General features: G+C 68.2%; 33 protein-coding genes. 18 read left to right on the forward strand and 15 right to left on the reverse strand.

Features of this window, described 5'->3' with window-relative positions:
• Window positions 1-184: 184 nt before the first annotated feature.
• Both NQ034_RS13280 and NQ034_RS13285 read right to left on the reverse strand, forming a co-directional pair.
• Window positions 185-1603 carry a site-specific DNA-methyltransferase gene (locus NQ034_RS13280; protein WP_257049407.1) on the reverse strand — a complete coding sequence of 473 codons (1419 nt, stop codon included), beginning with the start codon at window positions 1601-1603 and terminating at the stop codon, window positions 185-187.
• A complete protein-coding gene (locus NQ034_RS13285) occupies window positions 1590-3041 on the reverse strand; it encodes a helix-turn-helix transcriptional regulator (protein ID WP_257049408.1) in 1452 nt (483 codons plus the stop codon). Before NQ034_RS13285 ends, NQ034_RS13280 begins: the two co-directional genes overlap by 14 nt.
• A 257-nt stretch (window positions 3042-3298) precedes the next feature.
• Here NQ034_RS13285 and aceA point away from each other — a divergent pair, with 257 nt between their 5' ends.
• From aceA to NQ034_RS13305, 4 genes are all read left to right on the forward strand, one after another.
• Window positions 3299-4576, forward strand: a complete 1278-nt coding sequence (gene aceA, locus NQ034_RS13290; RefSeq protein ID WP_257049410.1) for an isocitrate lyase — start codon at window positions 3299-3301, stop codon at window positions 4574-4576.
• A 272-nt stretch (window positions 4577-4848) separates the two neighbouring features.
• Window positions 4849-6705 (forward strand): malate synthase, encoded by a 1857-nt coding sequence (locus NQ034_RS13295; RefSeq protein WP_257049411.1) that lies wholly within the window; start codon window positions 4849-4851, stop codon window positions 6703-6705.
• A gap of 133 nt (window positions 6706-6838) precedes the next feature.
• Window positions 6839-7189, forward strand: coding sequence for a hypothetical protein (locus NQ034_RS13300; RefSeq protein WP_257049412.1), 351 nt, complete (start codon window positions 6839-6841; stop codon window positions 7187-7189).
• Between the two features lie 29 nt (window positions 7190-7218).
• Entirely contained in the window at window positions 7219-8289 is a 1071-nt protein-coding gene (locus tag NQ034_RS13305) for an inositol monophosphatase family protein (protein WP_257049413.1), read from the forward strand.
• A 187-nt stretch (window positions 8290-8476) separates the two neighbouring features.
• On the opposite strand, the gene NQ034_RS13310 is transcribed toward NQ034_RS13305, so the two are convergent.
• Genes NQ034_RS13310 through NQ034_RS13325 form a run of 4 tightly spaced genes read right to left on the reverse strand, consistent with a single transcriptional unit; the run spans window position 8477 to window position 12280 of the window.
• Window positions 8477-9235 carry an iron ABC transporter ATP-binding protein gene (locus tag NQ034_RS13310; protein ID WP_257049414.1) on the reverse strand — a complete coding sequence of 253 codons (759 nt, stop codon included), beginning with the start codon at window positions 9233-9235 and terminating at the stop codon, window positions 8477-8479.
• Window positions 9232-10251 (reverse strand): iron chelate uptake ABC transporter family permease subunit, encoded by a 1020-nt coding sequence (locus NQ034_RS13315; protein ID WP_257049416.1) that lies wholly within the window; start codon window positions 10249-10251, stop codon window positions 9232-9234. Before NQ034_RS13315 ends, NQ034_RS13310 begins: the two co-directional genes overlap by 4 nt.
• Window positions 10241-11251 (reverse strand): ABC transporter permease, encoded by a 1011-nt coding sequence (locus tag NQ034_RS13320; protein ID WP_373566598.1) that lies wholly within the window; start codon window positions 11249-11251, stop codon window positions 10241-10243. The genes NQ034_RS13315 and NQ034_RS13320 overlap by 11 nt, the downstream gene beginning before the upstream one ends.
• A 42-nt stretch (window positions 11252-11293) precedes the next feature.
• Complete coding sequence (locus tag NQ034_RS13325; protein WP_257049418.1) at window positions 11294-12280, reverse strand: siderophore ABC transporter substrate-binding protein; 987 nt, start codon at window positions 12278-12280, stop codon at window positions 11294-11296.
• Window positions 12281-12616: 336 nt separating this feature from the next.
• Between NQ034_RS13325 and NQ034_RS13330 the strand changes: the two genes are divergently transcribed.
• Both NQ034_RS13330 and NQ034_RS13335 read left to right on the forward strand, forming a co-directional pair.
• Entirely contained in the window at window positions 12617-14365 is a 1749-nt protein-coding gene (locus NQ034_RS13330) for an amidohydrolase (RefSeq protein ID WP_257049419.1), read from the forward strand.
• Window positions 14366-14671: 306 nt separating this feature from the next.
• Entirely contained in the window at window positions 14672-15982 is a 1311-nt protein-coding gene (locus NQ034_RS13335) for an ArsB/NhaD family transporter (protein ID WP_257049420.1), read from the forward strand.
• 115 nt (window positions 15983-16097) lie between these two features.
• On the opposite strand, the gene NQ034_RS13340 is transcribed toward NQ034_RS13335, so the two are convergent.
• Window positions 16098-17312 carry an LCP family protein gene (locus NQ034_RS13340; protein WP_257049422.1) on the reverse strand — a complete coding sequence of 405 codons (1215 nt, stop codon included), beginning with the start codon at window positions 17310-17312 and terminating at the stop codon, window positions 16098-16100.
• Window positions 17313-17444: 132 nt separating this feature from the next.
• On the opposite strand from NQ034_RS13340, the gene NQ034_RS13345 reads away from it, so the two are divergent.
• Entirely contained in the window at window positions 17445-18548 is a 1104-nt protein-coding gene (locus NQ034_RS13345) for a VanZ family protein (protein ID WP_257049423.1), read from the forward strand.
• A gap of 113 nt (window positions 18549-18661) precedes the next feature.
• On the forward strand, window positions 18662-19504 hold the full coding sequence (locus tag NQ034_RS13350) for a MerR family transcriptional regulator (protein WP_257049424.1): 843 nt from the start codon (window positions 18662-18664) through the stop codon (window positions 19502-19504).
• On the opposite strand, the gene NQ034_RS13355 is transcribed toward NQ034_RS13350, so the two are convergent.
• Complete coding sequence (locus NQ034_RS13355; protein WP_257049425.1) at window positions 19446-20429, reverse strand: EamA family transporter; 984 nt, start codon at window positions 20427-20429, stop codon at window positions 19446-19448. The two genes, NQ034_RS13350 and NQ034_RS13355, sit on opposite strands and share 59 nt — an antisense overlap.
• A gap of 90 nt (window positions 20430-20519) precedes the next feature.
• Between NQ034_RS13355 and NQ034_RS13360 the strand changes: the two genes are divergently transcribed.
• A complete protein-coding gene (locus tag NQ034_RS13360; protein ID WP_257049426.1) occupies window positions 20520-21476 on the forward strand; it encodes a LysR family transcriptional regulator in 957 nt (318 codons plus the stop codon).
• Here the strand turns inward: NQ034_RS13360 and NQ034_RS13365 are convergent.
• A complete protein-coding gene (locus NQ034_RS13365; RefSeq protein ID WP_257049427.1) occupies window positions 21466-22686 on the reverse strand; it encodes an aminotransferase-like domain-containing protein in 1221 nt (406 codons plus the stop codon). The genes NQ034_RS13360 and NQ034_RS13365 overlap by 11 nt on opposite strands.
• A 57-nt stretch (window positions 22687-22743) precedes the next feature.
• On the opposite strand from NQ034_RS13365, the gene NQ034_RS13370 reads away from it, so the two are divergent.
• Entirely contained in the window at window positions 22744-24501 is a 1758-nt protein-coding gene (locus NQ034_RS13370; RefSeq protein ID WP_257049428.1) for a serine hydrolase domain-containing protein, read from the forward strand.
• 54 nt (window positions 24502-24555) lie between these two features.
• Here NQ034_RS13370 and NQ034_RS13375 read toward each other — a convergent pair whose 3' ends face one another.
• Window positions 24556-24831 (reverse strand): hypothetical protein, encoded by a 276-nt coding sequence (locus NQ034_RS13375; RefSeq protein WP_257049429.1) that lies wholly within the window; start codon window positions 24829-24831, stop codon window positions 24556-24558.
• Window positions 24832-25026: 195 nt separating this feature from the next.
• Between NQ034_RS13375 and NQ034_RS13380 the strand changes: the two genes are divergently transcribed.
• Complete coding sequence (locus NQ034_RS13380) at window positions 25027-25224, forward strand: hypothetical protein (protein WP_257049430.1); 198 nt, start codon at window positions 25027-25029, stop codon at window positions 25222-25224.
• A gap of 55 nt (window positions 25225-25279) precedes the next feature.
• Here NQ034_RS13380 and NQ034_RS13385 read toward each other — a convergent pair whose 3' ends face one another.
• Entirely contained in the window at window positions 25280-25645 is a 366-nt protein-coding gene (locus NQ034_RS13385; RefSeq protein ID WP_257049431.1) for a hypothetical protein, read from the reverse strand.
• A 101-nt stretch (window positions 25646-25746) separates the two neighbouring features.
• On the opposite strand from NQ034_RS13385, the gene NQ034_RS13390 reads away from it, so the two are divergent.
• From NQ034_RS13390 to NQ034_RS13400, 3 genes are all read left to right on the forward strand, one after another.
• Window positions 25747-28338 (forward strand): thioredoxin domain-containing protein, encoded by a 2592-nt coding sequence (locus NQ034_RS13390; protein WP_257049432.1) that lies wholly within the window; start codon window positions 25747-25749, stop codon window positions 28336-28338.
• 84 nt (window positions 28339-28422) lie between these two features.
• Complete coding sequence (locus tag NQ034_RS13395) at window positions 28423-29751, forward strand: MFS transporter (RefSeq protein ID WP_257049434.1); 1329 nt, start codon at window positions 28423-28425, stop codon at window positions 29749-29751.
• A 24-nt stretch (window positions 29752-29775) separates the two neighbouring features.
• Window positions 29776-30741 carry a DUF1684 domain-containing protein gene (locus tag NQ034_RS13400; protein WP_257049436.1) on the forward strand — a complete coding sequence of 322 codons (966 nt, stop codon included), beginning with the start codon at window positions 29776-29778 and terminating at the stop codon, window positions 30739-30741.
• Window positions 30742-30756: 15 nt separating this feature from the next.
• Here NQ034_RS13400 and NQ034_RS13405 read toward each other — a convergent pair whose 3' ends face one another.
• Window positions 30757-32211, reverse strand: coding sequence for an RNA polymerase sigma factor (locus tag NQ034_RS13405; protein WP_257049438.1), 1455 nt, complete (start codon window positions 32209-32211; stop codon window positions 30757-30759).
• A gap of 324 nt (window positions 32212-32535) precedes the next feature.
• Between NQ034_RS13405 and NQ034_RS13410 the strand changes: the two genes are divergently transcribed.
• The 4 genes from NQ034_RS13410 (at window position 32536) to NQ034_RS13425 (ending at window position 39055) form a co-directional block, all read left to right on the forward strand.
• Window positions 32536-33906 (forward strand): VWA domain-containing protein, encoded by a 1371-nt coding sequence (locus tag NQ034_RS13410; RefSeq protein ID WP_257049439.1) that lies wholly within the window; start codon window positions 32536-32538, stop codon window positions 33904-33906.
• A 211-nt stretch (window positions 33907-34117) separates the two neighbouring features.
• A complete protein-coding gene (locus NQ034_RS16470; RefSeq protein WP_257049440.1) occupies window positions 34118-36664 on the forward strand; it encodes a SpaA isopeptide-forming pilin-related protein in 2547 nt (848 codons plus the stop codon).
• Between the two features lie 71 nt (window positions 36665-36735).
• Window positions 36736-38103, forward strand: a complete 1368-nt coding sequence (locus tag NQ034_RS13420) for a SpaH/EbpB family LPXTG-anchored major pilin (protein ID WP_257049441.1) — start codon at window positions 36736-36738, stop codon at window positions 38101-38103.
• Window positions 38104-38125: 22 nt separating this feature from the next.
• Window positions 38126-39055, forward strand: a complete 930-nt coding sequence (locus tag NQ034_RS13425) for a class C sortase (protein WP_257049443.1) — start codon at window positions 38126-38128, stop codon at window positions 39053-39055.
• 81 nt (window positions 39056-39136) lie between these two features.
• Here NQ034_RS13425 and NQ034_RS13430 read toward each other — a convergent pair whose 3' ends face one another.
• From NQ034_RS13430 to NQ034_RS13440, 3 genes are all read right to left on the reverse strand, one after another.
• Window positions 39137-41872 carry a helix-turn-helix transcriptional regulator gene (locus NQ034_RS13430; RefSeq protein WP_257049445.1) on the reverse strand — a complete coding sequence of 912 codons (2736 nt, stop codon included), beginning with the start codon at window positions 41870-41872 and terminating at the stop codon, window positions 39137-39139.
• Between the two features lie 337 nt (window positions 41873-42209).
• Window positions 42210-44246, reverse strand: a complete 2037-nt coding sequence (locus tag NQ034_RS13435; protein ID WP_257049447.1) for a M13 family metallopeptidase — start codon at window positions 44244-44246, stop codon at window positions 42210-42212.
• 136 nt (window positions 44247-44382) lie between these two features.
• Entirely contained in the window at window positions 44383-45300 is a 918-nt protein-coding gene (locus NQ034_RS13440; RefSeq protein ID WP_257049449.1) for an endonuclease domain-containing protein, read from the reverse strand.
• Between the last annotated feature and the right edge of the window lie 247 nt (window positions 45301-45547).

Genomic DNA, 45547 nt, shown 5'->3' on the forward strand with positions numbered 1-45547 from the left:
CGCCCCAGAGGATTCCTCAACGATCCGAAATACACGCATCGACCCGAGATGGACACGAAGTCATGAGACATCAATGGACACACCTGGTTGAGACATCACGTGGCCCCGATGTCCTGAGACATGACACGCCCCGGAACCTGCATGAACCGGTCACTGGCCGAACCCTGGGGTCATCGAGTGTGCATCACCCCAGGCGGATATCGCGGAAGGTGGGGGAGCGGCTCGAGTCCCCAGGCGATTTCCCATACGTACTCTGCGCAACCCTGCGGATGCGCTCGCGCATGAGCTCGCTGATCGTCGTGATTCCCGCGGCGTCCGCTTCCTCCGAGGCCTCCGCGCCGCGGGGGCTCCGCACTCCTTCGCCACCCACCCGCGCTCCGGCTGCCGGGCGCAGGGGTTCGGGCTGTTGGACGAGCACGAAGCGCCGCTGCCCGCCGTCTGCCGCATTGAGCTCCAGTACCGCCTGGCCAGTGGTCCCCGAGCCTGCGAAGAAGTCCAACACCAGCGCATCGCGGTCGGCGAAGGTCTGTGAGAGCACCAGGTCCTTGATCAGCTCCACCGGCTTCGGATAGGAGAACAGCCCGCCCAGGCCCAGGGTGCTGAGCGCATTGCGCCCCTGTTCCCCCAGGGCCCTGATGATCGAGTACAGCTTCGACGAGGCCTGCTCGGCCGGGGTCAGCTTGACCACGGCGTGCTTGGCCGTGCCGTCGGCGCCTGGCTCGCCCCAGGCACGCAGCACATGGGTGCCGGCGGCCAGCCAGCCATCGACCTGGCGCAGTTTCGCCGCACCGCGCACCGCCAGGATGTCCTCGTACATGAGCCTGCGCTCGGTTCCCCTGGTGTACTTCCCGAAGCTCACCCGCAGCACATCGTCGTCGACCAGATAGCGCCGCCCGTCGATATCCTCGTACTTGGCCGGGGGCTTCTTGGGCCCCAGAAAGGGCCCGGCCTGCGCGATGTCGCGCGCCCAGGCGAGCACATAGTCATGCCCCCGGATGAAGAACCTGGCCTGCCCGCCACCCTTGGCGCGCTGGTGGACGAAGGCGCCCAGGAAGTTCTCCTCGCCGAACACCCGATGGCCCAGCATGGTCAGATAGGCCAGTTCGCCGTCGTCGATCGAGGCGAAGAACACCCCGTCAGCGCGCATCAGCCGGCGGGCCAGCAGCAGCCTGGGCAGCATCATGTTCAGCCAGGCCGCATGGTCCTTGGTGCCTCCGGCCCGTCGGCCCGCGGTCCGCCCCGCCCTGTCGTGGTAGCTCAGGCGCGAGCCCGTGTTGTACGGCGGGTCGATGTAGACGACCTTGAAAGCCGTGGCGTGGGTGTCCTGCAGCAGCTTCAGGGCCTCCAGATTGTCGCCCTCGATGAGCGTGTCCTCGGCTCGCGACAGCGGTCGGACCAGCGGCCGGACCCGCTTCGTTTCACGTGAAACAGTGTCTGCGCCGAGGTCCCCGTCGGCTTCAGCTCCGGCGTGCGGTCCGCGGCGCGGTTCGCTTACCCGCGCGCGGCGCGCAGTCCCGGCCAGGGCCTCGGCCGCGGCGCGTCCGGCCCAGTCGAAGACGACCCCGCCGGTTGCAGTCGGCCCCGCGTCCTCAGTCCTCGGCATGGCGCTCCAGGAACTCGTAGACCTCGGTCGGGTCGACCCCGGGGAAGGCCCCGGGCGGGACGGCGGCCAACAGTGAGGCGTGCATCTTGGCCTGGGGCCAGGACTGGGTCCCCCAGGTCACCTCCAGCTCGGCCGGCGCCGCGCGGCAGCAGGATGGATCGGGGCAGCGCGACTGGGACCGGATAGGGGTCTCCCTGCCCTCGAACCAGCGCACCTCGTTGAACGGCACGCCCACGCTCACCGCGAAGTCGCTGTCCTCTGGCAGTACCCGGGCGGTGCACCAATAGGTGCCGACGGGGGTGTCGGTGTACTGATAGTAGGGGCTGAAGCGGTCGGCGACCTTGAAGACCTGGCGCGAGGTGAAGCGCTTGCAGGCGTACTGGCCCTCCACGGCACCCAGGGGGTCGGTGGGGAAGGGCAGTCCGTCGTTCGAGTACACCTTGTGGATCGCTCCGGATGTCTGGACCTTCATGAAGTGCACGCGTAGGCCCAGGTGTTCGGTTGCCAGATTTGTGAACCGGTGGGCCGCGGTCTCATAGGTCGTGCCGAAATGATCGCGCAGCTCCTCAATGGAAATTCGGCGATTCTTCTTCGCCTCCTTCAGCAGGGACGCCGCGGCGGATTCCGGGAGCCGCAGGGCCGCCGCCAGATAGTTCACCTGCACGCGCTGGCGCAGGAACTCCGCATAGTCCCTGGGCTTCTCCTGGCCCAGGATCATCGGCGCCAGTGCCGCCAGCATGGTGGAGCGCGGATCGTGTCCTCCCATCCCCGAGTTGGGCAGATAGATCCGCTTGCCCCGCAGATCGGTCACCGAGCGCGTCGAGGCCGGCACATCGGCCACGTAGTGCAGATCGAAGCCCAGATGACTGGCGATCCCCGCGGCCTGCCGCTGGCTCAGTGGGCCGTCGCGGTAGTCCACCACGGCCAGCAGCTCGGCGGCCAGGTCCTCCAGATCGCCGAAGTAGTTGTGCGCCCTGCTCATCCGCTCCCGCAGATCGCGGTTGGCCCGCCTGGCCTCCTCCGGGGTGGCCGCGCGGGTCTCCGCCATCGTCTGGAGTTCGCGCTGTAGGCCGACGATGGCCTCCAGCGCGTCCGTCGGCAGGGCCTTGGTGCGGACCCGCGGCAGGCGCAGGGAGGAATAGAGGGCCGAGGCCTGTGCGCGTTCGGCCTGGATCTCCAGGGCCGCCCTGTGGTCCACGGGGGTGGGGTCGAGGAGGTCCTCGGCGCTCACGTCCAGTGCCGTGGCCAGCGCCTGGAGCATGGAGATGGTGGGCTCCCGCCGCCCCGATTCGATCGCCGAGATTTGCGAGGGCGCCCGTGAGACCCGCTGCCCCAGGTCCGTCAGGGTCAGTCCTGCGGCCTTGCGGAAGTGGCGCACGCGCCGTCCGATGGTCAGGGCATCCGGCCCGGCCGTGGACTCCTTGGCTTCGTCGTTCATGCCCCCAATCCTACGAAGAATCTGTGTAGAAGACCACATTTTCTAGTGTGTAGAAAAATAACGAATTTTTCACTCAAATTCAGTCGAAATCGGGGTGGTGCGGCCCACAGACTGGAATCACAAGCGGAACACGATATGCACCTCGGCCCCGGCGACGGGATTACCCACGATCCCGGAGAACAGGGTCGGAAGGCCCGGAGAACGGGCAGGTGCAGGGGCGTGGACCGCAACCCTCACAGCGACAAAGGAGCACCGACATGACCGACAACCTGCACGATGCGAACGCCCTGCGCAGCGACTGGGCCACCAATCCCCGGTGGGCCGGAACCAGCCGCGACTACACGGCGGAAGACGTCGTCAAGCTGCGCGGCTCGCTCATCGAGGAACACACCCTGGCCCGTCACGGCGCCGAGCGCCTGTGGGATCTCATCCACACCGAGGACTTCGTCAACTCGCTGGGCGCCCTGACCGGCAACCAGGCCGTCGAACAGGTCAAGGCCGGCCTCAAGGCCATCTACCTGTCCGGCTGGCAGGTCGCAGCCGATGCCAACAACGCCGGCCAGACCTACCCCGACCAGTCGATCTACCCGGCCAACTCGGTTCCCCAGGTGGTCCGCCGGATCAACAACGCGCTGATGCGCGCCGACCAGATCGAGGTCTCCGAGGGCACCAAGAACGTCGACGACTGGTTCGCCCCGATCGTCGCGGACGCCGAGGCCGGCTTCGGCGGCACCATCAACGTCTACGAACTCATGCGCGGGATGATCTCCGCCGGCGCCGCCGGCGTCCACTTCGAGGACCAGCTGGGCTCGGAGAAGAAGTGCGGGCACCTGGGCGGCAAGGTCCTCGTCCCCACCGCGCAGCACATCCGCACGCTCAACGCCGCCCGCCTGGCCGCCGATGTGGAGAACGTCCCCAGCCTGGTCATCGCCCGCACCGACGCCGAGGCCGCGACGCTCATCACCAGCGACATCGACGAGCGCGACCAGAAGTACCTCACCGGTGAGCGCACCGCGGAGGGCTTCTACAAGGTCACCAACGGCATCGAGCCGTGCATCGACCGCGGCCTGGCCTTCGCCCCGTACGCAGATCTGCTGTGGATGGAGACCTCGACGCCGGACCTGGAGGCCGCGAAGCGCTTCGCCGATGCGATCCACGCGGAGTACCCGGACCAGCTGCTGAGCTACAACTGCTCGCCCTCGTTCAACTGGAGGGCGCACCTGGACGATTCGACGATCGCCAAGTTCCAGCGTGAGCTGGGCGCGATGGGCTACAAGTTCCAGTTCATCACGCTGGCCGGCTTCCACGCTCTGAACTACTCGATGTTCGATCTGGCCCACGGCTATGCCCGCAACCAGATGGCCGCCTACGTCGAACTGCAGGAGCGCGAATTCGCCGCCGAGGCCCGTGGCTACACCGCCACGAAGCACCAGCGCGAGGTCGGCACCGGCTACTTCGACCTGGTCTCGACCGCGATCAACCCACAGTCCTCGACCACCGCGCTCAAGGACTCGACCGAGGCCGCGCAGTTCTGACGCGCATCTGCGAGTTCTGAGTTCTGTGGCTTGAGCGTCGGGCCGTACCGCTCGGCTCTCAAGTCGCACCACCGGCTTGTCCGCGGGAAGGGTTTTTCGAGGGTTTACCCTTCCCGCGGACATTTTCTCTTCCCACCCTCCCCACACCCTCGCGCACTACACCCGGGCGCCGCCCGCGTTCCCGCTGCCCGCACCGGGCGAGAACCCATCGAGCTCCACGCAGCCCGACCTTCACCGACTTCCACTTAGCCCGTCCTTTCCAGGAGCATCCGATGTCCGCCACGATCACGGAACAGACCACCGACCACCAGAGCCCTCGGTCCGCCGCCGCACAGCCCGCCGCCGCGCCGACGGCCGTGCGACCCGTAGCCGAGCAGTCGGCAAGCGAGCAGGCGCGCACCGCGCTGCGCATTCTGGGGCCGATGGAGCCCGGCTACGACTCGATCCTCACACCGGACGCCCTGGACTTCGTGGCCGAACTCCACCGCCTCTTCTACGCCTCCCGGCGCGAAGTCATGGCCCACCGCGAATCCCGCCGCGCCGCGATCGACCGCGGCCGGATGCCCGGCTTCAAGCCGGAGACCGCGGGCATCCGGCACGACCCGGAGTGGACGATCGCGCCCACGGCGCCGGGCCTGGAGGACCGGCGGGTGGAGATCGTGGCGCCCGCCTGCCAGGCCGAGGCGGCCCGCGCCCTGGGCTCGGGCGCCCCCGTGTGGATCGCCGACCTCGAGGACACCATGTCGCCGAGTTGGCACAATGTCGTGACCGCCCAGGTGAATCTGCACCGGGCGGTGCGCGGAGATCTGCAGGCCGGCACCCCCGGCCTGGCCGGCCATCGCGGCACCGAGCGGCGCGCCGGCACCTCGTTCCCGACCTCGGGCCTGGGGCAGGAGACCGCCTATGCCAGGCCGCAGCAGGCGCCCACGATCATGCTGCGCCCGCGCGGGTTGCACCTGCCGGAGCGGCACCTGGAGTGGGTCGACGAGCACGGCACCCGGTTCGCCGCCAGCGCCACCCTGGTGGACCTCGGGCTGTACCTGTTCCACAATGCGCACGAACTCATCGCCGCCGGCCGCGGCCCCTACTTCTGCCTGCCGAAGCTCGAGGCGGCCCGCGAGGCCGCCTGGTTCAACGGCGTTTTCGTCGCCGCCCAGGAGGCCCTGGACATCCCGGTCGGCACGATCCGCGCCGGTGTCATCGTGGAGACGGTCACGGCGGCCTTCCAAGCCGAGGAGATCCTCTACGAACTGCGCGAGCACTCCGCCGGCCTGTCCACCGGCCGCTGGGACTACATCTTCTCGATGATCCGCGAATTCCGGAACTACCGCGAGTTCATCCTGCCCGACCGCGACGCGATCGGCCCCGAGGCCCGCTTCATGCGCGCCTTCCTGCGCCATATCGTCGATGTGTGCCACCGCCGCGGCGCCCCCGTGCTCGGCGGCATGTCGACCTATGTGCCCGGCCACAAGTCCTCCGAGGGCCTGGCCGTGCGCCCCGACAAGGAAGCCGAACGCGCCCTCGGCTTCGACGGCACCTGGGTGTCCCACCCGGCGCTGGTCCCGCTGGCCCGCCACGTTTTCTCTGGCGCGGGAACCGGGGCCGAGGCCGCGGCGGGCGGCGCGGCTGAGGGCACCGGCTCGGGTCCGCATCCCGAGCACCCCCGTCCCACCCCCACCACGCCGGAGGGCCGCGAGACCCAGCTGCGCCGGGCCCTGCTCGACGTGAGTGACATCGCCGCCGTCCACCCGACCGAGGCCGGGCTGCGCGCGGACATCCGCCTGGTCCTGCACTATGTCAACGCCTGGCTGTCGGGACGCGGGATGATCGAATGGGATGGCCAGCACCAGGACGCATCGTGTGCGGAGATCTGCCGGGCGCACATCTGGCAGTGGATCCGCCACTCCGTGACCCTGGCCGACGGCCGCCCCGTGACCCGCGAACTTGTGGCCCGCTGCGCCGCCGAGGAACTGGCCGTGATCGTCCAGCATCCGGCCGACCACTACCCTGACGCGGCCGAGGTCCTGGCCGCCGCGGCGCTGGGCGATACGATGCCCGGATTCCTCACGACCGAGGCCTATGAGGACTTCCTCGTCGACTGGCGCGTCAAGCGCGAACAGGCGGCATGAACGACCCGGAACGCCTCCGTCCCTGACCTTTGTGGGGAGCGCGGAAGAAATCTAATGGAAGGGTGTTCCTCGGGCCGGGTTTCAAGCGGTATGCTGGGTTCGCAAAAGTTGGATTTCATGGTGAAAGTGGAAGATGTCACGACGAGCCAAAGAGCTCTCTGAAGAGCAGAGAGCCGTAGTCCGGACAGTACGCCGGCTAGCGCGACAGCGCGCAGTAGTCAACGAGAACTACATTTCGTCTATTCTGCAGGCACGCGCCGCGGGGATCACCTATGCCGCGATCGCCGAAGCCGTCGGCACCTCGTCGCAGGCGGTGCAGGAGATCGTCCGGCGCCACGCCCGCTCGGAGGGTTTCACCTCCGTGCAGGAGATGGCGGCTGCACCGGTGCCGGTGGCAGCTGCTGTAGCGGCGGAGGCACCGGTCGCGCAGCCTGTGGCAGCGGTGACGGCGAGGATTCCGTTGATCAGCCCGGTGACCATCTGAGCGCGGTCCCGTTTCCCACGATCGACCGCGTGCAGGGCAGTGACCTGCTCGCGGTCGCTTGCGATTTGGCGATCATCGCGGGGACCCGGCAGGCTCACTGGCGCGCGCGGATCGAAGCCCACGGCTGGGACCGTTCACAGGTCACGGCCAAGGACGATCCGAACAACCTGGTGACGGCGGCCGATGAGGAGATCGAGTCCCTGGTGCGCGGCTATCTGGTCCGCGTGCGCCCCAGCGATGTGATGATCGGCGAGGAGGGCGCTGCTGCGCTGGACCTGGAACAGGTGCTCGACGAGTCCCAGCTCGCCGCACTGCTCCCGCGCCTGCGGTGCGCGGTGACGGCCGGCGAGGGAGGCTCGGCGGACGTCGCGGGCGTGGCACAGTCACCCGCCGGAGCGGACCAATGTGCCGGTGCGGACCAATGTGCCGGTGCGGACCGCTACGAATGGCACGTCGATCCGATCGACGGCACCGTGAACTTCGTGCGCGGGATCGAATACCACTGCTTCTCCGTGGGCGTGCGGCGTCTGAACGGCGGCGGTGATGCCGTGGCCGATGGGGCCGGCGGCACTCGCGCCGCGGCGACCACCGGCGGTGCAGTGTCCGGTCCCGTGTGGGAATCGGCCGGCTGGGTCCTGGGCCTGGTCGCCTGTCCCGCACTGGACACCGTATGGTTCGCCGAGGCCCCGGATCCGGCTGGTGCAGGAGTTCCGGCTGGTGCCTGGAAGCTCCCACCCGCCGGCGACCCCGTACGTCTGCACGGCACACCTGTGGGACGGCGCGGGCGACTCGCGGCCACCGGCTTCAATTACTCGCCCGAGCTGCGGACCCGCCAGCTGGCGGAACTGGGTCGCATCATGGCGGACTTCGACGATGTCCGCAGGCTGGGCTCCGCCGCCATGGATCTGTGTCTGGCAGCCGAAGGCCGTGTCAACGCCTACTATGAGCGCGGCCTGGGCGTCTACGACTTCGCCGGAGGTGCGGTGATCGCCGAGCAGGCCGGGCTGCAGGTGCGCCGCCCCCACGCCTACGACGACTACTGCATCGCAGCGGACACCCCGGAGCGCTTCGCCTTCATCGAATCCTGCCTACAGGACTGAGCGGATCGGACACCCTCCCAGCGCGTCAACACCATCCAGACGCATAGACACCAGGTGAGCGCGGGAACTACTTGCTACAACAGGTAGTTCCCGCGCTCACCTGGTGTCTATGCGGGGGAAAGCCGGTCGGCGCGGCCGGCGCGCGGAGCCGGCCCGGCGCACGGAACCGGGACGGGGCCTCGGCGCCTCAGTAATACACCGCGATGCGCCCGTGCTCCGGGGTGTCGATGACGTCGACTTGCGTGTGGAAGACCTCGGTGAGGATATCGGAGCGCATGATGTCCTCGGCCGGTCCGAAGTGCAGCACCTGCCCGTCGCCCATCGCGCAGATCCGCTGGGCGTAGCGCGCGGCGAAGTTGATGTCGTGGAGCACGATGACGATCGTCTTGCCCTGCTCCTTGGCGAAGGAGTCGAGCCTGCGCATCATCGCCGCCGCATGCTCCATATCGAGGTTGTTCAACGGCTCGTCCAACAGGATGTAGTCGGTGTCCTGCGCCAGGACCATCGCGACATAGGCCCGCTGCCGCTGCCCGCCGGAGAGCTGGTCCAGATAACGGGACTCCAGTTCCGCCAACCCCATGAAGTCGATCGCCTGGGACACCTGGTCCTCGTCTTCAGCGGTCAGCCGTCCCCGGCTGTGGGGGAAGCGGCCGAAGCCCACCAGCTGGCGGACCGTCAGCCGGGTCATGAAGTGATTCTCCTGCCGCAGGATCGACACGATCTTCGCCAGGTCCTTCGACGGGGTCGTGGACACGTCGTTCCCGCCCACCGTGATGGTCCCGCCGTCGGTCTCCATGAGCCGGCCGATCATGGTCAGCAGCGTGGACTTGCCCGCGCCGTTGGGCCCGACCAGTGCGGTGATGCCCCCTGCCGGGATCGTCAGGTCCACGGGTCCGATGGTGGTCTCCGCACTGTAGCGGCGCACCACGCCCTTGAGCTCGATCATGCCAAGCGCCCCTTCCGCAGGATGTACAGGAGGAACGCGGCCCCTCCGATCAGTTCGATGATGATGCTCACGGAGCCCTCCGCGTAGAAGATCCGTTTGAGGACGAAGTGTGAACCGGCGAAGACGACGAATCCCACCAGGGTCGCCATCGGGAACAGCAGCCGGTGGTCGAAGGTGTCGGCCAGCTGATAGGTCAGCATCGCCACCAGGAACCCGAAGAAGGTCATGGGCCCGATCAGCGCGGTGGACACGGAGACCAGCACCGCCACCAGGATCAGCACGATGATCATGAAGCGCCGGTGGTCCACTCCCAGGTTCATCGCGGTGTCACGGCCCAGCGCCAGTACGTTGAGCTTGCGGGAGAAGAGGTAGAGCAGGCCCGCGCAGACCAACACGATGGGGATCGCGATGTACAGCTTGGAGCCGTCGGCATTGGCGATCGAGCCGACCTGTCGGGCGGTCAGCACGTCGAACTCCGCTGGATCGAGCAGGGTCTGCATGAACGTGGACAGGGCGTTCAGGCCCCCGCCCAGGACCAGTCCGACCAGCAGGGTGATGTGCAGATTGCCGCGCCGGCCGGTCAGCAGCAGGCCGTAGAGCACGGTGGCGAAGAGCACCATGACGATGATCTGGCCCACGAACTGCAGGGTGCCGCCCACCGCGGTGGCGCCGGCCACGCCCAGGAAGAAGATCGCGGCGGTCTGGATGAGCTGGTAGAGCGACTCGAAGCCGATGATCGAGGGGGTCAGGATCCGGTTGTTCGTCACGGTCTGGAAGGCCACGGTCGCGGTGGCCTGGGCGACTGCGACGACTGCGATGACCACGAGCGCATCGGAGCGGATCTTCGCGATGACCCAGAAGCCCCGGGTGCCCACCGGCAGGGGGTTCTTCCAGCCCATGGTGATGGCGATGATGGCCAGGGCCGCCGCGCCGAGGACCAGCATGGCGATCAGGTACCGGCGCCTGGCGCGGGTCGTGGGCAGGGCGCCGGAGGAGCGCTTGAGTTCAGCTGACAACCTTGCGCCCCCGAATCAACAGCACGATGAACACGGCCGCTCCCACGACGCCCAGGATCAGGGAGACGGGGACCTCGAACGGGGCGATGACGGTGCGCGCCAGCAGGTCGCAGGCGGTCACGATCGCGATCCCGGACAGGGCGACCCAGGGCAGGTTGGAGCGCAGGTCGTCGCCGCGGAACATGGAGACGAGGTTCGGCACGACCAAGCCCAGGAAGGGCAGGTTGCCCACGACCACGGTGATGATGCCAGAGGCCATGGCGATGACGCCGGTGCCGATGAGCACGATGCGGTTGTAGTTCACGCCCACATTGGTCGCCACGTCCTTGCCCAGGCCCGCGACGGTGAAGCGGTCCGCGGCGATGAAGATGATCAGGACGACGGCGATGAGGATCCAGATGGGCTCGTACTGGCCCTTGAAGATCGAGGTGAAGGAACCGGCGAACCAGATGCCCAGGGCCTGGGTCATATCGGTTGCGAAGGCCACGAAATTGGACAGGGAGCCGACGACGGCGCCCAGCATCATGCCGACGATCGGCACGACGATGGACGAGCGCAGGGTGACGCGCTGGATGAAGGCGAAGAACACCATGGTGCCGATGAAGGCGGCGGCGATGGCCGCGACCATCCTGGTCAGGATGTCGGCGTGGGGGAAGACCACCATGCACAGCAGCAGGCCCAGGCCGGCCCATTCGGTGGTGCCGGTGGTGGTGGGTTCGACGAAGCGGTTCTGGGTGATCATCTGCATCACCAGACCGGACATGGCCATCACCGCGCCGGCCAGGATGAGGGCGACCGTGCGCGGCACGCGGGTGATGAAGAACATGTCCCAGCCTTCGGGACCGGACAGGATGCTGTACTGACCCACACATAGGCTCGCGACGACGAGGCCGCAGACGACGAACAGGCCGACCAGCAGGGGCCAGGTGAAAAGACGGTTCCTCCCCGTTTTCTCACCGGGTCCCTGCGGCCCGCCTGTGCGTGCGGATCCGGGTTCCACGGGGGAACCGGATGATCGGATCTTATTCACCGGATGATGCGATTACTTCGCGTCGTCCTGGGCCTTGGCGAAATCATTGAAGACGCCGGTGAAGCACTCAATGCCCTCGTCCTCGTAGAAATCGTCCGGCAGAACCATGATCTGGTTCTTCTTCACCGCGGTGACGTTCTTCAGCGCGGCGTTCTTCTTGAGCAATTCGGTCGAGGGCTTGTAGCCCTTTTCGTCCTTGGCGATGGCGGCGTCGCGATCCATCACGATCAGCCAGTCGGGGTTGGCCTTGGCGATGGTCTCCACGGAGACCTTGTTGCCCTTATCCGTGCCGTCGGCCTTGTCGACGTTCAGGGCGGACTTCAGGCCCAGAGCCTCGAACAGGACCGATGCGCCGCGGCCCTCCTTGGGATCCGAGTAGTTGATCTCACCGCCGGAGGTCGTCAGGCCCATCACGCTGGACTTGCCGTCGTAGGCCTTCTTGGCCTTGGCGATGGAAGCGTCCAGATCGTCGTTCTTCTGCTTGGCGCTGTCCTCCTCCTTGAAGATCTTGCCCAGCTGTTCCGTGTGGCGTTTGAGGTTGTCGATGTGGCCCTCGTCGTCCTTCCGGTCGAAGGTCACGACGGGCACCTTGTCGCCCAGGAGTTCCTTGAGCTTGTCCTGCTGGCTGGAGTAGCGGTAGCCGTTGATGACCATCTGGGGTTCGGCTCCGACGATCTTTTCCAGATCGGGTTCGCGGTGTGAACCGGAGTCGGCGATCGAGTCGTCCTTCTCCCACGGCAGGGTGTCCGGCATCAGGGTGCGGGGCGCTGCGACGGGCTTCTTGCCCCAGTCGGACAGGGTGTGGAAGGAGATGTTGTCCGTCACCGCGTACTTCTCCGGATCGAGCGGCACCTGGACCTCGCCGGAATTATCCGTGATCGTCACGGTTTCGCCCTGGGCGGCGGAATCGGAGTCGGTTCCACCGCAGGCGCTCAGGCCCAGGGCCAGGGCGGCGGATGCCGCGATGGCGAAGACGGAATGGCGGGTCTTGAGGGACATGGATTCTCTCCTTGGTCGGTGCTGATGCTCGGGCGAGTCGGTGGGATAAGCGCACGGATAAGCGATTATGCAAAGGTCTGCTTTCCTAATCAACTCACGGACAGCCTAATAGAGATAAGGGTTGGTTGTACAACTGATGAAAAGACCATGAGAGCAACTGTGGTTGTCGTAATTTACATATATCGAAAGAGCTAACGAAGGGAATATAAATGGATAATAAATAAGGGTTATCAAATGATGAGGTGGATCACTTCTACGCTCCCCGGAAATCCGCACCACAATCCGCGTCATAGGCCAAGCCATAATCCGTGCCATGTGTCCCACTAGACTTGCCGCATGCCCCTTTACCTCAATGCGGACGTCTGGACGTTCGACCCCGAAACACCCCGTGCCACCGCCCTGCTGACCCATGACGAGAAGATCGTGGCCGTCGGCCAGGAGGCGGAACTCACAGCCCATGCGACCGGCCCGGACGCCGCCGAGCGGATCGACCTGGGCGGGCGGACCGTCATCCCCGGATTCGTCGACGCGCATCTGCACGCCCTGTCCTACGCAGAATCCCTGGCCGAGGTCGACCTCGTCGCAACCCGTTCGCTGGCCGAGGCCGTCGAGACCATCGCCGCATTCGCAGCCGAGCTGCCCGCCGGCCGGTGGATCACCGGCGGTCGCTGGGACTTCAACCGCTGGAGCGACACCGCGGACCAGCCCGACCGCACCCTGCTCGACGCCGCGGTGCCGAACCACCCCGTGGCCGTCTGGTCGATCGACATGCACACGCTGTGGTGCAACGGCGCGGCCCTGGCCGCCGCCGGCATCGACGCGCGCACAGCGGATCCCGACGGTGGGCAGATCGTGCGCGGGGCCTCGGGCACGGCGACCGGAATCCTGCGCGAGGACGCGACGGACCTGGTGCTGGCGGCCATCCCCGCCGCCGGGCGGGACCTGAGTGCGGACCGGATGGCCGCCGCGCAGGAGCTGTGGCTGTCCGAGGGCCTGACCGGGCTGCACGACATCGACGGGGCCGCCAGCCGACAGGCCTGGTACGACCTGGCCGAGTCCGGGCGGCAGAAGATGCGCGTGGTGAAGTACCTGCGGCCCGAGGAACTCGACTGGGCCGCCTCCGCCGGGCCGGACGGTTGGAGGACCGGCGACGGTGACTCGTGGTTCCTGCGCGGTGGGCTCAAGCTCTTCTCCGATGGGGCACTGGGATCGCAGTCCTCGTTCATGTCCAGCCCGTTCCCGCACGCCCACGGCGAGGAACCGAACTACGGCATCCAGCTCGCGGCCCTGCCCACCCTGATCGAACAGATCGAGGCCGCCTACGCCCGCGGCATCGCGGTGGCCGTGCACGCGATCGGCGATGCCGCCAACCACGTGGTGCTCGACGCGATCGAGGCGACGAACCCCGCCCGCAGCGCCGCCGAGGCCCGGTTCGGCCGGGTGCTGCAGGCCCGGATCGAGCACGCCCAGTTCCTACAGCCGGCCGATGTCGCCAGGTTCGCGGCGCTGGACGTCGTGGCGTCCATGCAGCCGCGCCACTGCATCTCCGATCTGCACCTGTTGGAGCGCCTGCGCCCGGATGCCGGGTTGGCGGCCTATGCGTGGACTGACCTGGCCTCGGCCGGCGCCCGGCTGGCCTTCGGCTCCGACGGACCGGTCGAACCGGCCAACCCCTTCGCGGCGATCTACGCCGCCATGACGCGCGCGGACATCGGCGGGGACCCGGCCACCGTGTTCCAGCCCGAGCGGCGGATGGATGCGTATCAGGCGATCGCGGCCCACACCTCGGGCCCGGCGCAGGCGGTGGGACGCCAGGACGTGACCGGTGTGCTCAAGGCCGGATACGACGCCGACTTCGTGGCCGTGGAAACCTCGCCCTTCGCCGCCGCTGGGCTGACGACCGAATGGGTTGCCGGTGGTGGTTCCGGTGCCGGGATTGGTGCGGCGGGTGCCGGGGTTGGTGGCGCGGGGACGCTGCGCTACGAGTACGCCTCGGAGTCCGCCCGCATGGCCCACGCCGAGGCCATCCGCGACACCCGCGTCGCGACCACCGTGGTCGGTGGCCGGGTCCGCTATCAGGGCTGAGCCGGGGGCGCGGGACGGTGCGGTGCGGGCCATTCTGCGGAGGCCGGTTTCGCATCGCAAGCGCAGGTTCACATCGTGTGCGGGTATTTCCTCACATGATGTGAATCTGCGCTTGCAATGCTCTCGTCCTGTGCGCGCCTTGCCCTGTGCGCGCTGGCCCGGGCACATCGCATGCGGAAACCTGCAACACATACGCGTATACCCGTATGTGTTGCAGGTTTCCGCATGCGATGCGAGCAGTGGGGCTGGGCGGCCCACTTGCCGGGGCGGCCCACCCGCCGGGGCGAGACCCGCTAGATTTGAGTCGTGAAATACGTCGGCTGTGCGCTTCTGGGCGTGACCGCGGTCCTGGTGGCCTGCGGGCTCGTCGGACCGGAACACCTGGTGGCCCAGGCCGACCGTGTCTGGTCCGTCCTCCTGTTCGCGGTGGCGATCACGATCACCGCGACCCTGGCCGATGCCGCCGGCGTCTTCGATATGGCAGCGGGTCTGGCCGCCCGCGCCGCCCGAGGCCGCACCTGGCTGCTCTGGCTGTTCGTCATCGTGCTGGCCCTGGCCTCGACGGTCTTCCTGTCGTTGGACACCGCGGCCGTGCTGCTGACCCCGATCGTGGTGCTGGTGGCGCGGCGCGCCCGCCTCGACCCACTGCCCTTCGCACTGACGACGGTGTGGTTGGCCAACACCGGATCCCTGCTGTTGCCCGTGTCGAATTTGACCAATCTGCTGGCCCTGCACCGGCTGGGGACCCTGGGGACAGGGGCGGGTGATCTGAGCACCGGGCCCGGCAGTCCGGGCGTCGAGGCCGGGCAGCCAGCGGGCGACCCGTCCGTGCTGGACTTCGCCGGGCTGACCTGGGCTCCCGCGCTGGCATGTGCATTGGTGCCGGTGGTGCTGCTGGCGCTGATCTACCGCGGCAGGCTGTTCGGCCGGTTCCGGGCCTTCGACCTGCCGCCGGCCAGGGAGCACGACCGGCCCCTGCTGGTCGGCGCCGCGGTGGTCGTCGTGGTGCTCCTGCCGGCCCTGGCCTCGGGAATCGACGTGTGGATTCCGGCGTGCGCGGCCGCCGTGGCCCTGCTGGGACTGTTCGCCTGGCGCAGGCCCGCGGTGCTGAGCCCGAGGCTGGTGCCGTGGTCGTTCCTGATCTTCGCCGTGGGGCTGTTCGCGGCCTCGGCCGCAGCGACCGGTCTGGGACTGAGCGACTGGCTGGTGCACAGGGTGGCCGCCTCGGATGCGAGTGGCCCGGCGTTTGGGTCGGCGGTGTCCGGCGGGGCGGACGCTGCCGGCGGGGCGGCGGCCGAGGCCCCCGGTGGGGATGGACTGGGACGGCTGCTGGGACTGGCATTCGGCGGGGCGTTGGCGGCGAATGCGATCGACAACCTGCCGGCCTATCTGGCGCTCGAGGCCGCGGCCGGCACACCCAAACAGCTGGTGGCACTGCTGATCGGTGTTAACGCGGGCCCGCTGATCACCCCGTGGGCGTCCTTGGCCGTGCTGTTGTGGCACCGGCAGCTGACCGGCCTGGGGGTGGAGATCTCCTGGCGCCGCTATCTGACGCTGGGCCTGATGTGTGCGCCGCTGACAGTCCTGGTCGGCACCTGCGCTCTCGCCCTGACCTGAACCACCTTCCCCACGGTGGCTCCACATATGCATGTGTGGCTCGATAACGCACGACTTATCGAGCCACAGTTCCCTTTGTGGAGCCACCGGTGAGGCGCGGGCACCCGCCGGCCGGCTACAGGTGGTCGGTGCGGGCGCGGCTGACATAGAGGTCGAGGGAATCGTGCGCGAAGGAATACCGCAGCGCGTCCATCCTCGCCGCGTCCGGATACAGCACGGCCTGCGCGCCCTCCCTGCCCGCGCCGGAGATGGGCGCCGTCGCGAATCCCACGCGCGGGGTCCCATGCAGCCCCAAGTTCAGGGCCAGCCTGCCGATCGTCCCGGAGTCCAAACCCGAGTCCACGGTGAGGTAGGGCGAGAAGGTGTCGACGACCTCGGCGATCCGGGTGGGAGAGCGCAGGGTCTGCGCGGAGACGACCTGCTGGAAGACAGCCCGCAGATAGGCCTGTTGGTTCCGGCCGCGCTGCAGGTCGCCGTCGGCGAAGCCCTTGCGCTCGCGGACGAACCGGAGCGCACCGGCGCCGTCGAGCCGGTTGGCACCCTTGACGAACTTCTGCCCGCCCGAGGTGAAGGCGACCGAGGAGTTCACCTCGACCCCGCCGAGGGCGTCGGTGAGCCCCTTGAAACCGTCGAAGTCGATGATCGCGACGTGGTGGATGCGCGCCTGGGTGAATTGTTCCACCGTCGCGACGGTCAACGGCAGGCCGCCCCAGGACAGGGCCGCGTTGATCTTCGCCGGGCCGGCCTTCGGGTGCGCGCTCGCCGCCTTCTGCGCGCTATCGCTCTGCGCGCCGTCCTTCTGTGTTCCCTTCGGCTGCGCGCCGGCGGCCGGGACCTGGACCCACAGGTCGCGGGGGATGCCGATGATCTGCACGCCCTTGCCGGTGTCGGACAGGTGCGCGACCATGATCGTGTCCGCGCGCACCCCGGTCTTCGCGCTGTAATCCACGCCCGCGGTCCGCGAATCCGAGCCCAGCAGCAGGATGTTCGTCCCCTTGTCCGCCAGTTTCGCGCGCTCGGCCGCGCCGAGTATGCCGTCGTCGAAAACCTGCTCGTCGGACAGTTTGCGCGCCTGGTCGTCGTAGCTGCCTGCCACCCTGCCGATGTACCACCAGGCCCCGCCGATGGGCACCAGGATGAGGACCGCGACCACGGCCAGGACGATCCAGCCGATCCGCCGCCGCTTGCGGGTGCGGCGGCGGGTTCCCGCGGCCTGCGCGCGGGTTGGCACCGGTTCATCGCCGAACAGATCGGACAGGCTGGTCTCGGAATCGTCGGGGCCGAGGTCCGAGTCGTCCTGGCGCGGATCGTGGGGGTCGGTGCGCGGCACGGGTGCTCCTGATCGGGTAGTGGAACCTCCAGCATAGGCACGCCCGAAGCCGGGTGATCCCGCCCGAGATTGCGATTCGGTTGCGATATCCCGCCCGTGGTCCGCCCGTGGAATGCCCGATATGGTGGGCCGGTGAGTACCCAGCTGTTTGCGGCCGCCGCGGCCTTCCTGATCGGTGGTGCCGTCGCCGTCGTCCTGTTCGTCCCCTTCGTCTTCGTGAACTACCGCCGGGCCGGTCGGCTGACCTGGCGGCGGACCCTGGCATGGGTGGCGTTCCTCGTGTACTTCATGGCCCTGTGGACGTACACACTGTTGCCGCTGCCCGATCCGGACCAGATCCGCTGCGTGGGCGCGCAGACCAACCTGTTGCAGTTCCTCCGCGATATCCGCGGCTATCCCCATTCGAGCCTGCGGCAGTTGGCACACAATCCGGCATTCCTGCAGTTCGGCCTCAACATCGTGTTGTTCACACCGCTGGGCTTCCTGCTGCGCGGCCTGTGGCGCCGTGGCATCGTCTTCACGACCTGCGCGGGGTTCGTCCTGTCGCTGGCGATCGAGTCGACGCAGTACACAGGGGTGTGGGGCGTCTACCCGTGCGCGTATCGCTTCTTCGACGTCGACGACCTGCTGGCGAATACCGGCGGGGCGCTGTTCGGCGCGGTGGCCTCGGCCCTGGTCTTCGCGGTGTTCGCGCCCGGTTGGATGGCCGGGCGCGGGGGCTCGCGCGGGATCGAGAATCCGTACGGTACCCGGGGCCGAGGCGCCGGCCGGCCCGGCACTCCGGTGACCGCCGGTCGGCGCCTGCTGGCCATGCTGTGCGACGGGCTGACGCTGTACTTCTGCAGTTTCTGCACGGCCATCGTGGTGGGGGCCGTGAACCAGTTCGTCTTGGGCCACGAGCCGGGCGGCGACGTGTCCGCGATCCAGGACGTGTCCTTCTGGATTCCCCTGGTGCTCAGTGCTGCGCTGACCCTGCTAACAGGGCGGACGGTGGGGGACCTGGCGGTTCGCGTGCGCTACGATTTCGGATCCGCGCGCGGGTGGCGCCTCTTCGGTCTGCGGCTGCTGCGCTTCCTGGGCGGGGTGGGCGGCTATCAGCTGCTGTATGCGATGAGCGGTTTCGCCGATCTGGCGTTCGTCGTGGTCGCCGTGGTCCTGGCGTTCGCGCTGTCGCGCCAACGCGGTCTACCCGGGGTGCTGACGAACGCGCCGCTGATCGACGACGTGGAGCGGTAGGGGGCGCCGTTCCCTATTCCTGCCAGGGGTCGATGAGGCGCACACCTTGGGGAAGGACCTTCGGCACGACGACACTTGACCCTCACGCGGCGTCAGGACTCAGGATGGTTCACGTGGACGAGACGAAGAACGGATTATCGACCGGCAGCGGTGCAGGACCCTACGCGCCTGGCGCGGGCCTGACCGTGGGTACGACCGCCAAGGCGGTGGGCGTATCGGTGCGGACCCTGCACCACTGGGACGACATCGGCCTGGTGTGCCCCGCTGGGCGCAGCCCGGCCGGGTACCGGCTGTACTCGCGAGCGGACATCGCCCGGCTGCAGCGGGTCCTGCTCTACCGGGAGGTCGGCATGCCCCTGGCGCAGATCGCCGAGGTGGTGGACGCTCCCGGAGTCGACGAAGCAGAGCATCTTGACCGGCAACGGCGGATGCTGACCGATCGGATCGCCCGCCTGCAGGAGATGGTCTCCGCAGTCGATCGCTTATTGGAGGCGGACACGATGGATACGCATATGACCCCGGAACAGCAGGCTGCGGCCTTCGGCACCGGGTGGTCGGACGAATACGCGCAGGAGGCGCAGGAGCGTTGGGGCGGGACCGAGGACTGGAAGGCCTCGGAGAAGATCAAGGCCCGGATGACTCCGGAGGACTGGAAGGAGGCAGCGGCCGGGACCGGGGCCCTGGAACAGGAGATGGCGCAGGCCCTGCGGGCGGGCGTCGAGCCCGGCAGCGCACAGGCGAACGAGCTGGCGGAGAAGCACCGGGCCGACATCGGCCGGTGGTTCCCCGTCAGCCGTTCCAAGCAGGTGCTGATCGCCCGCGGCTACACCGAGGACCCGCGATTCACCAAGCACTACGACGACAGGGAAACCGGGCTGGCCGTCTGGCTGCGCGCCATCATCGACGCGAACGCGCGGTCTCACGGCGTCGATCCCGCGCACGCCGAATGGGAATGACGGTTCGCCTGCCCGGGGTTGCGGCCTCGGCCCCGGTGGCCCGGCGGATCCGCCGCCACAGTGCGGGGCCGACCGAGCCCAGCGCCACGCCGGCGATGATGACGGCCGCGCCCAGCAGCTCGACCGGGCGCGGGCGCTCGCCCAGCACCAGCCAGGCGCTGCTGATGCCCACGACGGGCACCAGCAGGGAGAACGGCGCCACGGCACTGGCCGGGTGACGGGCCATCAGCCAGCTCCACAGGCCCGAGCCGATGATCGTGGCGACCACGGCGGTGAACGCGATCCCGGCGAGCGCCGTGAGTCCCGTGCGCGTGCCCAGGGTGGTCAACGATGCGGCGATGGCGTGGGGTCCGTCGGCGGCCAGGGACACGACGAGCATGGGCACGGGGACGACGGTCGACATCCACAGGGTGAAGCGCATCGGCTCGTGGGTCTGCGCCTGTCGGTTGCAGACATTGCCGATCGCCCAGCCGAAGGCCCCGGCCAGGGTCAGCAGGAACGGCAGCAGCGCGGCATGGGCCCCGCGCGACCAACCGACGAGTGCCAGTCCCGCGACGGCCACCAGGATGCCCGCCACCTGTATGCCGCTCAGGCGCTCGCGCAGGAACACCGCGCTGAGCACCACGGTGAACGGCGCCGAGGCCTGGAGCACCAGGGACGCCAGACCCGTCGGCATGCCCGCGGCCATGCCCCAGTAGAGGAAGAGGAACTGCAGGATTCCGAAGCCCAGTCCGTAGCCCAGCAGCCAGCGCGTTCGCACCCGGGGCCGGCGGACGAACAAGATTGTGGGGAGCGCGATGACGGCGAAGCGCAGGGCCACGGAGAGGAATGGCGGGAACTGTTGCAGGGAGGCGTCGATGGCCAGGAAGTTGATTCCCCAGATCAGGGCGACCGTAACGGCCAGGAGGGTGTGTCTTAAGGGCATGGCTTCATCCTGACCTGCAGCGTAATGAAGCACAATCGCAGATTCCGACATCTATTGTGAAGCCCGGCTTCAAAGAACTAGGCTCGGGCCATGCCGGCTCACGAACCCCCGACTCCCAGCGCGCCCGAACCGGGACGGCCCGAACCCAGCCGCCTCGAACCCGGGCATCTGGAACTCCTCCACGCCTTCGCGCTCTACGGCAGCGTCACCGGGGTTGCCGAGGCGAGCCTGCGCAGTCCCTCGGCGGTCTCCCAGGCGCTCAAGGCCGCCGAACACGCTCTCGGAATGAAGCTCACCCAGCCCGCCGGCCGCGGCCTCGAACTCACCGAGGCCGGGCGGCTGTTGGCCGCTGGGGGAGCTGAACTGGCCCGGACGCTGGCCCACGTCCAGGCGGACTGGGACGACTACCGCGGGCAGCCTCGGGGCCGGGTGCGGCTGGCGGCCTTCCCCTCGGCGGCCGAATACATCCTGCCAGGGGTGCTGCGCGAGCTGGCGGACACGGACATCGAACTGGAGTGCGTGGACGACGACACCGCCGAGGCCGGCTTCGCGCGGCTGACCCGCGACTTCGACCTGGTGCTGGCGCACAGTTACTCCGGCGACCGGCCGGTCGGCAGCGAGGGCCTGGAAGTGGTGCCGATCGTCGACGAGCCCCTGGACGTGGCCCTGCGGACCGGGCACCGGCTGGCCGGCCACGCCCATGTGACACCGGCGCAGGTGGTGCGCGAGGACTGGATCGGCGTGCCGACGGGATACCCCTTCGACCGCCTGCTGCAGGCGATCGCCGAGGTCGCGGGCCGTGCCCCGCGGGTGGTGCAGCGGCTGCGCGACAACCGCCTGGTCGAGGCCGTGGTCCGCTCCGGGGACTGCCTGGCCATCCTGCCCCGCTTCACCACCCGTCCGGGCGACGGCCTGGAACTGCGGCCGCTGCACGGCCTGCGGGCGCGGCGGCGGACCTCGGTGGTGATGCGCCCGGACCGGGCCCAACGACTGGCCGTGCGCCGCGTGGTCGAGGCGATCCGGAACTCGGCGCGCCTTACTTCTTGAACGCCCGGCCCAGCATCTGCACTCCGCGCTCGATCTCCTCGACGGGGTTCGACACCGCGGACACGCGGAAGGTGCGGCGGTCGGGTTCCAGGGCGTAGAAGGCCTCACCGGGCACGAAGATGACGCCCTCCTCGATCGCAGCGGGGATGTGCGCATAGGCGTCGTAGCCCTCCGGCAGGCGCGCCCAGGCGAACATGCCGCCGGCGGGCCGGTTGACCTCGGTCCCGGCGGGCAGCACGGCTGCCAGCCCGTCGACCATCGCATTCATGCGCCGGGAGTACTCGGCGCGCACCGGGGCCAGTTTCTCCTCCAGATCGGTCACCTCCAGATAGCGGGCGGCGGCCAGCTGGTCGATCGTCGACGACTGCATGCACGAGCCCTGCTTGGCCACGACCATCCGCTCGATGACCTCCTCGGGCCCACGGACCCAGCCCACGCGCAGCCCTGGTGAGAGCACCTTCGACAGGGTGTTGACCAGGAATGCGCGGTCGTCGAGCCGGGCGTCGGACACGATCGGGGGCAGCACCTGGTCGGTGTAGCGTAGTTCCGAATACGGATCGTCCTCGATCAGGAACACGTCATTGGCCGCCACCACGTCCGCGATCTCCTTGCGGCGCTCGGCCGGCATCGTGATCCCGGTGGGGTTCTGGAAAGTCGGGATCAGGTAGATCGCCTTGGGTCGGTGATCGGTGATCGCCTGCTGCAGGGCGGCGGGCACCGCACCGTACTCATCGGTGACCACGGGCTGGTAGTTCACGCCCTGCAGCCCGAAGGCCTGGAGCGCTGACATATAGGTGGGGTTCTCCACCAGCACGGTGTCGCCGGGATTGAACAGGGTCTGGCCCAGCAGCCCCAGGCCCTGTTGCGAACCCGAGGTGATGATGAGCTGCTCGCGCCGAGTGGACAGGCCGAAGTCCCGCGTCCGGCCGATCGCGGCCTCGAGCATGGCGGGTTCGCCCTCGCTGGGGCCGTACTGCATCGCATGTTCCCCGTCGGTGGCCATGACATGGGCGAAGGCGGCGGCCATGCCATCGGTATCGAAGAGCTCACCGGCCGGGTGGCCGCCGGCGAAGCTGATGACGGGTCTGCCGCGGGTGGCCTTGAAGATCGCCCTGATCATCGACTCGCTGACGGCTGCGACATTGCGATTGAGGTCGGTGAGCCGGGAGGATGCGGGCTGCTGCTGGGTCTGCGCGGGAGTCGAGTTCATCAGTGTCATGGTAGTCACATTTATCATGTGTGGGCCCCTGGCGGTAGATTTGTCCGCGTGATCGACAACGACTTCAACGGAGACGACGTACGCGGAACCGGCGCCGGCGAGAACACAGCCGGTGGGGCCTCGGCCGGGGGAATCGACCTGGCAGCCGGGCTGACGGCCCTGCGCGCGGGTCTGGAAGAGCGCGCCAAACACTACGAGGATCTGAAGACGGGAATCCCCGACCTGGCCTGGGGCCTGTTCGCGGACGGGAAGCTGGTCGCCGGGGAAAACACCGACGGGATCTACCGCATCGCCTCGATGACCAAATCGTTCACGGCCGCCACCCTGCTGGGCATCAAGTACGGCCGCATCCCCACGGTGCCCGACGCTCCGACCCTGGACCTGGACGCCCCGGCCGCTGACTACATTCCCGCTCTGGCCGCCGATGCCCCCGAGGGGTCCGTTCTCCTCGAGGCCACGGTGCGCGATCTGTTGACCATGTCCGGCGGCATCCCCACCGACGATCCATGGGCCGACCGGCAGGAATCCCTGTCCCGCGGTCACTTCGACGAAGTCATCACCGCCGACACCGCCCGGATCTTCTCCCCGGGGACCGACTACGCGTATTCGAACCTGGGCTACGCCCTGCTGGGCCGGATCGTCGAGGAGCTGACCGGCCGGCCGTTCACCGATGTGGTGATGGCCGAGGTCGCGGGCCCCGCCGGTCTGGAATCCTCCGGGTTCAGCGTCGACGAGTTGGCCGAGCGGGGCCTGCGGGAGAAGCTGGTGCCCGGCTACCGGCGGCGCCGCGACGGAACTTTCGAGGAGTTGTCGACCAGCCGGCCCGGCGCGTTCTCCGCGATTGGCGGGCTGTTCTCCTCGGTCGAGGACCTGGGCCGGTGGATGCAGCTGTTCGTAGCAGCGCAGGGGCCCGCAGGTGAACGCCGAGTGGGCTGCTGGGACCGGATCCGCCGCGATATGCAGCAGCCCCACCGCCTGGCCTATGCGCAGGCCAGCGCCCCGGACAACGGGGTGGACTCCTATGGGTTCGGCCTGCACCACCTGTTCGACACCGAGGTCGGCACGCTGGTCTACCACTCCGGGGGCTATCCGGGCTACGGCTCGCATATGCGCTGGCATCCGGCCACCGGCACCGCCCTGGTGATCCTGGGCAACCGCACCTACGCTCCGGCGACCGCGATCGCCAAGGACGTGTTCAAGAAGTTCCTGCGGGCCGCCGGGGTGAGCGCGCAGCGCCCGGCTGCACGTGCGACCATCACCGGGACCGTCCATCTGCCCGGCGACGCCGCGAGCGTGCCCGAGCGGATCGAGGCCTGGCTGGCGGACTTCGACCCGGCGCTGACCAATGGTCTGTTCGAGAACAATATGGACGTCGACGAGCCCCGGGTGGAACGCAAGAACGCGATCCGCAAGGTGGTCGAGGCGACCGGTGCCGAGGCCTCGGCCCGAGATGCCGGTCAAGGCGCCGCGGATGCCGGTGCAGGGGAGGCCGGGGCCGGTGCGGCGGTGCGGCCCGAGTGGGTCCGCAATACGGTGACCTGGAAGGTCGCTGGTGCGCGCGGCACCCGGGCGATGCGGGCGGAACTGAGCCCGCGTGGCCTGGTCATGACCTTGGAGGTGACGGCCGAGGACGTTGTCGAGGCCGAGGAGGCGCCCAAGTCGGGGCGCCTGCGCACGGGCTCGCTGGATATCCTGCGGCAGGTCGCCCGCGGTGGCCAGGGGTCGCAGGAGGGCACCGGATCCGGTGCGGGACCCGCCACGGGAGAGCAGCCCTCGGCAGACGAGGACGGTGACCACAACTCCTGAGGCCTGCTCGGCCCGGGTGCCCACCGGGGTCAGCGCCGGGAACGCCTCCGGGTGTCACCAGCCGGGTTCCCAACCCGGCAGTCCGTGCCACCAGTCGATGGCCTCGGTCATCGGCCAGCGGACCCGCGATCCGGCGAGGAATTCCTCGCCTGGCCGGCCCTTGGGATCGCCGTTCGCATCGCGTTCACGGAACAGCAGCGGCTCCAGCAGGCGCAGCCCCTGCGCATCGTCGGCGCGGTGCGCGAAGTAGGCGGCGGTGTGGATGAGCCGGCGGATCGGCTCGTACCCGATCCCGCTGCTGCCACCGGTCTCCACCGCTGTTCGACTCATCGCTGCTCCCCACCGTTCAATCGACTATCGCGACACCGGTCCGTGAGATAACGACTTCCTCGCCGGACTCGACGAGGCGGAGGAATTCCGAAAGACGCGTCTTGGCCTCTGCACGACGGCGCCGGCCAGGTATTGTGGGGACCGAGGCGCGGGCGACCCGCCCGTGCCGAATCAGCACGACGGAGGAGGGCCACCATGGGAATTCTCGATGACGCCAAGGGGACCGCGGATGCGGCGGCGAAGAAGGTCGGGCGCGCAGTCGAGGACGGCGTCGACAAGCTGAAGGACAAGGCGGACGAGATCGGCGCCGAGGCGAAGGTCAAGAAGGCCGAGGCCGAACGCGACTCGGTGAAACAGCGCAACGAGGCCAAGGACGAGCTGCGCGAGGACTGACGGACCTCGAAGCGGCGAAGGCATCCGACTCGCAGTACATCGCCGGGTCGTACTCTTACCGGTGCTCGGGTGAACCCGAGGAGGCCGGCGCCCGCACGGCGTCGAACGCGCCATCGGCAAGCACGATGGCGCGTTCGACGCCTTCTCGCACAAGAGCCTCTGCGCACTGGCGGGCGACGTCGAGGCCGTCTTCGTTCAACAGCCCGTCGTGGATCCCGATTACCTGCTGTGGTTTGATCGAGCGCACATAGCGGATCAGGTCGGTCGCGCGCAGCCACGGGGCATCGATTGGCGTCACCAGGGCGGCGATGGGCGCCGTCGGGACCGGATGCTCATCCCCGGTGACGAAGACGGCTCCGCCGATGAAGTAGGCACGATTCGGCGGCCCGCCGATCCTCAGGTCAGCTGTTTCAGATTCCACCGTTCGAACAGTGGAATCTGAAACAAACAGTCCAAGGATTGCGACGGACGCGCTGACTCGGTGGTGGAGTGGCGCTGGAGTGGCGCTAGTACCGTGGAGGTATGACGAATCGGCTTGCGAACGCTACCAGCCCGTACCTGCGCCAGCATGCGGACAATCCCGTGGACTGGTGGCCCTGGGGACCCGAGGCCTTCGCCGAGGCGGCCCGTCGCGATGTGCCCGTTATGGTCTCGATCGGCTACTCCACCTGCCACTGGTGTCACGTCATGGCCCACGAGTCCTTCTCCGATCCGGATATCGCAGCCCGGATCAACGAGGCGGTCGTGCCGATCAAGGTCGACCGTGAGGAACTGCCCGCCGTCGACTCCTATTACATGAACGCCCTGCAGGCCTTTCGCGGCCAGGGCGGCTGGCCGCTGACCGCCTTCACCGACCACGCCGGCACCCCGTTCTTCGCCGGTACCTATTTCCCCGCCGAGGCCCGTCCCGGCCTGCCGGCGCTGCCCGATGTGCTGCGCGCGGTCGGACAGACCTGGCGCGATGAACGTCCGCAGGTCGCGCAGATCACCGAACGACTGCGCCGGACCCTGGCGGGTCTGGCCGATCTGGGCCAGCTCGCCCATGCCTTCCCCGGCGCCGAGGACGCACCCGGCCCCACGGCATCGGAACCTGCTGCCGATGGCCGACCGACCATCGACTTAGACGAGCTGCACGCCTATTTGGAGGCGCTGGAGACCCAGGCGGACTTCAAGCACGGTGGTTTCGGTGGTTCGCCCAAGTTCCCGCCGTTTCCCGCGCTGCGCTTCCTCATCCGCTTCGCCTGGACCGACCGGGCGGACAACACAGACAGCACAGGCGACTCCGCTCCGCAGCCGAACGCCTCGGCACTGACCCTGGCCCGTCGGACCCTGCTGAACCTGGCCACGGGCGGGATCCGCGACCACCTGCGCGGAGGGCTGTTCCGCTATACGGTCGACGCGGCCTGGCGGGTCCCCCATTTCGAGAAGATGCTCGGCGACAACGCCATGTACCTGCAGATCGCATGCGACTGGTACCGCCTGGAGCACCGGCTGGACCCGGGCTCCGTGTGGACCCGCCTGGCCGCGCTCGAGGCCCAGGACACCGCGACCTTCCTGCTGCGCGATATGTACGTCGAGGGCCTGGGGTTTGCGGGCTTCGCGACGGCACTGGATGCGGACTCACTGGAGTTCGACCCGCATTCGGGCCTGGGCGCGGTCAACCGCGAGGGCGCCTACTATACGTTCACCGAGCAGGAACTGTCCCAGGCGCTGCACGTGGCCGGCATAGACGCCGACCCCACCGGTGCCGGCGCTTCAGACGGAAGCGGCTCCGAAGGCGAGCGTGACGCCACCCGGGCGGCCGCGGAATTCGCAACGCCCAGCCTGCGACTGTTCTATGGCGAGCACACCGAGGACCTGCCCGGTGGCGTGCTCTACCGCGACCCGCACCACTACGACCCCGGTCATCCGGGGGAGGAGCGCGGACCTGAAGCCGAGCACTCGCCGGATGCGCGACTGCTGGGCGTGCTGCGCCGTTACCAGGATTCGCGGGTGCCCCCGGAGCGCGACGAGAAGTTCGTCTCCGAACTCGGCGGGCTGACGATCGCGGCACTGTTCGAGGCCTCGGCGCTGTTCGACCGGCCCGAATTCGCCCATGCCGCCGCCGAGGCCCTGCGCACCTTCCGGGCTCAGGAAGCTGCCCGCTCGTACTCCCCGGCCGAGGCCGCGCCAGCCGGGCCGGCGGACCCCACCGCCTCGGCGGACGCGGTCGCGTCCGCTGTGGGCGACTCCGTCTCGGCAAATTCCGCATCGGACGCCGCTGCCCCGAGCGACTCCGCAGTAACCGACTCCGCTGCAGCAGGCTCCGCTGAATCCTGCGCCGCCGCTCTGACCCCCGGACCCGGCGCCCCACTGCTGGCTGATCTGCTCGCGCAGATCCGCGCAGAGCTCGCCGCCGGAACGTGCGCGGGCGCGCCTGCCGCCGGAGCCGGATCCGCTGCGGAAGCCTCGACCCCGGTCACCGACTGGGCGCGGGTGAAGGACCTGTGGGACCGAGTGAAATCCGACTACCTCGTGCTCGACCAGCCGGCCGGGGTGACCGACATCCGCGCGGCGCGGGCCGCCCACGCCGAACATCCCTCGGCGGCCGGGGCGCATCCCGCCCACACCGCACCCGTGAGCGTCTACGACTCCCTACCGGAGCCGATTCTGGGCGTGCGCGGCTCCGATCCGGTGGATCAGGTGACTCCCTCCGGCCGCTCCGCGCTGGCCGAGGCCGCCGTGCTGTTGCGCGAGCTCGCGCCGGTGGATTCCGGGGTTGAGGTTCCGCCCCAGCTGCCCGATGCCGCCCTGGATCCGATCGTGCCGCTGCTGCGCGAAACCCCGACTGGTGTGGGGTATTCGGCCTATGTCGCCGCGCTGGCCCTGGACCCGGTCCGCGTGGAGGCGAACACCCCGGAACTCCTGGCGACGGCCCGGGCTCACCCCGCGCCGGTCGCGGTCGTGGGTTCCGGTGCCGGGGCGAAGGCGGCAGACCTGCCCGACTCCGGACCCGCATCCGCCATGGATTCCGCACCCGGCCCGCAGCCCCGGGCCCAGGTGTGCCGGGGTACGGTATGCGAGCTTCCGGTGGCGACCTCGGTCGCGCTGAACACCGCCCTGGACCGGGGCTGAGCCCGGCCCATCGGTCCTGCACCGGGGCTCGAGGGACGCAGCTGAGTCCGGCGCGCCCCGCGCACCGGATATCCTTGGACCCGTATGTTCAAAACGCTTTCCCACCTGGTCGGGTGGACGTATTTCCCGCTTGCCATCGCAGCCAAGCTCCCGTACGCGATGGTGGTCGTCGCCGTGATGACGAGCGTCTCGGCGACCTCCGGCAGCTACTCCCAAGCCGGCGCCACGGCCGCGCTCGTGGGGCTGGGCACCGCCGTGTCCGGCCCCGCCTTCGGCGCCGTCGCCGACCGCTTCGGCCAACGCACCCTGCTCATCGTCACCGCGATCCTCAACGGCGCCGCGATCTTCGCCCTGGCCTGGGCACTGCGCGCAGGTGCGGCCCCGGCGGTTGTGCTCATCATCGGCCTGCTGATCGGCCTGAGCGCCCCGCAGGCCTCGTCGATGGTGCGCTCGCGCTGGCTGCAGGCAATCGGCCGCGAGATCCCGGAGGCGGACCGGCCCCGCGCCACCAACAAGGTGCTCAGTTATGAGTCGATGACCGATGAGTTCATGTTCGTCATCGGCCCCGTCGTGGTGGGTGTGGTGGCGATGCTCGCCGGCGTCGTGGTGCCCCTGGACTTCGGCGCGGCCCTGACCGTCGTGGGTGTCATCCTGTTCGCGGTCCACCCCTCGGTGCGCTTCACCCGGGTGCTCGATTCGGATTCCCAGGGCCGAGGTTCCGGCTCGGGTTCCGGCCCCGGCTCGGCTGCCGCGGCTCCCGCCGAAGGAGCTGCGCCCACCCCGGCCGGCGCCTCGGCAGCGTCCCCGCCCCTCGCCGCGGAACCGGCCTCCGCGATGTTCCGACTGCGGATCCTGCTGCCGATCGCCGGGATGTTCTCGATCGGCTTCTTCTTCGGCGCCACCCTGCCGACGCTCACCGACTTCCTCGACACGCTGGGCCAGGCGGATCGCGCCGGGGTCTACTACGGCGTGCTGGGGGTGGGCTCGGCGGCTCTGGCACTGGGCTCGCAGGCGCTGCCGGAGTCCTTCAGCCTGCGCAATCGCTGGCTGGCCACCGCCTCGCTGGCACTGCTGGGCACATTCCTGTTCGTCGGCTGGAATACCCTCCCGGGCCTGCTGGCAGCGCTCATTGTGATGGGCTGCGGGATCGGGCCAAGCCTGGTCAACCTCTATTCGATCGCGGCGCTGATGGGTCCGCGTGGGCGCACCACGACGGTGATGGCGACCATGGCGACGATGTTGACGGTGGGCCAGGCGGTGTCCAGTGCACTGGTGGGCAGGGTCATCGACGCTCAGGGGTACCATGCCGGCGGCTGGCTGTGCGTCGGTGCGATGGCGGCGCTGCTGGTCTTCGGGCTGGTCAATCATGGGGAAACGGCCAAGCTGCGCCGACAGCGGACAATCGTGGCCTGAGCCCGGGAGGACTAGTCTGGTGGCATGACTGAGACGCACGCTGAGACGACATCCTTCTCCGCGACCTGGCAGGACTGGCACGCCCAGCGGATGGAGGGCCTGCGCGCCGATCCCTTCGGCTGGCTGAGCATCACCGGCCTGGACTGGCTGACCCCCGGGGCCACCCGCGCCTACGCCGACGGCCGCGTGACCTTCACCCTGGAAGCCGAGGCCCCGGACCAGGGCGGCACCGCCAGCTCGGCTGTCTTTCCCGCAGCCGAGCCCCCCGCCGGCCCGGCGCTTCTGGTGCGCGTCGGCACTCCCACCGGGGAACGCGAACTGGACCTGGCAGCCCAAGCGCCGCAGTTCGTCGAGGTCGAGGGCGTGCGCTACGAGGTTCTGGTGCGCCAGAACGTCCATGCCCTGGCCGGCACACTGCTGGATCCCGCGAAGTCCCCGGCCGCCGCAGCCGCCGGTCCGAGCCCGGCAAAGGAATCCGGTGACCCGGCGGGCGAGCCCTGGGTCGGCATCCGTGTACGCGATTCCCACTCCACCGGCCCCACGAACACCGTCGTCCCGACTTTCCCGGCCGATCCGGACTGGATGGTCTCCGCCGCCTTCGAGCCCTATGCCGGTCCGCGCACCGAGGTCATCGACACGGCCTCCGTCGGCCTGCACGTGGCGGCGGTCTTCGTCGGCCGCGTGACCTTCACCCTGGCCGGAGACGAGTACAGGCTGCAGGTCGGCGGCGACCCGGCCACCGGCCTGGTGCTGAGCTTCCACGACGGGACGAATGGTGCGCCGGGAGACCAGGGCACCGCCGCCTGGCGCTTCGTGTCCACCGGTCCCGTGCGTGCCGAGCCGGGGACAGCCGGGCGGGTCGACATCGACTTCAACCGGGCCCTGAACTATCCGGCCGGATTCTCCCCCTACGCCACCTGCCCCGCGCCCGCGGTCGGGAACACCCTGGCCCTCGAGGTGCGGGCGGGGGAGAAGCGCCCGCACCGGTAGTGCGGGTGGGTCGGGTCAGTTCTCACCCACCTGGCACTGCAATTGCGGGGCCCAGGAACACGGGGTGGTGGTGGGCCGGGGCCCGCCCTCGTCCGAGCCCCCGGGTGACGGCGTGCTCGGCGGGTCCGTCCGGGGGATCCTGCCGGACCCCACATCCCCACCGATCTGGGGTCCGCGCCCCGCGGTGCCCGGGGGCAGTGACGGGTCCGCTGCGCCTCCGGCGCGCGGGGCCTCGGCACCGGGTGCCTGCGCGGAGGCGGCACCTGCGGTACCGGTATCCGGCGCCGAGGTCGGTTGTGGAACGGTGCCCGTGCTCGCCTGACCTGCTGCGCTGTCGGCGCCCGGCCGGCTCGGCGCCGCGGGTGCTGTTGGCGTCGCCGGAGTGGTAGTGGTCGGCAGGGCTTGGGACTTCGCCGGGCCCTCGGCCGCCGGTCGGTGAACCGGCGAGCTGGGCAGTACGATGAGGACGACCGTGACGATCGCGGCGATGAGCAGGAGGGCGCCGGCTCCCAGCGTGACGTTGAGGGCGGTGAAGATGCCGGCCCCGCCGGCCACGGTGCTCGCCCCGGTCGGGGCCCCAACGCCGGCAGTGGCCCCCTGGGCCGCTCCGCCGCCGGTCGTACCGCCTTCCGCACCGCCCCCACCGGTATCCCCGGATGGCGCTGCTCCGGACAGTGCTGCTCCGGACAGCGTGGTGCCCGACAGCCCGGACCCCGCCGCGGGGACGAGTAACAGCGGTAGCAGCACGCCGAGTCTGCGGGAGGAGTGATCGGCCTCGGCGACGCGGGTCCTGCAGAACTCACAGGAGTCGACGTGCGTCCAGAAGCGCAGAGCAGAACCTGCGGTGGACTGTCCGGACAGCACCCTGCCGGCCTGAGCGAGCGTCTTCCGGCATGCCGGGGCGCTGCCGGCATCGTTGATGTGCAGCTGGATCCAGCGTTGCTGAAGCCGGGGCCGCAGCTTGTGGATGCGGCGCGAGACCCACGGGGCGTCACGTCCCAAGTCCTGGGCGATCGCCCCGGCCTTGCGTTTGCCGGCCATGGCATCGAGGATGATGATCCGGTCCTGTTCGGGGAACGATTCGACGACGCTGCGCAGTAAATCGGTGGTCTCCGGTGGGACGGGTTCGTGTGGATCGGGCTCCGAGTCCCAGGCGAAACCCTCGTCCGGATCGATGCGGTGATTCAGCGCAGAGGTGCGACGGGCGATCTCGCCGCGGGCCGCCTGCATGAGATAGGACCAGACGGACCGGGTGGGGCCCAGGCCTCTCAAAGTTGCCGACAGCGTCGCCTCGAGCACATGGGAGGCCACGTCCTCGGCGTCCAGGCGGGGTGCGCGCCGGCGGACGAAGGCGGCGACACGGGGATGATAGGTATCCCACAGAGGGCCGAAGGCGCTCGGATCCCCGGTCCGGACCGCTTCGAGGGCGGAGGACTCGGCGTCAAGGGCCGCATGTGATGTGCCGGACACTTCCCTGCTACCTCGTGTTCTTTTCCCGGGTCTCCCCGGCTTCCGGTATCCATTCCGATTCTATCGGAGCACCGGTGGAAGTCCGACGGACGGACATCGGAAAAAAGATATGGATAGGGGGGAGATTTCGACGATTTCCTACTCTTGGTTTTTGATTTCCCATTCTTTCGGTTTGGAAATCCAGTGGTTTTCAAGACCGAAATGACTGCTATCCGAGAGGATATGCACTGGCCGGCCCGCATGTTATATTCATGGGTTGAGATACCGCATGAGTGGACATACCGGTCCACAGTTCGAAGTGTGCGGTTCCAATCCGGAGGAATCATGTCTGGTGGGGGAACGCGGCGTCGATGGGGCGCCGGCCTGTGCGTATTGGGCCTGCTGCTGGGCACCCTGGCGCTGTTCGCGCGCCCCGCGTTCGCCCAGACGAATCCGCCGCTGCCCGCGCGCTGCGGATTGCGGGTCGCCGTGGTCCTCGACATGTCGTCCTCGCTGAGTGCCGCGGACGTGGCCCAGGCGAAGCGGGCCGCCCATAGGATGGTCTCCGGCCTGGCCGGGACGCCCAGCAGCGTGGGCCTGTACACCTTCGCCAGCTATGCCCCGGACCGGACGAACCAGCCCCTGGCCGCAACCCCGGTCGCCGAGGAATCCGGGGCCGGGACCGTGCATGCGGCCATCGACGACCTCCAGCGGGTGCCCGCGTCCGTGGGCGGCACGAACTGGGACCGGGGCCTGGCCCAGGTGGGGACGGGCTACGATCTTGTCCTGTTCGTCACCGACGGCAGGCCCACCGCATATGGCGTGCCGGGACAGCAGGGCAATCGTGACCTGGGGACCCGCACCGATGCGATCGACCTGGAGCGGGCCAAGGCCTCGGCCACAGCGCTGCAGGCCGCCGGAACGCGGATCGTCGCGCTGGGAGTGGGCGAGAGCGTCGATGCCTCGAACCTGCGGGTGATCTCCGGACCGGATGCCGGCTCCGACTACCACCTGGTGGGTGACTACGAGGACCTGCCCGCGATCCTGCAGGAGGCCGCTCTGGGCAACTGCGCGCAACCGGAACCGAGCACCTCGGCCGTACCCACTGCCCTCGCACCCGAGGCCACGGCGCCGACCGCACCCGTGCCGTCGGTGCCGAGCCCGGAGCCGTCTATTACCACGTCCAGCCCGACTGCGAGCCCCGTGCCCGGCACCTCGCCGACGGCTACTGTGACATCCTCGGTCCCCAGCGGCACGCCGGTCCCGAACACGCCCCGGCCGCCGGCCGCCACGACGGTGCCGGGGGAGGCCCCGACTGCGGGTGGCCCGTGCCCCGACGCACCGGATACGGGTACGGGGATGGGCCCGACCGGCGATCCCGAGGTGATGGGCACGGGCAGCGTGTCCTGGTGCCTGTTGGACATGGGGGCGACCGACACCACCGACCCCGGTTGGTTGCTGGGCGGTTCGACTTGGCGCCTGACCGGGCCCGATGGCACCTTTGCGATCGTGGAGGACAACGGCGCCAATGACTACGATCCGGCGCCGGGCCGGATCCGGGTGGGTGTGCTGGCCGACGGCGAATACACGGTCATGCAGACGCGGGCTCCTGCCGGCTACCTGATCCATGAGAATCCCGGAGTTCTGCGCGTGCAGGGGAACAAAGCAGTGGAGGGTTTCACCTTCGCGCCGCTGTTCAATATCCCCTTGGGGTAATCGGGTGGGGTAGGGAGTCACGCTAGGGCGGAATCTCCCCCTTGGGTGATGCGAATTACTACGCACACTTTACGGATTTACGAGCGGCTGTTTGGCGCGACTACCTATCTTCCGCAGGATACCTATGGGTTCTTCTCGATTCCCTCGTAGGTTTGGGCGCGTATCGAGCTCGAACCTGCTCCCCAGCAGGTCCATCTGAGGAGCAGTAGTAGTGAAGAAACCTGAACACGCCACCGGGCGCGCTCGTCCCGGTAGCCTGAAACGACTGAGCGCGGTTGTCGCCACCGTGGCGCTGACGGCCACCGGCGTGGGATTCGGCGCCGGGACCTCTTGGGCCGCACCGAGCACCTCCGCCGAGGTCACCGCCGATCCGACGGCGACGTCCACCGCGACGAGCAGGTCGACCGCGGACTCCACTTCCAGCGCAACGGCATCGGCTGCGAATTCCAAAGACGCGGTGAAGTCCGTCGACATCGGCCCGCAGGCCGCGGCACGCACCATTCGCTGCGATGCGGGGGTTGTCTACGGGGTGTCTGCGAACGGGCAGCTCCAAGAGGTCACCAACGGTAATGTGCAGGAAGTTGGAAACAAGGCAACGTCCACCACCTACGATTGGTGGGGAAATCCCAGGGAGAATCCGGTCTCTTCCTTCAACGGACTGGGCATCGGTACCGACGGCCAGCCGATCTACGCCTATGAGCGCGGTGATCGATCGAATATGACGATCTACCAGTACAACCCGACCGTCGGCACATGGAGCAAGAAGACCGACTATTCGCTGTCCGATAATTACCGGGCCAGTAGTCTCGTCGCCGGTGCCGTGAACCTGGCCACGGGGGACTACTACTTCGGTGGATATTCTGGGTCGAGTAATAACCAGACTTTCAAAATCTGGAAGTACACGGGGTCCGGCTCGCCCACCTACGTGGGCGACATCAGCGCACCTGGGATTCCCCGTGAGTCAGGTGCGAACGGCGACATCGCCTTCGATGCCAATGGGAATCTCTTCGTGGTCCTTGGCAGTGGCAGTTATACCAAGGTCTTCTCGGTGACTGCGGCGAACCTGGCGCGGGGCAATGGCGGCCGCATCACCTCGTCTGTATCCGGTACCTATGACACAACCTCCAATGTCAACGGCGTCGCCTTCGACTCCGATGGCAAGGCCTATCTGGGCTCGGGCAGTACCGTGCAGTCCTATGACATGCCGAACTGGTCGAACCAGGCCACTTTCGTTAACCGTGGCCTGTCCAGCACCGACCTGGCCTCGTGCTCCTCACCTGCCACGATCACCGTCCGCAAGGACGTGGTGGGCCGGGCGCAGGCAGCCGATCAGTTCCACCTGACCGCAAAGCAAGGCGATACGGTGCTGGGTGAGGCCACCACGGAGGGCAGCGACACCGGCGTCCAGGATCAGATCGTCGGCCCACAGCCGGCCAAGCGGGCAACCGAACTGACCTTCTCGGAAGCCGGCGCGGGCAATACCGACTTGGGCGACTACGCCTCGGCCTATGAGTGCGAAGCCGACGGCCGGCATATGACCAATGCCAGCGGCACCGGGACCTCGGGCAAGGTGTCGATTCCGTCCGGTGTCAAGGCGGTCGTCTGCACGATCAGGAACGCCCCGCTGACCGCCGATGTGACGATCCACAAGGACGTCGCGGATGCCAACGGCGAGAACGCCGCCCCTGCCCAGGACTGGACGGTGGGCGCCAAGACCAGCACCACCGCGGGCACGGTCAACTCGGTTCCCACGGCCGCAACCCAGAAGACCAACGCCTCCGGCGATGCGAAGTGGGCGCTGAAGTTCGGCACCAGCTCGTCACAGGCCACTGTGGACGTCTCCGAGGTCCAGCAGTCCGGTTATGCCTTCCACGAGGGCTCGTGCACCGTGACCCACCTGGACGGATCCACGACCAAGACCACGCTCGACGACGAGAAGGCGAAGTCGCTGAAGGGCATTGTGCCCGGCGACTCCGTGAAGTGCTCGTACACGAACAAGGTCGCGGGCTCCCACCTGAGCCTGGTCAAGCAGGTTGACAACAGGTACTCCGGCGATGGCAGGGCCTCCGATTGGACGCTCAAGGCGGTAGGCGCGGACAAGACAATCGAGGGCAAAACCGGCACCGCCGATGTCACGACGGTCAGCGTTCCGGCCGGCGGCTACACTCTGTCCGAATCCGGGGCCAAGGCCGGTTACCGGGCAAGCGCCTGGAGCTGTGTGGACGCGGATAAGAACACCGTGGACGTTTCCGATGCGAAGGTCGACCTGAAGTCCGGCACGGACGTCACCTGCACGATCACCAACTCGGACAAGCCCGGCCAGGCTACCTGGTCCAAGGTCGACGATGGAGGCCACGGCCTGGCCGGCTCCGTCTGGACCCTGACCGGCCCCGGCAATTCCACGACCTCCGTCGAGGACTGCGTTGCGGACAATGCAGACGCGTGCACGGGTGCTGACAAGGACCCTGCCGCCGGCACCTTCAAGCTCGACGGTCTGCACTGGGGCGACTACACCCTCCGGGAGTCCAAGGCTCCCGTGGGTTACACGCTCGACGATAAGGAACACCAGTTCACCGTCAAGGGCGATGATCTGGCCCTGAACATCGGGACGATCGTCAACACACAGGCCGAAGCGCCTGCGCTGCCGCTGACCGGCGGCCGTGGCACGGACGCCTTCGTCCTGGCCGGCGGGGCGACCCTGCTGGTCGCCGGAGCAGCCGCCTCGGTCTACGGCATCCGCCGACGCCGCAGCGCCTGAGCCCTCCAACAGCAAACCCACCCACGATTCTCCCTACCCGGCCATCCGGCCACCCCTGAAAGGAAACACCCATGGGAAACTCGAAGTTCGGCTTGTGGCAGCGTCTGACTGTCATCGCGGCCGCTTCCGCTCTGAGCGTCGCCGGCCTGTCCGGTGCCGCCAACGCCGTTGAAGTCACCGGTGTCGGCAACATCGACTCCACGGCCAAGGGCTCCATCACCCTGCACAAGTACGACTCGGAAAACCCCGGCGGTAAAGGCGATGGTTCGAAGATCACCGACACCGACGCGCTGGGCAACCCCCTCGAAGGGATCGGCTTCACCCTCTACAAGGTCAACGACGTCGACCTGACGACGAACGCCGGCTGGACCGAGGCCTCGCAGGCCACGGCCGGTGACTACACCGGTACCGCACTGACCAAGGTGGGCGAGAAGACCACCAACGCAGCCGGGGAAATCGATTGGTCCAACCTGGACCTGGGCCTGTACAAGGTCGTCGAGTCCAACTCGGATGCCGTCACCGCCAAGGCCGCCGACTTCCTGGTGACCCTGCCTCTGCCCCAGGGCAAGGGCGGCTGGTTGTACGACGTCAACGTCTACCCCAAGAACACCGTCAAGGAGGGCACTCCGGTCAAGGAGGCCAACGATCCTTCGAACGTGGTCATCGGCTCCGACGTGACCTGGGACATCAAGGCACCGGTCAACGCCAAGGGCAAGAAGATCGCCAACTTCTCCATCGGCGATAATCTGGACCCCCGCCTGGGCTACAAGTCCACGACCGTCGACGGCTTCACCGAGGGCACCGACTACACGGTGAACGTCGATGGCCAGAAGGTCACCGTCGAGTTCACCGCCGCAGGCGTCGCCAAGCTCAAGCCTGCGCAGGTCGTGACCGCCCACATCACCACCACCGTCAAGGACCAGGGGGATGGCACGGTCGAGAACCAGGCCATCGTCTACACGAACGACCCCAAGCACGAGACCGGCACCAAGACCAATGAGCCCACCACCAACTGGGGTTCGCTGGACCTGGTGAAGTACGCCAAGGACGATGAGTCCAAGTTCCTGGCCGGTGCGGAATTCGATGTCAAGCACGGTGACAAGGTCGTCGGCCACCTGGTGACCGACGCCAACGGCAAGGCCGGCATCACCCTGTGGGTCGGCAACGACGATGACACGACCGAGGACTACACCCTGGTCGAGACCAAGGCCCCGGCCGGCTACGTGCTGGACTCCACGCCGATCAACGTGACCGTCAATGCCGGTGACACCGCCCATGCCGCCATCGCCAAGGTCGCCAACACGCAGTCCGGTCACCCGGAGCTGCCCCTGACCGGTGCCAACGGCAAGCTGCTGGCGACCATCGCCGGTATCGCCCTGCTGCTGATCGCCGCGGGTGCGGGCATCGTCGCCGCCAACCGTCGCAAGACGAACGCGTGAGCAATCGGGTAGCAGCACGACTATGAGCGATATGCTCACGCAGCGGCGCAGGCCGGCGAAAGCCGGACTGCGCCGCTGGCGTTTCCCGAAACTTCCGGCCTTCATCGCCGTTGTGGCCCTGGTGGGCCTGAGCGTGTGGACGTACCCGTCCGTCGCAGCGTGGTTCAACCAGCTGGACCAGTCGAAGATCGTCGAAGAGGCCGGCACCGTCCACGACGGCGCTGCCAAGTCCAATGCGGAACAGCTCAAGGCAGCCCGTGCCTATAATGAGCAGCTGGAATTCGGCGCCACCCTGGAGGCCGGCCACCGGATCCCCTCCGGGCGCACCCCGGCGGCGGGCGAGGATTCCAGGGCACCCGATGTTCCCACCTATGACGAGGCCCTCAACGACGGTCGCAGCCCGGTGATGTCGCGCCTGCGGATCCCCAAGATCGATCTGGATCTGCCGATCTACCACGGGACCTCGGACGAAACCCTGCTCAAGGGCCTGGGGCACCTGCAGGGCACCAGCCTGCCCGTGGGCGGCGCTGATACCCACGCCGTCATCACCGGCCACCGCGGTCTTGCGGAGGCCACGATGTTCACCAACCTGGACAGGATCGACAAGGGCGATCACTTCACCCTGACGACCTTCGGCGAGGTGCTGGCCTACCAGGTGATCTCGACCAAGGTCGTCGACCCGGACCAGACCGAATCCCTGCGGCCCGAGGCCGGCAAGGACCTGGTCACGCTGGTCACCTGCACCCCGCTGGGCATCAACTCCCAGCGGATTCTGGTCACCGCCCAGCGGATCTTCCCGACCCCGCCGGCTGATCAGGAGGCCGGGACATCCGCCCCGAACGTGCCTGGCTTCCCCTGGTGGGTGCTGATCCTGGGCGGGGGTCTACTGGCCGCGATCGGCTATGTCTGGTGGGCGGGTCGGCCGGTGACTCCGCGAGGCAGCCGCCACTGAAGCCGGACTCTCCGATTCGCAGTCGTTTTGGTCTGAAATCCGCCGCGGATTTCAGACCAAAACGACTGCGAATCGGTAGGTTCAGTGCGTCTGCAGGCGACCGGCCGCCCGGAGCTCGAGGATGCGCTGTGGGATGTCGGTGCGCCGCGCGGCCCCCAGCTTGCCACGGGCCGAGAGCACGTGAGATTCCACGGTCCGCACCGAGAGGAACAATCTCTGGCTGATCTTGACATTGGTCAGGCCCTCGCCGACCAACCTGCAGATCTCCGCTTCCCGCCGTGTCAGGGACACCGGCGCGGCGGACTCGGACGATTCGATCCGCGGTGCCGGCCGTCCAGTCGCGATCGTCTTGAGCATGGCCCCGGCCTCAGCCGCACGTTTGGCGGACCGATTGGCGATGAACAGGGCCCGCGCGTGCTGCAGTGCGTGTTCGGCGGCTTCACGGTAGTTCGTGGCGGCCAGGCGTCGTCCGGCGTCGAACAGGGCGTCTGCGTCCCCGGCTGCCAGGGCCAACACATGATCGCGCAGGGCCAGAGGGCCGGGCAGCCCGATCCGCTGCAAGCTCTCGAGTTCCCTTGCCGCCTGCCCCGCCGCCACGGTTCCATCGAGCACCTGCGCGTGCAGGAACACGGCGTGCATCCAGTCGGGCCGGGGCTCGGACGGGTCGGCGCCGGGGCCCTGCAGCAGTGCCACCAGGAGTTCGAGGTGGGAGGACGGATGTCTGGCGGCGATGGTGCCGCGGGCGTGGAAAACGGACCCGATTCGCTGCCGGGACGAGACGCTGAGCAGTCGGCGGATCGTCGTGTGCATGCCCCAGCCCACCGCTAGCAGGGAGGGATTGAGTACATCGGCAAGGGCGTCCAGATCCCGTGCCGCGGTCTCCAACTCTCCTCGCAGCACCCGCCGCAGCCCCTGGCACCAAGCCGTGGCGCTGGATGCCACCGAGCTGACCTGTTCGGGGTTCGTCACCGCTTCGCTGAGGAGCCCGCGCAGAGTGGTCGTCGTCTGTTCGGGCTCGATGCCGGCCAGCATGAATTCCACCGAGGTGGCGACGACGAAGAACCAGATCATCGACAGTGACAACCCATCCGGGGTGTGATCGCGCACGGCCAGGAGTTCTGCGATGATCTCCGTGCCCCGCTCGGCGAAATCCCGCAGCTCCTCCGGTTGGCCGCGGCTGAGCCGGTCCTGGCACAGCAGAATCAGCGCGGACAGCCGAAGCACGCTGGGCAGATCACGGTTGTCGGCGACCAGCAGGGCGGCCTCCGGATCGAGGCGCGCGCTATTGGCGAACGAGTCGAGGAGCTTTCCGGCCCCTGGGTACTCCTGTTCCACCGGTCCTTGGAGGAAAGCGGTCCACCAGGCGGGAACACCGAGGTTCGGGCCCGTCCAGGCGATGATGGTGGCAATGGTGTAGAGCAGCTCGACATCGGGCGGGGTTCCGGAAGCGGCTTTCACTGTGGCCCGTTCCGCAGCCCGCTCGGCCATGGCCCGGGCGGGGCGGTACTCTCCGCGGATCAGCAGCGACGTCAGGTGCTGGAGCTCCACTGCGGGGAGCGCGGGCTGCTCGATGGACGCCGATTTCAGGAAGACCTCGGCCTCGACCGGATTGCCCAGCCGGTTGGCGATGCGCGCGGCCGCGATGAACAGGGGCGTGTGCTGCGCGCCGGCGGTGCCCGAATGCACGAGGCTCCTGGCCAGGCGCAGGGTCGCCGATTCCCCGATGGCGTATCCCGAATCCCACAGCCGCTGCAGACTGCCCTCGACGGAATCCCAGTCCTCGTCCGAGGGCGCCTCCGCCGTCTCCAAGAGGGCGTTGGCCGTCAGGGGAGAGACGACGACATAACTGTGCGCGCCCGGGATGCGGTGGGCCAGGCCCAGACTCGTCAGGGTCCCGACGGTGGGCGCTCCGAACAACTGTGTGGCGGTCTGGCGGGGCAGTGGGCTCAGCTCGGCGAGCATGACGGCGGCGCGCACCCTGGTCTGCGACAGACCGCGGGCCCGGTCGGCCAGGCGGCTCGGCGCCTGTGCGCCCAGATAGTGGGAGTCAACGCTGCCGCGGGGATAGTGCCGGGGTACGAGATACGGTTCGTAGAGTGCCCACGCCGCCAGATCGGCGGCGACCAGTGGACGTCCCTCCGAGAGGACGACGAGTGTCTGCAGTTGGAGGTCGTCGAGGGTCCCGGGTGGGCAGATGTCCATGATGATCTGGCGGACTTCGTGGTCGGTGAGTTCCGGTACGTCCAGGCGGATGAGTCGACCGGACAGCCAGGCATCGCGTAGCAGGGCGAGGGTGCCTGAGCGGTTCGCGGCGAGTCGCAGGGCGTCCATGTCGATGAAGCAGCACAGCGCCACCCGGCCATCGGCCAGACTCGCATCGATGAGTGGCCCGGCCTCCTCCGGCAGCCGGTGCGCCGCCTCGACGATCCGGATGCAGTGCCCGCCGGCATCGGGGCGGAGGAATCCCTCAAGCTCCTCGGCGGTGGTTCCGGTGGTGGCCTGCAGCAGGAACCGGTCCGGTCCCACGGCCGGGGAGCCGTCGCCCTGAGCGGGATATGGGCCGGAGTCTCGCTGCGCGGTGGTGCGGTGCAGGACTCCGGCCAGTGCCCGGGCGGTGCGGGTGAGGCCGGAGCCGACCTCGCCGACGACCAGGCAGGAGTTGCCGGCGGCCAACTCGTCGGCCAGGTGGCGGATGAAGTCCTCGCGTGACCGGCCGGGCGAATGCGGGGTGCTGGCGCTGCCGCCTGTTTCGTGGCCCGACTCGGGAACTTCGAGGTTCCGCGCGAATCCGGAAGGACGCGGTGGTACATGGTCCAAAGGATGGTGCGACAAGATGGTGCCTTTCCAATCTCGGTTCTCCTGCTCTGTTTGGGAGCCGAATTGCCGTGAGCCGAAACCACATCCATCCTAGCTGTGAAAACCGTAATTTACGTGTGAGATCAGTAGCCTGGTGTTCCCAGACTACTGACCTATACGGCTTTGACTACTCTGATGCGGTGGGTCCCTCTCCAGATGGATTGTGTAATCCAGCAGGCAGTGCCTACGTAGATTCCGTTCATCGGGGTAGAGGACGCAAGGCGGGGAATCTCCCCCTGCACTGGAGGAGATTCCCCGCGTTGCTTCCACCGAGTCCGTGGACCGGCCCTGCCCTAGCTCACCAGATCGTCACGCGCTCCTCGGGCGCCAACCACATCGGATCGGCCTCGGTCACACCGAAGGAATCGGCGAAGGCGTCGATGTTCTTCACGATCTGATTGCAGCGGAACTCCTCGGGCGCATGCGGATCGATCGACAGCCGGCGCTCGCGTTCTGCCGGCCTGAACTTGGCCCGCCAGGCGTTCGCCCAGCTGCAGAAGAAGTCGTGTGCGTCCTGGGCCGTCACCTCGGTCCCGGATGCCGCGGCGGCCAGGTGCAGGGCCTTCCAGGCGATCGACAGCCCGCCCAGATCGCCGATGTTCTCGCCGATCGTCAGCCCGCCGTTGACGTGGAACTTCGGTTCATCGGCGAAGCCCTCGGGCACCAGCGCATCGTACTGGGCGATCAACCCGCTCGTGCGCTCCTCGAACCGGGCCCGGTCCTCGGCCGTCCACCAGTCGACCAGATTGCCGTGGCCGTCGTAGCGGGAGCCCTGGTCGTCGAAGCCGTGGCCGATCTCGTGGCCGATCACCGCGCCGACCGCCCCGAAGTTCGCGGCGTCGGAGGCCTGTGGGTCGAAGAACGGCGCCTGCAGGATCGCCGCGGGGAACACGATCTCGTTGAGCACCGGGTGGTAGTAGGCGTTGACCGTCTGTGGGGTCATCAGCCATTCCTCGCGATCGATCTCCCCGCCGATCCGTCCGGTCAGCCTGTCGTACTCCGCGACCGAGGCCCGGCGCACATTGCCCACCAGGTCGTCGGCGACCACGGTGAAGTCGTAGCTGCGCCAGACGTCCGGGTAACCCACCTTGACGCCGAACAGTCCCAGTTTCTCCAGCGCGCGGACCTTGGTGTCAGGGCCCATCCAGTCCAGGTCCTTGATCGAGTGCTCATAGGCCTCGACCAGCTTGTCGACCAGTTCGGCGATCCGCGCCTTGGACTGGGGCGGGAAGTGCTGGGCCACGTACAGCTTGCCCACCGCCTGGCCCAGCAGCGATTCGACGATCGACACGCCGCGCTTCCAGCGTTCCCGCTGTTCGGGAGTGCCGCTCAGCGCACGCCCGAAGAACTCGAAGTCCGCCTTGGAGATCTCCTCGGTCAGCAGTGCGGCGTTCTCCTCCAACACGCTGTAGAGCACCCAGGCCCGCAGTACCTGCAGGTCGGTCTCCTGCCATACCGCACCCAGCCCGGTCAGGAAGTCCGGCTGGCCCACGATCATCCGCTCGACGGTCTCCAGACCTGCGCCGGTCAGCCATGCGGCGAAGTCGAAGCCCGCAGCCAGTTCGATGGCCTCGGCGGAGGTCCGCGGGTTGTAGCCGGCCTCCGCATCGCGCGTGCGCACGCGGTCCCAGTGGTGGGCGGCCACGGCGGTCTCGAAGGCCAGCACGTGCTCGGCCAGGTCCGCGTCGCTGTAATCGGTGTGTTCGCTCAGGCCCGCCAGTGCGCTCATCCGTGCGATGTGCGCCCGGTACTGTTCACGGATCTCGGCGTAGTCGTCGCTGGAGTAATAGACCTCGTCGGGCAGGTGGATGCCGCCCTGATGGGTGTAGAGCGCGTAGTGGGCGGAGTCCTTGGCGTCGGCATCGATGTAGATCGCCACGGGTCCGGAGGTCCCCGTGCGCTCCAGTCGGCCCAGGACCTCCGCGAGGGCCGACTTGTCGGCTGCGGCCTTGATCGCGGCGAAGTCCTCGGCCAGCGGTCTCAGGCCGCGTTCGGCGATCGTGTCGGTGTCCATGAAGCTGGCGTAGAGGTCGGCGACCTGCTGCTCGGGGCTGCCCGGGGCGTGCGTGGGGGAGTCCGCTGAGTCGGCGGGGCCCGCGGGCTGGGAGTCCGTGGGCTGGGACAGGGCGGTGATGAGCTCGCGGACCGCGGCCTCGGCGCCGTCGAAGAGTTCGCGCATCGCGCCATCGCCGGAACGGTCCTGCGGGATCTCGTGATCGCGCAGCCAGGCGCCGTTGACGTGCTTGAACAGGTCGACGGTCGCGGGAGTGGCCGCATCGAGGTACGGAAGGTCGAGTGCGGGTGTCTGCGCAGATGTGTGCTCAGCTGAAGTCATACCTGCACGTTACCCGGAGTGGACACTCGATGGTCTCAGCCCGCACCGAGAGTCCGGTTCATGCGGTCTCTCCCGGTCTCCAACTGCATGAACCGGCCAGTGGATGCAGTGTGCGCGCACCGAGTGGGAATCATCCTTAGTAGAGCTCCTGCACCCGCTCCGCAATCGCCTGCTTCACCTCATTCAGCGCCCAGTCCAGGCCGCTGTGCTTGCTCACCCGGATGACCAGCCAGCCGGCCTTCTGCAGGGCCAGATAGCGGCGGATGTCGTACTCGAACTGCTCGTCGTCCCAGAAATGGTGCCCGCCCTCGTATTCGATCGCCACCTTGATCCCCGGATAGCTCATGTCCGGATGGATCACGCCCAGCCCGGGTACGTCGACCGCATGGCCGACCAGCGGTTCGGGCAGCCCAGCGGCGATGATGTCCAGGCGCAGCCGGGTCTCCCGCGGCGAACCGACGCCCTCGTGTGCGCGCTTCAAAGCCCGCAGCAGTCGGCGCCGCCCGCGGAACCCGGCGGCCTGCGCGACGAAGTCCGCGAGCTCTTCCTTCGAACAGGCCCTGGGTCCGTTCCATGGGCCCAGCAGTGCGTCGAGGACGTAGACCAGGGCCTCCTCGGCGAGGCGCCCGGCGAGTTCCAGGACCAGGTACGCGAGGCTCTGCACCGCGACGCCGGCCATGAGCTCCCCCTGCGCGCGGTGCCGCTGGCTGCGCAGGGCGACGACGCCGCGGCGCTTGATGATGCTCGCGCCGGCCGGCCGCGTGACTTCGAGGTCTACGGGCGGGCAGGGTAGGGGGAATCCCAGCAGATACGCGGCCGAGGTCCCGCCGGCTAGGGCGTCTGGGAACAGCAGTTGCAGGGCGGCAACGCGCTCGCGGATGCGCAACCAGCTGGAATCCCCGGGTCCGTAGGCGGGGCACAGCACTGACTCGCGGATGTCCTCGCGAGCCCAGATCCCGGGGATGACCAGCCGCAAGCCCCCGGTTCCGTCGCGGGGCTGCCGACCGGTCAGGGCGCGGACATCGGAGGCAAGCAGAAGCGTTGGCAAACTCATGTATTTGTAATCATTAAACATTTAGTGAGTGTAAATGATGTTGAATAGCTTTAATAGGCTAATTCACACTCGTCATGCCTACGCTTCATCGACTGGCCGGTTCATGCAGATTCTTGGAGATGTCATGTCTCAGGACATCGGGGCCACGTGATGTCTCAACCAGGTGTGTCCATTGATGTCTCATGACTTCGTGTCCATCTCGGGTCGATGCGTGTATTTCGGATCGTTGAGGAATCCTCTGGGGCGT

The organism is Brevibacterium moorei, assembly GCF_024580735.1.
Classification (GTDB): Bacteria; Actinomycetota; Actinomycetes; order Actinomycetales; family Brevibacteriaceae; genus Brevibacterium; species Brevibacterium moorei.

Coding starts and splice junctions, on each gene's coding strand:
- NQ034_RS13360 (WP_257049426.1), top strand. CDS start 20,520: ATGCCGGCTCACGAACCCCCGACTCCCAGCGCGCCCGAACCGGGACGG.
- NQ034_RS13365 (WP_257049427.1), bottom strand. CDS start 22,686: ATGAACTCGACTCCCGCGCAGACCCAGCAGCAGCCCGCATCCTCCCGG.
- NQ034_RS13295 (WP_257049411.1), top strand. CDS start 4,849: ATGTCCGCCACGATCACGGAACAGACCACCGACCACCAGAGCCCTCGG.
- NQ034_RS13355 (WP_257049425.1), bottom strand. CDS start 20,429: ATGCCCTTAAGACACACCCTCCTGGCCGTTACGGTCGCCCTGATCTGG.
- NQ034_RS13410 (WP_257049439.1), top strand. CDS start 32,536: ATGTCTGGTGGGGGAACGCGGCGTCGATGGGGCGCCGGCCTGTGCGTA.
- NQ034_RS13425 (WP_257049443.1), top strand. CDS start 38,126: ATGAGCGATATGCTCACGCAGCGGCGCAGGCCGGCGAAAGCCGGACTG.
- NQ034_RS13380 (WP_257049430.1), top strand. CDS start 25,027: ATGGGAATTCTCGATGACGCCAAGGGGACCGCGGATGCGGCGGCGAAG.
- NQ034_RS13390 (WP_257049432.1), top strand. CDS start 25,747: ATGACGAATCGGCTTGCGAACGCTACCAGCCCGTACCTGCGCCAGCAT.
- NQ034_RS13440 (WP_257049449.1), bottom strand. CDS start 45,300: ATGAGTTTGCCAACGCTTCTGCTTGCCTCCGATGTCCGCGCCCTGACC.
- NQ034_RS13300 (WP_257049412.1), top strand. CDS start 6,839: ATGTCACGACGAGCCAAAGAGCTCTCTGAAGAGCAGAGAGCCGTAGTC.
- NQ034_RS13375 (WP_257049429.1), bottom strand. CDS start 24,831: ATGAGTCGAACAGCGGTGGAGACCGGTGGCAGCAGCGGGATCGGGTAC.
- aceA (WP_257049410.1), top strand. CDS start 3,299: ATGACCGACAACCTGCACGATGCGAACGCCCTGCGCAGCGACTGGGCC.
- NQ034_RS13310 (WP_257049414.1), bottom strand. CDS start 9,235: ATGATCGAGCTCAAGGGCGTGGTGCGCCGCTACAGTGCGGAGACCACC.
- NQ034_RS13285 (WP_257049408.1), bottom strand. CDS start 3,041: ATGAACGACGAAGCCAAGGAGTCCACGGCCGGGCCGGATGCCCTGACC.
- NQ034_RS13400 (WP_257049436.1), top strand. CDS start 29,776: ATGACTGAGACGCACGCTGAGACGACATCCTTCTCCGCGACCTGGCAG.
- NQ034_RS13395 (WP_257049434.1), top strand. CDS start 28,423: ATGTTCAAAACGCTTTCCCACCTGGTCGGGTGGACGTATTTCCCGCTT.
- NQ034_RS13435 (WP_257049447.1), bottom strand. CDS start 44,246: ATGACTTCAGCTGAGCACACATCTGCGCAGACACCCGCACTCGACCTT.
- NQ034_RS13280 (WP_257049407.1), bottom strand. CDS start 1,603: ATGCCGAGGACTGAGGACGCGGGGCCGACTGCAACCGGCGGGGTCGTC.
- NQ034_RS13420 (WP_257049441.1), top strand. CDS start 36,736: ATGGGAAACTCGAAGTTCGGCTTGTGGCAGCGTCTGACTGTCATCGCG.
- NQ034_RS13325 (WP_257049418.1), bottom strand. CDS start 12,280: ATGTCCCTCAAGACCCGCCATTCCGTCTTCGCCATCGCGGCATCCGCC.
- NQ034_RS13330 (WP_257049419.1), top strand. CDS start 12,617: ATGCCCCTTTACCTCAATGCGGACGTCTGGACGTTCGACCCCGAAACA.